Raw genomic sequence first — 57671 nt, 5'->3', positions numbered from 1 at the left:
AAATGCCCCACAAGTAAAAGGAATTTTAGTTTTAGAAGACAGCGCACAAGTAGGTACTGCTTTTAAAGCATAAAGTGAAAAAAGAGGGATTATGCACATGTGTAATCTCTTTTTGTATATAAAAATTTTTGTCTGAACATGCGATTTTCTTCCGAAAAAAGATGAAAATTACAAAAAAGATTACTTTATTGGGAAAAAAGATGTTTAAATTCCGTGTCAGCGTTGCACCATCTGCTTTATAACTGATAAAATAAAGTCAATTATTTGGAAATGAGTTGATTGGATATGAAATGGTTTAAAAACCTTTTTAATAAAGTAACAGATGAAGATGGACAAAAGATGTATGATCGAAATACATATGAAGAAGCAGAAGAAGATTTTTCTGATGAAGTCTATGAAGAACAACAGCGAGAAGAACAGCCAAAAATATCTAAAGGTAATTTTCGATTCCCATTAATAGACGATGTTGTTACGGATTCTTCTACTCATTCAAATGAAGTGAATCAATTAACCAAACAACCTGCAGTTGAGTCTAAGCCATTACGTTTAAATAGAGGTACAACGCCAGTAAGTTCAAAAGAGCATTACTCACCTTTTACAGCGCCAGGTAATTCGCAACACGTTGCACATGGTATGTCACGTGAACATTATAATCCGTTTAAAAAATCAAGTACGCCTACTACAAAAGTGGAGATAAAAGACGAACCAGCAATGAAACCACAATTAAATAAAACACCAGTGCCAATCGAGCCAGCGGTACAACCGAAAAAACGGTTTGTACCAAGTGATGTACCATCACCAGTGTTTGGATTTAAAAAGCCATCGACACTTACGCCGTATGAGCGAAAGGTACAGGAGCGATTACAAGCAGAGCGTAAGAAAAATCGTGGTACTTTGGCAGATCAATTAGTGCAAAATCGTGTGCGTAGAGAAGAAAGATTAGAAGCGAGTCGTGTATCTGTTCCAACTACGCCAAAGCCTACAGAACAAAAACCAACATCTTTAACGATAAAAAAACAGGATGAAATATTAGTGACATTGCCAAAATTGGAACCAGTAGTGCATGAGCAACCTAAAACGGTTCAAAAAGATGAAGTCGCAAAAGTCACTACAACAAATGAAGTTGTTGAGATAATCTCACCTTCTGAACAAGTAGTGGAAGAAGCAGAAGTAGCATTGCTAGTTCAAGAGAAAGAAACGATCGAGTTAGCAACAGCTGAAGTACAAGAACTCGTACAAGAGCAAGTGCCAGAGCGAGAAGAAGTAGAAGAACTCGTACAAGAGCAAGTGCCAGAGCGAGAAGAAGTAGAAGAACTCGGATCAGAACAAGTAACAGCTCAGACGCCAATAGAACCCCCAGTAAGAGAAAGAAGTAAGACACCGATTAATGTGGTTATGTTGAAATCAGATAAAGAAAAGTTACAACAAGCACAGGCGAAGGAAATCATTCTACCAAGCTGGAAAGATTCCAAAGCACCTACAAATCGTTACGCTGTACCGTCAGTAAAGCGAACTACAGAAGAGTCAGTAAAAGTAGAAGATGAGGTTTCACCCACCAAAGCTTTAGAAGAGATACCATTACCAAGTACAATTGAAGCAGTAGTAGCTGAAGAAGTACAAGAAAAGATCGAATGGCAAGTTTATGATGAAACATTGCAGCTGTTACGTGAACCAGAATTCCAACAAGCTGATGTAGAATGGATGGAAGAACAGGGGCAGTTATTAGTTGAGGTATTGTCAGAATTTAATGTTCCAGCAGAAATTGAAAATATCGTACAAGGTCCAACTGTTACACAATTTGAAATTACAGTTGGTCATGGCGTGAAAATAAGTAAAATTAAAAATCTTTCGGATAATCTAAAGTTAGCACTTGCTGCACGTGATATTCGAATTGAAGCACCAATTCCAGGGAAACGTTCAATTGGTATTGAAATACCGAATGCAAAAGCAAGACCAGTTAGACTATCAGAAATTGTGGGTAATAACAGTTTTAGAGATTCTAACAAAGATTTAGAAGTAGCTTTAGGACTCGATATTACAGGTCAACCTGTAACATTTGATTTAAGTGAAATGCCACATGGATTAATTGCTGGAGCAACGGGTTCAGGTAAGTCCGTCTGTATTAATTCCATTTTAATTAGCTTGTTAATGAAGGCGAGTCCGCAAGATGTCAAGTTGATGTTAATTGATCCAAAAATTGTTGAGTTAGCTGTATACGATGAACTACCGCATTTAGTAAGTCCTGTAATTACAGATGTAAAAGCAGCGACAGCCGCATTAAAATGGGCAGTAGATGAAATGGAACGTCGTTATCAATTATTCCATCATATGAAGGTTCGTCATATTACACGCTATAATGAAATCATTGAAGAACAAAGAAGATTCTCATTAAAAATGCCGTATCTTGTTATAGTAATTGATGAGTTAGCAGACTTAATGATGATGGCTCCAGCAGAAGTAGAAGAATCGATTTGTCGTATTGCACAAAAAGCACGTGCATGCGGAATTCATTTAGTACTTGCTACACAAAGACCATCTGTTGATGTCATTACAGGATTAATTAAATCGAATATCCCAACACGTATAGCATTCTCTGTATCATCTCAAATTGATTCACGTACAATTATTGACTCACAAGGGGCAGAACGTCTTTTAGGACGCGGTGATTTATTGTATTTAGGGTATGGTAAATCAGATACGGTTCGTTTACAAGGAACGTTTGTAACAGATGAGGAAATTGAACAAATTACAGCATATATTCGTTCATTAGGTAAACCAAATTATGCTTTCGCACCAGAGGAGCTTGTTCAAAAAGTAGAACAGGCAGAAGAGCAAGATGAACTATTTGAGGAAGTCTGCCGTTCAGTTGCAGAAGAAGGTAGTGTATCCATCTCATCTTTACAACGTAAATATCGCATTGGTTATAATCGAGCAGCACGATTAGTAGAAATGATGGATGCTCACGGTTTTGTGTCAGAAGCAAAAGGAACGAAACCACGTGAAGTATTTTTAACACCAGACCAAGTCGATTCAATCTTCCAACAGTAATACGAAAATCACTCTTATATGTTGAAAAGTTTCGCGAAATATAGGTATAAGGAAGTAAAATGAACGGAAGTTTTTGAAATGATTCGTTTCGTGCTATAATATTAGATGTTTTGAAAAATCAATGAATCTATTACTCTAAATAACAATTAAGAACGATGAAAAAAAGAGAGTGAAAAACAGACTCTCAGGAGGTTTCAACATGACATTATATCATTTTACTGGAATTAAAGGTTCTGGTATGAGTTCATTAGCACAAATTTTATTTGATTCTGGTGAGAAGGTACAAGGATCTGATATAGAAAAACATTTCTTCACTGAGGAGCCACTACATGAACGTGGTATTCGTGTGTTACCTTTCGATGCGAATAACATTGAAGAAGGTATGACCGTCATTGCAGGAAATGCTTTTCCAGATGATCACGTAGAACTTGTGCGTGCAAAAGAATTAGGTGTCGAGGTCATTCGTTACCATGAATTTTTAGGGAATTATCTTGAAAAATATACATCTGTAGCAATTACAGGCGCACATGGTAAAACATCTACAACAGGTTTGATGGCACATGTACTAGCAGGTAATGAACCGACATCTTATTTAATTGGTGATGGTACAGGACGAGGAGCAGTAGATGCAAAAAACTTCGTAATGGAAGCGTGTGAATATCGTCGTCATTTCTTAGCATACCACCCAGATTATGCGGTTATGTTAAATATTGATTTTGACCATCCAGATTATTATACAAGTATTGACGATGTATTTAATGCATTCCAAGAGATGGCACTACAAGTAAAAAAAGCCATCATTGCATGTGGTGACGATGAAAACTTACAACGTATTCAAGCAAATGTTCCAGTTGTTTATTATGGCTTTGGCTCTGAAAATGACTTTGAAGCACGCAATCTTGAAAAAGATACGACAGGTACGACATTTGATGTATTCGTTCGTAATGAGTTTTATAGTCAATTTCATATTCCATTATTCGGAGATCACAATGTTTTAAATACATTAGCTGTTATCTCTCTATGTGAGTATGAAGGTATTCCAGCTACAATGATTCAAGAGCAATTAAACACATATCATGGTGTAAAGCGTCGTTTTTCTGAAACAATCAAAGGCGAGCAAATATTAATTGATGATTATGCACATCATCCAACAGAAATTCGTGCAACGATTCAGTCAGCACGTCAAAAATATCCAAATCGTGAAGTGGTAGCAGTATTCCAACCGCACACATTCTCACGTACCAAAGCGTTTTTAGAGAACTTTGCTGAAAGTTTAAGTGGAGCAGATTGTGTTTACTTATGTGATATTTTCGGTTCTGCACGTGAAAATGCGGGAGAATTAACGATTGAGGACTTAGCAGCATTAATTCCAGGAAGCCACGTATTACGTACAGAAAACATTGAAGATTTAAAAGCACATGAAGAAGCTGTATTTTTATTTATGGGTGCAGGCGACATTGGTAAATTCCAAAAAGCATTCGAAGAAGTATTGGTGTAAATTAGGAGAGGTATGGAGTTATTCCAGCCTCTCCTTTTCTTTTGTATTAAATTTTTTAAAAGAATATTTGCTTACGATAATGATATTGTTGGAAGGATTTAGAGAAAAATAGTAGAATATAGATATCACACAATGTTTAGGTAACGTAAAATTGTGGAAATTTGAGTAGTATTACCATGTAGGAGGGGAAAAACATGATTAGCATTCTCTACATCGCAGCACTTATTTTTGCGATCGCCGTATTAGTGCTATGTATCAGCTTAGCTGTAACACTAAGTTCTGTGAAAAGAACATTAACTAGTGTTGCAAAAACAATGGAAGGTATTGAAGGTCAGGTGCAAGGCATCACAAAGGAGACAGAAGTATTACTTCATACAACAAATGCACTTGCAGCAGATATTCAACATAAGTCAGAACAACTGAACTCATTAGTTGGTGCAGTAAAAGGATTTGGTGATTCTGTATCTGGTTTAAACAATACTGTACAAAATGTTACATCTACAATTAATACAAGTGTTGACCAAAATCGCGATCAAATTGCGAATGTGGTACAATGGGGTACAACCATTTTAAGTCTACGTAACAAAATGAAGAAAAATAAAGTTGTTAATTAGATAGAGGAGGAACTTGCATGTCAGGATCAAAATTAAACTATAGTGAAGTCCGTGAACAATTAGAAAATACAGGACAGTCGCTTTATTTACCCGAAACATACGTATCAAAACAAGATGCACTTTATGAAGATAACTCATCGTGTACGAGTAGTAAAGATTTTGTGATTGGCGCATTCGTCGGTGGTGTAATTGGAGCAGCAGCAGCATTATTTTTAGCACCAAAATCTGGTAAAGATTTACGTAATGACGTGAAAGTGAAAAGCTCTGACATCACTTCACAAGCAAAACAAAAATCCTCAGAATTAACGAAAAAAGTGCAAGAGCAAGCTGCACCTGTCGTAAAAAAAGTACAGGAACAAGCAGCGCCAGTTGTAAATAAAGTAAAATCATTAAAAGGTAACAATGTTACACCACCTTTAGATGATGGAACGGCATTTGCAGATGGTGAAGATCAAATGGAATTCATGGAAACTGTTGAGAATACAATTCATGAATATGAAAAAACAGAAAAAGACAAACACTAATTTAAAAGCATATTAGGTTATACGTATGAAATATGGCTATATCTAATTATGAAAAAAGTGGTTGAGACATAAGTGTAAAAAACATGATCTCATATGGGCATAAGAAAAGCCGGAATCGCACTGTAATGCGATTCCGGCTTTTCGTTGCGAACGATAAAAAAGGAGAATGAAATGTTTTGTCTCTGCTACTTTTTTGTTATGAATCCTTCTCCAATTTTAAACGAGTGTTGTTGGAATTAATTGTAGAGTAAGCGTATCTCCACCAAAAATAGGTGCATCAAATTGAGCTTTTTCACCATTTCTAAGTAGCTCAAACATTCCTTTGAAATCACGTGGTAACGACCAATTCGTATATTTAAAAACGTCTTGGAACGTCCATTGACTATATTCGATTTGAACGAATTGAATACGATCTCCAATTGATAAGATCGTATCGAGTGAACATTCTTGTCCATTCACATAGATATTATATAGCGGTCTTTGTAAGACAATTTCCTCATGTTGGAATGTAAGTTGGCATTGATCGAGTAAAGTCATATTTAATTGCTTTGTAAAACCTTCTACTGTAGGTTTGATTGCTTCTTGTAATAGGATATGGTCACCATCTTGTAAAATATGATGTCCTTGTACAGTTAAACCATTTACAGTTAGTTGAGCTTGAAAAGCAGTCATGTTAAGTTTTTGGTCATTTAAGTAATAATAAGTTGGTTCATTGTAATGAGCGCTATGTCCAAAACCAAACTGTTGTAACGCTTCTTCTACCGTTGTATCTGTTGAAACAAAAATGACATCGCCTTCTTGTAAAGCCGTTTCCATCTTTGCTGGAACGCCATTCACAAGAATTACAGGAGAAATGGTATAGGTTTGATCATTAACCTTAATAACTTTATTAGATGCTTCATCTAATAAATCAGCAATAGTTGCAGTTGCAGGTTTACCATCTTGACCTTCAATCAATTCAATAAAGTCACCATTTTCAATCGTTGCCTTCATAGATGCTTCTTCTCCGTTAATTAAAATACGTGTTGGACTTCCTAGATTGCCAGGTATATGAATTGTCTGTCCATTTAATTGAACCGACATCGCAAAACCTGGTTTACCATATAGTTTGGAAGCAACAATATTTGCAGCAAGTAGCGCGTCTGTTACAGTCATTTCTTTTAATTCAAAAAGACGCACAACTTGCTCGTTGACAGTAAGTGACATGTATTTAATGGGTGTATTTTGTGCAGCAATCGCAATACCGATTGGTGTCACTAACTCTGGAGTAGCTGGAATGTGGTTTTCTCGTGTTAAATTTTGAATGGCATTTAAATCACGTACCGCTACACGTTGGTCAGGTAAATCAAGCGCTAGACTAATTTCTTTTGTAATATTTGGTGTTAAACTACCGCCACCAATTAATAAAACAGCTTTTGGTGACTGACCAGAGTTGAGACGTTTTATTTCCTGGGCAATATTCGTCGAGAGATGTTGAATGGCTCCCTGAATATGTGAAATTACTTCAGTTGAATGGATTTGTTGTTCAAAACCTAAAATATCTGTAATCGTAACATGTTCTGAAACAGATAGTTCTCTTTTTACAGTTTCAGCAACAGGGAAGTCTAATAAGTAATAATCACTTAAAGCCTCTGTAATCTCATCTCCAGCTGTTGGAACCATTCCGTAAGCTATAACTGTACTTTGATCTGTAATGGCAATATCGGACGTTCCAGCACCTATATCAACGAGTGCAACATTTAAACGTCGCATCGAAGGGGGAATGAGTGCATTAATTGCCGCAATCGGCTCTAAAGTTAATCCATCCATCTCTAAATTTGCACGTTTTAAAGCAGCAATCAGTGATTCAACCACTACACGTGGTAAAAATGTGGCGATGACTTCGATGGAAGCTTCTGTACCTTGTTGATCGATTAAGCTACCGATTTCCTCGCCATCTAAACGATAATAAAGAACCGAGTAGCCAACACAATAATAATGGCTCCCTTTTAAATCTTCCTTATGTTCTAGCAATTTTGCTTGTGCTTCTTGTACAGCAGCTAATTCAAGTCGGTCTATATCCGTTTCTGTTAGTGCAGGACGATGTTGAATGGATAGCTTAGAGCTTGCTTGTTCTGTTTTTAAAGAACGACCTGCAGCAGCGACAGATACTTTCGTAAGAGGACCATGCCTTTCTTCTAATTCTGCTTTCACTTGTGAAATGACATTTGCAACATAGACAACATTATGTATTTGTCCATCAACCATTGCGCGCTCTTTATGCTCTTTAGAAATCAAATCGACAACATGATAACCTTCATCAATCTGCTCTAATATAATACCGACAACCGAACGCGTTCCGATGTCTAGTGCGAATAATTTTTCTGTCATTTTTGTTTACACATCCTTTGCTCGATTATTGCGAAATTTTGTGAAATAAAACCTTTTTACTTTTTCGCGTTGAAGCGTTAAAGAAAAAGTTCGTGACTTTTAAGAATGGATTGCTTATAATACATGTATATCATAAAATGTATCATACATTTCAGTGGGCTGGAAGTACTAGATACGTAAGGAGAGAGGAGAACGGTTATGAGTCATGAAATTTTAGAGAACTTAAGAAATCAAGTAGACGAAATCAACTTAGAGATTTTAAACTTGATTAACAAGCGTGCAGAGCTAGTTGAAGAGATTGGTAAAGCAAAGGAAAAGCAAGGTGTTAACCGATTTGATCCTTTACGTGAACGTCACATGCTCGATTTAATTAAAGAAAATAATCAAGGACCGCTAACAGAAGGTGCGGTTAGTCATATATTTAAAGAAATTTTCAAACAAGCATTAGATTTACAGCAAACGAATACGAAAAAAGAATTACTTGTATCTCGTAAACGTAAAAAAGAAGATACAATCGTTAATGTGAATGGAGAACCCATTGGTACAGGAGCGCCATCATTTGTATTCGGTCCATGTGCAGTAGAATCTTACGAACAAGTGGATGCAGTCGGTGCAGAAATTGCGAAAAAAGGTTTGAAATTAATGCGCGGTGGTGCATACAAACCAAGAACATCACCATACGATTTCCAAGGACTTGGATTAGAGGGGTTAAAAATTCTAAAAGAAGTTGGTCAAAAATACGGTCTAGGTATTGTATCTGAAATTGTTACGCCAACACATTTAGAAGAAGCATTAGACTATGTAGATGTTATTCAAATTGGTGCACGTAATATGCAAAACTTTGAATTATTAAAAGCAGCAGGACAAACGAATAAGCCAGTTTTATTAAAACGCGGTTTAGCAGCAACAATTGATGAGTTCATCCATGCAGCAGAATACATTATGTCAAAAGGGAATGAGCAAATTATTTTATGTGAACGTGGTATTCGTACTTACGAAAAAGCAACACGTAATACATTAGATATTTCAGCTGTTCCAATTTTAAAACAAGAAACACATTTACCTGTATTTGTAGATGTTACACATTCTACAGGTCGTCGTGATTTATTATTACCATGTGCGAAAGCAGCAATTGCAATTGGTGCAGACGGTGTGATGGCCGAAGTACACCCAGATCCAGCAGTAGCGCTATCAGATTCGCAACAACAAATGGACTTTGAAACATTCGATGCATTCTATGATACATTGCAAACATTCATGAAAACACACGATATTAAAGCATAATTTGTAAGTGGCGATTCGAAATCCTTTGAATCGTCACTTTTTTGCTTGACTAGCTGTTGAAAATCGTTGACACAATATATTATGATTAGAAGTAGTTCGAAAAAGGAGGGTCATCGGTGACCGTAACAATTTATGATGTTGCACGTGAAGCAAATGTTTCGATGGCAACGGTATCTAGGGTAGTCAATGGGAATCCCAATGTAAAACCTACAACTAGAAAAAAAGTATTAGAAGTAATTGATCGTTTAGAATATCGTCCAAATGCCGTTGCACGTGGCTTAGCAAGTAAGAAAACGACAACAGTGGGCGTTATTATTCCTGATATTTCAAATGTATTCTATGCAGAGTTAGCACGCGGAATTGAGGATATTGCAACGATGTATCGTTATAATATTATCTTATCCAATTCTGATCAAAACGAAGCAAAAGAAATTGAATTATTGGATACAATGTACGGAAAGCAAGTAGATGGGATTGTGATGATGAGTGAAAATGTATCAGAAGCCATTCTAGACAAAATGAGTCATTCACCATCACCAATCGTTTTAGCCGGTTCTGTTGAAGATTCTAAGCAGATTCCAGCTGTGAATATCGATTATGTACAGGCAGCATATGAAGCAGTGAAAAAATTGATTGATAATGGTCATAAGCGTATTGCCTTCGTATCGGGACCATTCACTTCAACAATTAATAAAGAGCATAAGTTTGTAGGATATCAAAAAGCATTAGAAGAAGCAAGTATTGCACTGGATGAAAATCTTGTATTAGCAGCAGAAGATTCTTATGATAGTGGGATGGAAGACTTTGTGCATGCAAATGAATTAGCAGACCCACCAACAGCTTATTTTACAGGTAGTGATGAGTTAGCGATTGGCATTATTCATGCAGCACAAGATGCTGGTAAGTCTGTACCAGACGATATTGAAGTGATTAGTTTTGAAAACTCAAAATTAGCACGTATGGTACGTCCACAACTCACAAGTATGGTCTTACCACTGTATGATATCGGTGCTGTATCGATGCGTTTACTTACAAAAATTATGAACAAAGAACAGACAGAACAATTACAAGTTGTTCTACCACACCGTATGGAAGAGCGAAATTCAACAAAAGCGTAAAATATAAAAGACAGGAATCACAAATACTTGTGATCCCTGTCTTTTAATTTTGGCGAATCATGTATAACGCTTTTTCAAGTGTTTGCTGATTTTTTTCTGTAATTTCTTCTTTACGTGGGATTGGTTCATATAAATCTTCAGGATCTTCCCATGTGGGTATGAGTGTAACAGGTGCTTCTTTTTGCCAATTGTCTAACCATTCTTGTGGAATAGCGCCTGTTGGAACTTGTTGATTCGTCATCGCAAGCCATACCATTGACCATGCGCGTGGAACAACGCGCCAAATATCATAGCCACCACCGCCAACTGCAATCCAGCGCCCTTCACAAAATTCATGAGCTAGTTCATGGGCGATTTTTGGTATGACTTCATATGTTTTAATTGTACTGTAAAGATGCGTAAGTGGATCAAAATAATGTGCATCTGCACCATTTTGAGTCAAAATAACATCCGGTTTAAAGTGTGCAATGACTTCTCGAATGGCTGTTTCATAGACTTCTAAAAAAGAGCCATCTTCTGTAAAAGCATCGAGCGGAATATTAAAGGAAGTGCCATACCCTTCACCATTCCCACGTTCTGTTACCGCACCCGTTCCAGGAAATAGATATCGTCCTGTTTCATGAATAGATAGTGTACATACATTCGGATCATCGTAAAAGCTCCATTGTACACCATCCCCGTGATGCGCATCTGTATCTATGTAAAGTACGCGTGCATCATATTTTTTTTGCATATATTTGATGGCAACTGTACTATCATTATAAATACAAAAACCAGAAGCTTTCCCATGAAAACCATGATGTAATCCGCCACCAAGGTTGAGTGCATGATTTGTTTTGCCTTGCATCACATAATCACAAGCTGTAAGCGTACCACCTACAAACATGGCACTTGCTTCATGCATATTTTTAAAAATAGGTGTATCTTCTGTACCAATTCCGTAAACTTCGCCCTCACCATTACGCAATTCACCATGACCTGCTCTTTTGACAATATCAATATAAGCAGCATCATGACCGAGCAACAATTCTTCATCCGTAGCAACACGAGCTGTTTTGATTTGTTCGGGTTGAAGTGCATTAATCTGCTTTAGTAAATCCATTGTTAATTGAAGACGTTTTTGATTAAAAGGATGTGTTTCTGAAAATTTATAATCAAGTTGCTCTGGTGAATAAATAAAGACTGCATCTTGTTCTAAAGGTCCATTCCTAGTGTATTTGGCCATAACACATCAAATCCTTCCTTACGTAATGCACGAATGATTGGAACAGGATTCATGCTTTTTACACGAATCGAGATTACCTGATGATTAGGGGAAATATCTGGGTGTAGTAAGATACTTAAAATATTTGCATTATATTGTGCAATCACGCTAGTAATTTCATGTAAAATCCCTGCCTCATCTTTAATTCGTATATCAATTCGTGAACTTGGTTTTGTCGCACCTGTCAATTCAATGTAATTATAAAGTAAATCACTATCTGTTAAGATTCCAACTAACTTTTTATGACTAATAATCGGTAAACAACCAATTTTGTGTTCATAAAATAGAAGGGCAACTTCTTCGACAAAATCGAGTGGATGTCCAACTAAAGGGTGTCTAGTCATAATTTCTGAAATAGGTGTTTGAAGAATCTTTTTTTCTTCATCTTGATTCAATAAATGTGTAATTGTATTTTTAATATCGCGTTGTGCAACTAAGCCAACAAGTTGTTTCTCTGTATTAATAATTGGTAAATGTCGAATCTTTTTTTCATGCATTAATTGGTTAGCATCTTGTAAGGTATGCTCAGGTGTAAGCGTAAAAACATCTTTTGTCATAATTCTTTCAACAATCATGATGATGCCCTCCTTTACTTAATACATCAAACGATTTGAAAAACGTAAACGATCAAATTTTTCAATACTTGCACGGTCTACTCGACTACCAATACGTGCCATAAGACAGTTTGCAGGATGAGCAGAAATTTCAGGATCGTCTGTTGCATAATATTCTAGTCCGCCTTCATTCATCATTTTCTCCATAACTTTGCGATAATCCCATACATTTAACCCCGTTCTCTTTAAATCCCAATGCCAATAATATTCAGTTGTAATGATAATATAGTCTTCCATCGCATCATCTAACATTGAAACACGTAGCATTGCTTTTCCTAAACCATTACCTCTGAAGTCATTAATCACTTCGATTGCACCTAGCTCAATTAAATTTTCCATATTGCCTTCAGCCCATCGTTCAAGTGGGTCTGGATAGACGAATGTTGTATAACCGACGACTAGCTGATCTTGTCTGCACACAATGATACGACCTTCGGGTAGCTTTGAGATGCCCAAAATAGCTTTAAATTGTTGTGGTGCTGGACGAAATGCAGCTAAATCTTCATGAAATGTCATTTTTTCTAAATTTTCAGGTAATACAGGGCCTTCTACTATGACTGGGCCACGCGAGGTATCGATGATTTCAGAATAAAATGTACGAATATGTTCCAATGTCCACCGCTCCTTTTCGATACGTTTGTTTTTTATTATACATCATGTGAAAAGAAAAAAATAACGTAAATGAGAAGAAATGATAGATTAGTGCGAAAATGTGTACAAAAAAGGATATTCGTTCTAAAAGTATAATTTTAACTGAAATTTGCTATTTAAATTCGAAAAATCCTTATTTTTTCGAATTATTCAGTCAATTTTATATATTCTATTATAATACAGTTTTATCTGTTATATAATAAAATAGTATTAATCGAACAAGGGGGTTAAAATATGAGAATTGAACCACTAGTAGCAACGAAGGGTGATTTTAATCTTGTAGATTATGACAAAGAAAAAGCCACATTCAATTGGGAGAAAGTGAATGAAGTTTTTTCATGGAGCACAACAAGTCTTGTCAATTTGGCGCATGAAGCAATCGACCGCCATGCTGATTCAGAAAAAGAAAATCGTATTGCTTTATATTATGAAGATGCACATCGAAAAGAAGCCTATTCATTTGGGGAAATGAAAAAGTTATCTAATCGAGCAGCAAATGTATTTTCAAATTACGCAGATTTGAAAAAAGGGGATCGCTTATTTATTTTCATGCCACGCACACCAGAGCTTTATATTGCTTTACTTGGGGCGATTAAAAAAGGTGTTATCGTTGGACCTTTATTTGAAGCTTTTATGGAAGTAGCAGTGTATGATCGTCTATATGATAGTGAAGCTTCGGTTTTAGTAACGACACCAGAGTTGTTACCGCGTGTTCCAGTTGATCGACTACCACATTTGAAAAAGATTTTTGTAGTAGGAGAAGAAATCGAAGAAACAGAACAAATTTTTGATTTTAATCGATTAATGGAGCAAGCTTCGGATCAATTCTCAGTAGAGTGGGTAACGCTAGAAGATGGGGCTGTTCTACATTATACGTCTGGTTCAACTGGTAAACCAAAAGGGGTTTTACATGTACACAATGCAATGATTCAACAATATCAAAGTGCTAAATGGGTTTTAGATTTAAAAGATGATGATATTTATTGGTGTACAGCTGACCCAGGTTGGGTAACGGGAACAGCTTATGGCATTTTTGCACCATGGTTACATGGTATTTCGATGGTCATCGTTGGGGGACGATTTTCACCGGAAGCTTGGTACGGTGCATTAGAAAAGTATAAAGTAACGATATGGTATAGTGCGCCTACAGCATTTCGAATGTTAATGGGGGCAGGTAATCATGTGGTTGAACAGTATGATTTAAGTCATGTACGTCATGTATTATCTGTAGGGGAGCCATTAAACCCAGAAGTTATTAAATGGGGAAAAGAAGTGTTACATCATCGTATTCATGATACATGGTGGATGACGGAGACAGGAGCGCAGATGATTTGTAATTATCCTTCAATGGATATTAAGCCAGGTTCTATGGGAAAACCATTACCGGGTATTGAAGCGACAATTGTAAATGATCAAGGAATAGAAGTACCACCGTTCACAATGGGGAACTTAGCGATTAAAAAGGGGTGGCCATCAATGATGCGCCAAATTTGGAATAATCCAGAACGCTATGATTCGTACTTTTTAAAAGACGAATGGTATGTTTCAGGAGATTCCGCTTATATGGATGATGAAGGTTACTTCTGGTTCCAAGGGAGAATTGATGATGTGATTATGACAGCCGGAGAGCGTGTCGGACCGTTTGAAGTAGAGAGTAAATTATTAGAACATCCTGATATTGTGGAGGCCGGTGTTATTGGAAAGCCGGATCCAGTAAGAGGGGAAATTATTAAAGCTTTTATTGCATTACGTGAAGGTGTTACACCAACACCAGAGCTTGAAGCGAATATTAAGGATTTTGTAAAGAAGGGTTTGGCGGCACATGCAGCGCCACGTGAAATTGAGTTTAAAGAGAAGTTACCAAAAACAAGAAGTGGTAAAATCATGCGTCGTGTATTAAAAGCATGGGAATTAAATTTACCGACAGGTGATTTGTCTACAATGGAAGATGATTAAAAAATTGTATGTGTAATAATAAAAAAATCGCGATGGCGCGGTTTTTTTATTTTTTAAGAAATGAAAAAGAGAAGTAGGTAGACCCCACTTCTCTTTTACTATTCTTTATCTTCTTTTGAATCATCTGGCTTTGGTTTTTCAGTAGATTGGTTAGAACCGCTACCTGAATTTCCACCGCCTGTACTTGGTTTTTCTTCTGTACCTGTATTTGGTTTATTCGAACTATTGCCACTACTACCATTGTTGGTAGCTGGTGGCTTATTGTTTGATTCTGGTTTTGATGTGTTGCCAGAACCTGTTGAATTATTTGAACTACCAGTAGCTGGTTTATTTGTTTGAGTATAATTCGAACTTGATGAATTCGAATTATTGCTAGATGCTTCATTCTTTTTATCTGTCGTAGTGTTATTTATACCTTTCTTTGCTGGTAGCGTACCACCGAATGGTGATAATAAAGAAGAGATAGTTACTGGAGGAACAGACAATGAACCATTGAATAAATCAGATGTCATGTTACCACATCCAGAATAACCACCAGTATCTGCACAGAATGAACGATTCACAACATTTGGAGGGCGTGTAAATGAGCTACCACCAGCTGTTGCAAGTTTTGGATCTGTACTATAAATCGAGTTCATAACACGCGCCCAGAATAAGTTGACACGTGTACTTGGATCGAAATAAGCGCCGTTATATTGATTTAATGTTTTTGGTTGGTCATAACCCATCCATACACCTAATGTGATTTTCGGGTTGTAGCCGACTAACCATACATCTTTATATTCTTGAGATGTACCTGTTTTACCAGCAAAATCACCACTAAAGTTTAGGCTGCCTTTTGCTTTTGAACCTGTACCGCCATTGAATACATCTCTTAGCATATCTGTAATGATATACGATGTTTCTTCAGAGAATACGCGTTTCTTTTTCGACTTGTGTTTGTAAATCGTTTTACCGTCACGGTCTACAATTTTTTCCACCACATATGCATCAACGAAATCTCCGCCGTTTGCGAATGTCGCAAATGCATTGGCATTTTCTTCTACTGTTACGCCGTATTTTAAAGCACCAATCGATGTTGAGTAGTTTGTATAATCATCTGCATCTAGATTTGAGAAGCCCATTTTTTCTAAGAAGTTTGCAGGTTTATTCGCCATAATTTGAGCGTATAAACGAATCGCAGGTAAGTTTAATGAGTCTTTTAAAGCGTCACGTGCAGAAACAATACCACGTTCTTCATTCACATCAAAGTTAGAAGGTTGCCAGCCACCATAATTAAATTTCACATCGGCTACAGGGCTACCAGCACCAATACGACCATATTCAATTGCAGGTGCGTAAACAAGTAAAGGTTTCATTGTTGAACCGTTTGAACGTTTTGCTTGTGTTGCATGATTGAGTTCTTCGAGTTTGAAGTCTCGACCACCGATGAAGCTTAGTAAACGGCCTGTCTCATTTTCGATAACTACGCCACCTACTTGAACAGGGTCCGCTACAGGTTTTGTTTCACCTGTTTCAGGGTCTGTTACATTCTTCGTATAAGTAGCTCCGTAATAAGGGAATGAGTCCTTCGCTGTATCCATCGCATCATATAATTTTTTGTCAATTGTCGAATAAATTTTATAGCCTTTTGAACGTAATTCTCGGTCAGCTAAAATTGTGTATTTTTCACGTAATTTGGATTCTTTATCAATACGTTTTGCTTCAATACCGTCTTTTTTCGCCAGAATTTTTGCCATAATACCTTTTGCTTGATCTTCAATTTCATATGTTACGTATGGATATTTTTCTGTTGCTTGTTTTTCGCGTGCGCGAAAATCTTTCACGATGTTATATTTAAGTGCTTTTTTATATTCTGCATCTGAAATATAACCTGTTTCATGCATACGATAAAGTACTGTTTTCATACGATTTACGCCAAGTTGTAACATCTTTTTATCTTTTAATTGTCCAGTTTGCGTATAAGGTGTATAAGCAAATGGAGATTGTGGAATCCCCGCAATATAAGCAGCTTGTGGTAAACTCAAGTCTGAAGCGCTCTTATTGAAAATTCCTTTTGAAGCTGTTTCAACACCTGCAATATTACGGCCAGTCGAATTACGACCATACGGGATAATATTCAAATATGCTTCTAAAATCTCATCTTTTGTCATGAAGTGCTCTAAACGCATGGCAAGCAGTAATTCTTTTGCTTTACGTTCATAAGATACTTCATTTGTTAAGACTTGGTTTTTAATTAATTGTTGTGTCAGTGTCGAACCACCTGTTTGCATAGACGAATTCGATACATCTTGTAATAAACCACGGAATACAGCCTTTGGTACAATGCCGTTATGTTCATAGAAGTATTCATCTTCTGTCGCAAGTACAGCATCAATTACTTTAGGTGATACTTGTTTTAAAGTTGTTTCTGTTCTTTCTAAATCAGTTCGCATCTTCCCTAAATATTGATTATTAGCGAAGTATAACTGACTGGTCTCATCATAGTTAAAAATGGTCTCACGCATTTCTTGCTTTGATGAGAGCTTTTCATCTTTTACTAGTGATGCAAAATAACCTGCACCAATAGAACCTAAAAAGACAATTCCGACAAGCATAAGCGTTAAGAATAATAAGAATAAATTCCAAATTACGCTGGATGAAATACGGAAATATTTCATAAATGGCCTGTCGGAAAATGCTTGTATATGTTGATCCCAACTCTCTAATAGCTTTTTCATGGATATCACTCGAACGATCATTTTTAAAACTCTTTTGAGAGTATTGCTACTTTAAAAATGACCTTCCTCCTTCAGTTTAAATCAGGTTAAAAAAGGTATTGCAACTATACATTTTTTAACTGGTCACTAGACTGTATAATACAATCGATTTTTCTTTTTTTAATTATAAATGAATCGATGCAATGGACATATGTATGAACCGTTATTAACTTTAGCATCTCTTACGTAAAAATAGTATACAATATTTTACCCTACTTATAGCAAATATATTCCAAATAATAGACGGTTAAAATTTTTGCATACATACTTAATATTACATGAAAATGACTCACTTATGTGTGAACAATTTAAACATTGACAAAAAAAATGAACTAAAGTAAAGTAACAGGTATATATTTCGTACGGAGAAAAATGCGCAGTAGAAACAAAATTCCCTGTTCAGAGAGTTAGCGGTCGGTGCAAGCTAACCATAATTTTGTTTTGAATTACACATTTGGAGTAACGACGTAGCCGCTGCGTTAAAGCGATAGAGCGGGAGAGATGACAAGCATTTCTCCAAGCCGGGTGGTACCGCGTTATTCGTCCCTAACGTCCCTGCATCAATATGATGGCAGGGACGATTTTTTTATTATTAGGAGGAATAACAATGACAAATGCATTAATTGAAGACTTAACATGGCGTGGTTTGTTGTACCAGCAAACAGATGAAGAAGGCATGGCGAAATTACTAGACGAAGAAAAAGTATCGTTATACGTAGGTGTAGATCCAACAGCAGATTCGATGCATATCGGTCACATCGTTCCAATGCTAACATTACGTCGTTTCCAACAAGCTGGTCACCAACCTGTATTACTAGTAGGTGGTGCAACTGGAATGATTGGTGACCCATCAGGTCGTTCTTCAGAGCGTAATTTATTAACAGAAGAACAAATTCAACACAATGTAGACTGCATCAAAGGACAACTAGGTCGTATTTTCGACTTCAAAGATGAAGCGAATGGCGCAAAATTAGTGAATAACTACGATTGGTTCGGCAATATGACAACAATCGAATTTTTACGTGACTATGGTAAATTAATTAATATTAATTACATGCTAGGTAAGGATACGATTTCTTCTCGCTTAGAATCAGGTCTATCATTCACTGAATTCACATACACACTAATTCAAGGTATGGACTTTAATCATTTATACGATCACCACAATGTACGTATTCAAGTGGGTGGCTCTGATCAATGGGGTAATATTACAACAGGTCTAGAAGTAATTCGTAAAACACATGATGAAGAAGCAAAAGCATTTGGTTTTACAATTCCACTTGTGACAAAAGCAGATGGTACGAAATTTGGTAAAACAGCTGGTGGCGCGATTTGGTTAGATGGTGAAAAAACATCTCCATATGAATTCTACCAATTCTGGTTAAACACAGCAGATGCGGATGTTGTGAAATACTTAAAAATCTTTACTTTCTTAACACGTGCTGAAATTGAAGCTTTAGCTGAAAAAGTAGAAACAGAAGCACATTTACGTGAAGCTCAAAAAACATTAGCTGCTGAAATGACAAAAATGATTCATGGTGAAGAAGGTTTAGAGCAAGCATTAAAAATTACAGCTGCGCTATTCTCAGGTGACTTAAAAGCTTTATCAGCAGATGAGATGAAAGTAGCATTCTCAGGTGTTCCATCTGTAGAAGTAGCGAAAGCAGATACAAATATTGTTGAATTGTTAGTAGAAGCTAAAATCTCACCTTCAAAACGTCAAGCGCGTGAAGATGTAACAAATGGTGCAATCTCCGTAAACGGTGAGAAAGTACAAGACCTTGACTACACAGTTGATGCAAAAGACCGTTTAGAGGATGCCTTCACAATCATTCGTCGTGGTAAGAAAAAATACTTCATGGTGAAGTTTTCATAATAAATCGCATTTGAATGCAAAAAAGAAGGAATCGCAACTAGTCGATTCCTTCTCTTTTTATGAATGGAAAATGAGTTTCTTCCTATTATATTGTTAAAAAAGACGGGGTTTCTACATGTGCATATGCGTCAGGATGAATTCGTTTGGCAAGTTGAATCGCACCAATTAAAAGACGAGGAGATGGGCGACAGTAAAGCCATTCTTCCATTTTAAAAATGCATTCATTTTTTACAGCATTCATCTCTTGCCATCCATCACGCCTTAATACGACTTTTGGATTGATACGTTCATAAGCTACACCTACCCATGATAAAAAAATATAATCTGGATTTCGATTTTTTACATCATCAAAATCAGTCATAACACTAGCTAATTCAACATCTTCAAAAGCATTGCGGCCACCGGCGAGTTGACTGATTTCTGTTAACCAATTCACTTTTCCAGGTGTGAAAATGGGATTGGGCCACCATTCCCAATAAAGTGAAGGATGTTCATTGATTGATTGAGAAATGGTATGTAGTTCATGTCTTTTTGCTTCATAAGCTGTTGCAAATTCTTCCGCACGAACTGCAACACCGCAAGCTTTCCCAACCAGACGGACTTCTTCAATGATCTCATCAAGTGAATTTGCATTTAAAATGAGTTGAGGAATCCCGCGTTCTTTTAAACCTTCAACATTCTTTTCCATACCAGGAACACTGAGAGAAGATAGAACGATGTCAGGTTTTAAGGCTTCTAATGCATCTAAATCAATGGATAAATCAGGCCCTAATTTTGGTAATGTGTGTACAACCTGTGGCCAATCTGAAAAATCATCAACAGCAATGAGTGAATCAGTCAAGCCGAGTAAAGCAACGATTTCTGTATTACTTGGACAAATTGAGATAATCCGCATGAAAATCCTCCTTCACATTTCTTTTCAAAAATTATAACATAGTGTATGATGAACTTCTGAATTTGAAATGCTTGACTAAATACCTTGCGGGGTATATCATAGCGATATAAATAAATGATGGGAGGTAAAAATAGTGGAATATGATCAACAAGTTCGAAACAGACTGAAACGCATCGATGGACAGATTCAAGGGATTTTACGCATGATGGATGAAGGTAAAGACTGTAAACAAGTCATTACACAATTATCTGCTGCTCGTTCAGCAATCGATCGTACAATTGGCTTAGTCGTTAGTACGAATTTAGTACACTGTATCCAAGGCGAAGGGAATACAGACGATAAAACACATGAAGAGCTTATTCAAGAAGCTGTGAATCTTCTTGTGAAAAGTCGCTAAAAAGAAGTCGTTTCGTACTTCTTTTTACTATTTTTAATACCCCCATAAGTATAAAAGAGGAGCATATAGAATGAAAACTATTACAACAACAGAAGTACAAGAAAAGTTAGCAGCAGGTGAACAACTACATTTAATCGATGTACGCGAAGTAGAAGAAGTAGAAGCAGGAAAAATTCCTGGCATTACTCATATTCCTTTAGGTTTATTAGAATTTAGAATGCATGAATTAGATAAAAATACACCATATATTATGGTATGTCGCTCAGGTGGACGCTCAGGTCAAGCAACACAATTTTTAGAGCAACAAGGTTACGATGTAACGAATATGAATGGCGGTATGATGATGTGGGGCGGAGAAGTAGAATAATCAATACTCAATCTGGAAGAATCACACAATGTTGTGGTTCTTCTTTTTTGCAAAGTAACAATAAATGGAGGCTGTTTGTCCTAAAAGAAATCAGGGTAAATTCTAATAATATCAAAAAATTCATGTTTTATTAATTAGGAGGATGAGCATGCATAAAAAAGTAAATCCCTTTACACATCTCTGGTTTCATCCAGTTGATACGGTGAAAAGCGTATTGATGGAACGCAGTTTTTGGGGTATATTCTTTCTTGCTTTCTTAGGTGCATGGGCAACAAGTTTATTTGGGACAATGGATCAAAAGAATATGGTGACAAGTTCAGGTGACTTACCAAACTCTTTCATCATTATATTTGCTGGAGCAGTAGGTGCCATTTTTGCTTTAATTGTAGGTAGTATTTTTACAGCATTCTTTTATTGGTTAGTGGGTAAAATTCTAAAGGGAACAGGTAGTTTTGTAGCTTTATATAAAGGTTCAATGTTCCTAACATTTCCTCACTTTTTACTTTTCCCGTTTGTAATTATTTATTTAATTGCATATCCGGCTAATTTTTATAATACGGATTTAAATCAGACAGCTGGATCAATTACGTTAGCAATTATCGTGGGTATTTTAACGGTTATTTGTTCTATCTATACGTTTATTGTGGGGATTGTTATGTTATCGGAAGTACATCAATACTCCAAATGGAAGGCATTCTTTACGATGATTTTATCAGTGGCTGTTATTTCTGCTATTATATTTGCTTGTGTAGGAATCTTTTTAGGTCTTACACAACTATAAAATTTAAGTGGACTGGGATATAAGTATAAAAACATCATCCCATATGAACATAAGAAAAGCTGGAATCGCGCTGTCGTGCGTTTCCAGTTTTTTAACCTGTTTTATATTTATACATCCATCTAATTACTGTAGTAACGATGTTCACCGAAATCGACAAGCACATCTTCCAAAGCAGTAGGAGCAATACCATTCCGATGTGATGTGTTAAGGAGTTTCCTTTCATCATCATGGATTTTAATCTGTTGGCGATTTAGTTCCACATTTTCTTCTGCGTATGACTTATCTTTTCCAATATCTTCAAACAAATCTTCAAAAGCATTGCCTAATCCAAAGTTAATTGAATAGTAGCGTCCTGTAAATCATCTTCCTTTCAATTAAATAGATTTATTTTACTTCAATATGCCACTTATATTATTTTTTGTCACTTACATAGGCTGGTTTATAAATAAGCTCATATTCTTCAGCACCTTCAACATCATATTGTAATACACTTTTAACCGTTTTGTTCTTATCTAAATCATCATCTAGATGATTCGTTTCACCGAAGTAACTTTCTTGTTTCTTACCGTTTTTATAAAGTGTAAATTCTGTAGAAGCAAGTAGTACTTTTTTGTTTGCAGTTATCTCTAGTGTAAGAGCCTTGCCTTTAGGCTTTATATTTTTTCACCATCCGATAATTTTGCAAATGTAATGGTAAAATCAACACGATCAATTTTCACCATATTTCCTACTTCATATTTTGTACCATTTTTCGATGTATCATTTTAAGTGAAAGGTGTGAGGTATGGAAAGAGAAAATATGTTTATCGGCGAAAGAAAACAAGTGTATTTTTGTTATAAATTATATGTTTAAACAACAAAAAAACCTTGAAAACAACGTTTTCAAGGTTTTTTGAATCAAAAAGATTAACGAGAGTAGAACTCTACGATGTAAGCTTCGTTGATTTCAGCTGATAATTCAGAGCGCTCTGGTAGGCGAGTGAAAGTACCAACTTTGTTGTCAGCATCGAAAGTTAAGTATTCTGGAACGAATGCGTTAGCTTCGATTGCTTCGTTTACAGCAGTAAGGTTAAGAGATTTTTCACGAAGAGAAATAACTTGACCTGGTTTTACGCTGTATGATGGGATATCAACGCGTTTACCATCAACTGTTACGTGACCATGGTTTACTAATTGACGAGCGCCGCGACGAGTGCGAGCTAAGCCAAGACGGTAAACTAAGTTGTCCAAGCGAGTTTCAAGAAGGATCATGAAGTTTTCACCATGAACACCATTCATTTTACCAGCTTTAACGAATAAGTTGTGGAATTGACGTTCAGTCATACCGTACATATGACGAAGTTTTTGTTTTTCTTGTAATTGTAGACCATACTCAGATAATTTTTTACGTTGAGTTGGACCGTGTTGACCTGGAGCGTATGGACGCTTTTCGATTTCTTTACCAGTACCGCTTAAAGAAATGCCTAAACGACGAGATAGTTTCCAAGATGGACCTGTATAACGAGACATTTAAAGTCCCTCCTATGATTTTTATTTGGCATAAAACAAAAATCAGCTGTATTTAGCAAAGCAGTTATTCTATATTCAAGTAGTTTCGTTCATGCAGCCTAAGAATTACTCCTACTCCGTCTAGCAGAACTAGAGGAACAGAATAAACGACAATACCATACAACCGCTGCGTTTATTTTACACAAATTCTATTGTATAGCGCATAGATTGGTATGTCAAGAAAATGAGGGGAATAACGGACAAATTAATTAAAAAAATTGTTTTTTTTGAACTTGGTTAAATAGAAGTAGTATAAAAGAACCTATTTGTGTATAATACAGATTAAGAATCTTGTGTCTATTAAACGAAAATAGGTGATTACATTTGCGAGATCAACATATTATGGATGCAATTAAAGGGCATATATTGGACTTATGGATTGAAATTCATCGCGATGGATTTAATACCTTCTCATATTATAGTTATTTAAATGAATTCTTGTATCAACAATTCCAATTAAAAAATGTAGAGTACTATTTTATAGAAGAAAAACAATTACGAAAGCTAAGACATCATCAACAAGATTTTCAATCTCATCATATCGCTTTAGATTGTATTCTCACACATATACAAAATAATTCAATTCATCATCTTGTATCAAGCGTACAAATCCATCATCCAGAAGTGAATGATGCTTTAATCATTCGACAAAAAGGCGATGTAGAAGGAGTATTGTTTTTTACTTCTTCACCTAAATGGGAAGAAGTAAAACAAAGTGATTACTTTGCGGAATTAATGAAGTCATTCTATGAGTCTGCACGTACAATTAAGCAACAATATCAAAATCGTGCAGAAAATCTTTTGAATAAAGAATTGTTAAAAATGACAGAATTATTCCACTCAACAATGAATACTAAGCATATTATAGATACGCTTTTACAAGAATTAGAAAGTAAATTTTCTCAATATGAACATCAATTGATTTTATCGAATGATCAAGAACATCAACTACCTAAAAATGTATCGGTATATGACTATATTAATGAAAGACCTGCGACAACAGAATCGTTTGTATCGGGTCATTTAGTGTATGAAAATTTTGAAGAACATGGACTAACATCTTTATGTGCTCCAATCAAGGGGCGTCAAGGAACATACGGTGTAATCCGTATTGAAAAGCATGGGAAATACCACTTCACAGAATATGATGAAAGAAAACTAAGTTTTTTAGGCGATACATCAGGTAAAGCGTTAGAAAATGCAAAGTTATATGGGCAATCGCATCGACTTGTCAACGATTTACAGTTTATTAATGAGTCATTTCATGATTTGAATATGAACTTATCACAAAAAGAAATGCTTGAATATTTGTCGAAACAAATTTCAAAAGCATTTAAGCCTTCTGAATTGGCATTTGTTTTTATGAACCAACGATTAGAGATAGAGACGGGAACAACACCTTATTTTTATTCAAATGAATCAGCTGTTTATTTGGAGTACATTGGTAAGCACTTTTCAAGAACGAATGAGCCACTGTTTGTTGCAGATTTTCAAGAATTAATTGATTTAGAAATACCATACGCATCATTGATGGCTGTACCTATCATTATTCGAGAGAAAGTGCATGGCTTTGTGTTATTAGTACATGAAGAGGCTTATTACTTCTCCTTTGATAGTTATAAATTAATCCAATCGATTATTCGTCACTCTTCATTGGCAATTTCAAATGTTATTTTACGTGAACAGCTACAGGAGATGGTAAATCGCGATAATTTAACCAAACTTTTTGCGCGCCATTATCTAGATAGCTTTGTTGAGGAGTCGATGCACATCGATAGACAAGGTGTTTTTGTATTATTTGACATTGATGACTTCAAACAAGTAAATGATAAATTCGGTCATCATCAAGGAGATCGTGTTTTAGAGCATGTAGCAAAAATTATTCAAGAAGAAGTAGGGGAGTGTGGAATTGGAGCGCGTTGGGGCGGGGAAGAACTAGCTGTTTATCTACCGAATAATCAGTTGATGAATAGTCAACAAATCATAGCGCGTATTTCACAACGTATTGCTACCGAGACAGTTCCTAAAGTAACAGTTTCTGCAGGAATTTCTTATTGGAATCATCACCGAAAGCATGTAACATATCAAAGTTTATTTAAAGAAGCGGATGCAGCGTTATATTTTGCAAAAGGTAATGGGAAAAATCAAGCTCAAATATACACGAAAAAGATGGAAATTAAAGAGATTCTTTAATAGAGAAAAGGAATTGAAAAAAGAGAAGTCCCATTATTTTTTAAAGGGATTTCTCTTTTTGTGTTTGCTTATACTAAAAATTTTTGAAGTGTTTCGACAAATAGCTCAATACCTTCTTGGTCTTCTTCTGAGAAGCGATTTTTGATTGGGCTATCAATGTCAAGTACGCCGTATAGTTCTCCGTTGATTACAATTGGTACGACAATTTCAGAATTGGATGCAGCATCACAAGCGATATGTCCTGGGAAAGCATGCACGTCTTCTACACGATATGTTTTTAATTCGCTTGCAGCTGTACCGCAAACACCACGACCAAGAGCGATGTGTACACAAGCTGGTAAGCCTTGGAATGGACCTAATAATAACTCGTCATTTTTATATAAATAAAAACCACACCAGTTAATTGTATCAAGCGCTTGGTTTAATAAAGCTGATGCATTACTTAAAATAGCGATGTGATCTGTTTCGCCTTCTGTTAATGCTGCTAGTTGTTTTGATAACATAACATATTTTTCTTTTGATGAACCTTCAATATTTTGTGGTGTAAACATATAAAGCCACTTCCTTTTCTATAAATACGGTTGTAATTCCTCAAAGAACTGGTCAAAGTCTTTTGCTTGATGAGCATCCGAACCAAAAACGAGAGGAATTTGTAATTGTTTTGCGTGTTCGATATAACGAATAGGTGGGTAAGATTCTAAACAAAATTTCTTAGCATATCCCGCACTATTTACGTCAAGCTCATAGTTATGATGTTTGATGGATTGTAAAACATGTTCAATCTGTTCGTGATCGTCAATCGTTTCTTGATGAGCATGTTGAAATTTATGGATGAGTGTTGGATGTCCAATTCTCTTTGGTTTAAAAGTCCCTAAATCGGCTTCAATCGACTGCTGAACTGTATCATAATACATATGATATAATCGTTCAACTGAACCGACTTTTTGAACGGTATCCATAAAAACATTATCTGAGTAATCAATACAAACATATTCTCCGTTAATTCTTAAAAAATGAACAGATAAAATAGCATCGTCTATTACAGGACCATATGTATGTAACCATTGTTTTGTTTCTTTTTCATACCCTATTATATAATCAATTTCAAAACCAATGCGGATTTTTATGTTGTTCGCATATTGAGCTTGTAAGTTTTGCAATATTTTAATATACGTAGCTACATCTTTTGGTTGCATACCACTATCTTGCAAAGGTGTTGGATCTACAAAATTTGTTGGTAAAGGAGCATGTTCTGTAAAAGTAATATCTTCAAAACCTGCTTGAATTGCCTGTTCAATATATTGCTCGAAAGAATCTTTCGCGCCATGTGGGCAGAAAGGTGTATGAATATGTCCGTTTCTTTTCATGGGAAAACCTCCTAATGGCTTAAAAAAAGTACAAAAAATTGAAAAAAACACAAAATCGCATACAAATGGTGAACAAAAAGAAATGAAACATGGTAATATTAAAATAATATAAGTAGGCAGAAAACCTGATAGAAGAGATAGGGGGCATATGATGTACAATTATATCATTCCAATTGTCATCGTACTATTGATTTTTGTGGTCGTACTTTTTGTGTACCGCAAAAAACATCATACTGAGATTAGTAGATTGGATCAAAAAAGGTTAGACCTTCAAAACAAACCAGTTTTAGAGGAATTATCGAAAGTGAAAAAGTTAAATATGAGTGGTCAGGCAGAAGAAATGTTTGAGAGATGGCGCAATAAATGGACTGATATGATGGATGGTGACTTAGTTCAAATTGAACAACAACTAATCCAGGCAGAAGAAACCGTAGATAAGTTCCAATTTAAAAAAGCTACACAAATTGAAGAAGAGGTGGAACAGCGTATTGATGCTTGTGATGGTGAGCTCGAAAATATTCTAACAGAACTAAATGATTTAATTGAAAGCGAAAAGAAAAGTCGTGTGGAAATCGAAAATTTAAAATTAGATTACCGTACATCACGCAAGACCTTACTCGCACACCAGTATTCATTTGGGGAAGCAGGAAATCTACTTGAAAGCCGTTTAGCTGTATTCCCAGAAAAATTTGAAGCTTATGAGCGACTAACAGCAGAAGGTAACTATTTAGAAGCGAAAGAAATTGTGAAAGAGTTAGATCATGAAGGTAAAGAAATTCTACGCTTAATTACGGAGATTCCAACGTTGTTGACAGATGTGCAGCATAAGATACCAAATGATTTATCTGACTTACGTAATGGTTATCGTTCGATGGAACAGCAATCATTCTTCCTCTTACACTTAGAGTTGCCAGAAAAATTGGATGCAATTGAAGCGCAATTACCTATATTAAAAGAGCAGTTGGTGCAGTTAGAAACTGAAAATGCAATTGAACAAGTAGAACAAATGAAAAAAGATATTGATGCCTATTATGAAGCACTTGAAAATGAAGTCCATGCAAAACAATTTGTGGATTCTAATTTTACAAAGTTAGGCACACGTTTAGAAGATTTACTTTTAGCTGTAGATGAAATGCAGTATGAAGCAGAAGTTGTTCAAAAAAGTTATCATTTAACAACACAGGAACTTGCAATGCCTCGTCAATGCCGTTCAGCTTTAAATACGTATAAGCAGCGTTACGATTTATTATGTGTGGAAGTAAAAGAAGAACAATCTGCTTACTCTATTCTAAAAGAAGAATTAGAAGATTTAGATAAGCTTATTGAAATTAAGAAAAAAGAGATTGAAGAATTTTCTAAAAAATTAGTAGACTTACGTGTTCATGAAAATGAAGGACGTGAACAGCTAGAATCGTTTGAACAGCGCCTTCGTTTACTAGAGCGTAAAATTCAAAAAGCGAATATGCCAGGTATTCCAGATGAGATTATCGCTCGCTTTAAAGAAGCTGATCAACAATTAGACGTTGTAAAGCAAGAATTATTAGAAGTACCGATTAATGTAGGCGTGATTGCCGCAAACTTAAAAAAATCAAATGAATTAATTACTGAAGCAGAAGGTGTAATTGAAGAAATGTTAAGTAATGTTCAGTTAATTGAATTATTGATTCAATATGGTAATCGTTACCGTACTTCAAAACCTGGTATGGATGAAAAATTAACAGAAGCAGAGCTTGCTTTTACTAATTTACGTTACACAAAAGCGTTAGAAGTGGTTGCGACAGCAGTAGAAGCAGCAGAACCAGGTGCTTTAAAGCGAATCGAAGGTTTAGCGAAACAAACAGTAACACGTGTTTAATATGCACTTAATTAGGGGTTGGAGCGAATGTTTGCTCTAACCTCTTTTACATTGTAAGCAAAGGTGTAAGACATCTGTTATTCTTTTTGATATAATAATTGAATATGTACGATAGAAGGAAGGGTCAATATGATTTATTTAGACAACAGTGCGACGACGAAGCCAGATGAACAAATTATGCGTACGTTTATTCAAGCGAATGAACGTTTTTACGCAAATCCAGCTTCATTGCATGAAATGGGTGTCGAAACAAATAAATTATTAAATCGTTCTCGCCAACAAGTAGCCGATGTTTTTGGCACAACAGCTGAACAAGTTGTATTTACTTCAGGTGGTTCAGAATCGAATAATTTTATTATAAAAGGCATTGCGCGAGCAAATACACATCGAGGAAAGCATATTTTAGTTTCAGCGATTGAGCATGCGTCGGTATTAGAAAGTGTGCGTGCTTTAGAACAAGAAGGATTTACAGTTGATTATGTGGACGTCACAACAACAGGTATTATCGACTTAGAAGATTTACAGCGAAAATTGCAAAAAGATACGGTACTTGTAAGTGTCATGCATGTGAATAATGAAGTGGGTGCGATTCAACCGATTGAACAAATTGCACAAATTGTTCATCGAGAAAGTCGTGCTTTTTTCCATGTGGATGCGGTGCAAAGTTTTGGTAAGTTACCAATCCGTTTTGCAAGTGAAGCAGGGCCAGATGCAATTACAATTTCCGGTCATAAACTACACGCACTAAAAGGAACAGGTGTAGCAGTTTTTCGTAAACAAATGACACTTGAACCACTCATTCATGGCGGTGGTCAAGAGATGGGGTTGCGCAGCGGTACAGTAGCTGTTCCTCAGTATGTGGCATTATCAAAAGCGATTCGTTTATCTGCTGAACAGCAACAAGTGAATGCGAGGAAATATAGCATGTGGCGCAATGAGCTACATGAATTTTTACAGCAATTTAAAGCAATTCGTGTACTATCAACGAATCAGGGTGCACCTCATATTGTTAGTTATGCAGTTTCAGGTATCAAAGGTGAAGTGATGATTAATGCGATGCAAGCGCATAATGTCATTATTTCTACTTCAAGTGCTTGTCATTCAAAAGATACAAAGGTTAGTCATGTTGTATCTGCGATGAATGTGCCACATGAATATGCACGTGGTGTTGTGCGTATTAGCTTTGGGATGTTTAATACAGATGAGGAAATTCAGCAAGTAAAAGACATTATAGAACGCGTGATTCAGCAAGTTAAGGGAGAGGTCAAAAAATATGAAATGGCATGAAATTTTAATTCGTTACGGTGAAATTTCAACAAAAGGAAAGAACCGTAAACAATTCATTAGTCGTCTACGTGAAAATCTACGTTTTGTTTTTCAAGATGTAACAGATTTACGTATTCGTTCAGAGCATGATCGTATGTATTTAAGAAGTAGTCATGAACATGAGATGGCAATTTTATTAGAACGTTTACCACGTGTTTTCGGCATACAATCATTTAGTCCAGTAGCAGAATGTAAAACCGATTTACAAGAAATGAAAGCACTCGCTGTAAAGATTGTTGAAGGAATCGATTACAAAGGTAAAACATTCAAAGTGAATGTACGTCGTGCTTATAAAAAATTTGAATTAGACACATATGAATTAAATCGTGATTTAGCAGGGCATGTGTTAACGACACTGCCAGGCATGACGGTTCAAATGAAAAATCCAGAAATTGAATTAGTTGTGGAAGTACGTGAAAATGGCACATATATGATGGTGGAGAAAATTCCAGGTGCTACAGGTTTACCAGTTGGTTCAAATGGTAAAGCACTTCTATTATTATCAGGTGGGATTGATAGCCCCGTAGCAGCATACTTCATTATGAAGCGTGGTGTGCGAATTGAAGCGATTCATTTCTTTAGTCCGCCGTTCACAAGTGACCAATCACTTGAAAAAGTAAAAGATCTTTGTCAACAAATCAGTCAATTTGGTGGTAAAGTTCGTCTACACATTATTCCATTTACAGAAATTCAGCAAACGATTCAACAAAATGTACCGGAGAATGTAACGATGACTTCAACACGTCGTATGATGATGAAAATTTCTGATTTAGTTCGTAAAGAAATTGACGCAAAAGTCTTAGTGACAGGAGAGAATTTAGGACAGGTAGCGAGTCAAACATTAGAGAGTTTAGCAGCTATTAATGATGTAACAACAACGCCTATTTTACGTCCGCTAATCACATACGATAAGCTTGAAATTATTGATATCGCACAAAAAATTGGTACGTATGAAACATCGATTCGTCCATATGAGGATTGCTGTACGGTATTTACACCAGCAAGTCCAAAAACTAAACCCAAAATCGACAAAATGAATTATTATGAAAGCTTTACAGATTTCGATGAAATGATTGAACGCGCGATACAAAATCGCGAAATTCATGACTTCCCACGTAAAAAAGAAGTAGATGTTTTTGATGATTTACTTTAAATGAAAAGCAAAAAATCCGTATATTTTATGCGGTTTTTTTGTACTGGAAAATATTTTAGTTAAGTAAATAAATTATTTTCAATCGTTTATTTATTAATGAATACATCAGAATTCAAGAATCTAAAGTTACATAAAATAACTAATTTGAGTGTTTAATGCTCGTTTTTTGAATAATTTTGTTGAAAAACACACTTTTCTCTATAGTTTATAATAGTATTTTACTTTTTTAATATGTTATAATTTTGGGAATTATTAGGTAATTAAAAAGTTTTTCTTTTAATATTAAGACCTAGTAATAATAATAAGTTATAGTAATAGGTTGTGTGATTGGGAGTGCTTAGTTATAATAATTAAGCAGAAATCTTAAATTTAGGGGGAGTTCGTTATGAAAAGAGAGGATTTATTAGCACCAGAACATTATAACTTGGTATCAGAGTTTGAACAGTTCGCAACAGGTGAAGGTGCCATAGCGGTCAAATATGAAGACGTAGAAGGACAACACAAAGAAATCACATACGATGCTCTCATTCAACAAGCGAATCAAATGGCCAATGTGTTTCAAGCACATGGACTAAAAAAAGGAGACGTTATGATTGTCATGGTTCCGCGTTTAATTGAAGCATATGTTACGTATATTGCGGCGATTAAATCCGGAATTGTTGTGATTCCGAGTTCTGAAATGCTACGTACAAAAGATATTGAATACCGTATTGAACACAGTTCAGCAAAAGCAATTGTGTCATACGAACCATACATTGATCAATTCGATCAAGTACGTAATTTAGAAGGTGTCAAACAATTTGTAATTGGTCATGCACATACACCTTGGGTTCCATTGCTAGAAGAAGTGAAGGGAGCTTCTACATCATTTGAAATGTGCGATACGCAAAGTACGGATACAGCGTTCCTATCTTATACAAGTGGCACGACGGGTAATCCAAAAGCAGCTGTTCACACACATGCATGGGCTTACGCGCATTTACGTACAGCAGCTTCTCACTGGTTAGGAATTCAAAAAGGTGATTTAGTTTGGGCAACAGCAAGTCCAGGGTGGCAAAAATGGATTTGGAGTCCACTCCTATCTGTATTAGGTAGCGGTGCAACAGGCTTTGTTTATAATGGTCGTTTTGATGCTCAAACCTATCTGTCACTTATTCAAGAACATAAAATTAATGTTCTATGCTGTACCCCGACGGAGTATCGTGTCATGGCGAAAGTTGAAAATTTAGCTGACTTTGATTTAAGCAGCTTACACAGTGCAGTTTCTGCAGGTGAACCACTAAATGTAGAAGTGATTAATAAATTTCAACAGATATTTGATTTACAAGTACGTGATGGTTATGGTCAAACTGAAAATACATTACTAATCGGTACAATGAAAGGCATGGAAGCAAAATTAGGTTCGATGGGTAAACCAACACCAGGAAACATGGTAGTTGTGGTTGATGAGAACGGTGAACCATGTGCGCCAAATACAGTAGGAGATATCGCCATTCATAAAACAACACCTGCACTATTCAAAGAATATTATCGCGATCCTGAGCGTACACAAGGGCAATTCCGAGGTGATTACTACATTACAGGTGACCAAGCCAAAGTAGACGAAGACGGTTACTTCTGGTTTGAAGGTCGCAGCGATGATATTATCATCAGTTCAGGCTATACAATTGGACCATTCGAAGTAGAGGATGCACTTGTGAAGCACCCTGATGTACAAGAGTGTGCAGTAGTTGGAAGTCCAGATGAAATTCGTGGAGCGATTGTTAAAGCGTATATCATCTTACAAAACAAAGAACGCGCGAACGAAGAAGGATTTATTAAAGAGCTGCAAAGCTTTGCAAAAGAAGCAACAGCTCCTTATAAATATCCACGTGCAATTGAATTCGTTGATGAATTACCAAAAACAGCATCAGGTAAAATTCGCCGTGTGGAATTACGCGAACGTGAAATGAAAAAAACAGTGTAATGAAATAGAACAAATAAGCCCGTATGCAGTAGTAGATGTATGCGGGCTTATTCCTATTTGAAAATTTCGCGAGGCGAAGAAAAAATTATTTACATATGCAAACAAATATTACTATACTATAGAAACACTAGAAAGAAGAAAAGAGATGAAACGAGAATGGATTCGACAAAAAAAGGTATTTTGTCCGCAACGTTTGCGTATATTATGTGGGGACTTGTACCAATTTATTGGAAACAACTAGACATGGTGAGTAGTAACGAAATTATTACGAGTCGCATTGTCTGGTCATTTATTTTAACGCTCATCTTTGTCGTAGCCATTCGACAAGGAAAAGATTTATTGCAAGATGTTCAAACGCTTTGGCAACATCAAAAATCATTTTGGTCATTAGTTGCAGCTTCCTATTTAATATCAGCAAACTGGTACATATTTATTTGGGCAGTGAATCATAATCATATTGTAGAGACAAGTATGGGTTATTATATTAATCCATTAGTTTCTGTATTACTAGGTGTTATTTTCTTGAAAGAGCGTTTATCAAAGGCGCAAGTTTTAGCGTGCATCATTGCATTTGTCGGTGTAGCAGTTCTCATTATTTCAAATGGAAAGTTCCCATTTGTAGCACTTGGCCTTGCTTTTTCATTTGGTATTTATGGGTTATTAAAGAAACAAATCAAATTAGATGCTACACGCGGTTTAGTAATTGAAACGTTGTTCATTTTACCACTTGCACTTGGATATTACATTTACTTAATTGCTAAAGGTGAATCGGCAATGTTCCACTTAGATTGGGTAACAACATTCCTATTAATTGGTACAGGTGTCATCACAGCAATTCCACTAATCTTATTTGCAGTAGGTGCACAAAATATTCCACTTTACTTAGTTGGATTCTTCCAATATATTGCGCCAACTATGACATTGTTAATTGGTACATTTATTTACCATGAAAAATTTGGGCTTCATGATTTCATTGCATTTGGCTGTATCTGGCTTGCCATTATTGTTTTCTCGTATGCTACAATTGTAGAGGCGAAAAAATCAAAAAATTTAGCCTGAAAATGAAACATTTGGAATAATAATGCGTATAAACAGTCAGAGGAGATGAGTTTATGAATGCAAAAAGGTGGATTGCACTTGGAATAGCAGCCTTTTTACTGGTTGGTTCTACGGTAATTAGTGGCTTGATTAATTTTAGTAAAGTAAAATTTTCTGATGCTATGGTGCAAATAATGGGTGAAGAATCTTCACTTGAACGTACAACAGTACAAGAAGGAAAAGAAACATCACAAATTGCAGTTTTAAAAGTAGATGGAGCAATTCAAGATACTGGTGAATCTTCAGCGTTTACAGGATCAAAAGGATATAATCATAAACAGTTTTTAAAACAGTTAGATGATGTGAAAAAAGATAAAACTGTAAAAGGTGTTGTATTATATGTGAATTCACCAGGTGGTGGCGTTGTCGAATCAAAACAGATTTACGAGAAAATCAAAGATATTCAAAAGACGCGTAATATTCCAATCTATACATCAATGGGATCAATGGCTGCTTCAGGTGGTTACTATATCTCAGCACCAACAGATAAAATCTTTATCGATGAAGAGACATTAACAGGTTCAATCGGCGTTATCATGCAGTCAATCAATTACAGTAAATTAGCTGATAAATACGGTGTGAAATTCGAAACGATTAAAACAGGCCCGTATAAAGATATTATGAGTGGTTCTCGTGAGATGACAGAAGGCGACCGTAAAATCTTACAATCAATGGTTGATGACTCATACCAACGTTTCTTAAAAGTTGTAGCAGATGGTCGTAATATGCCGATGGAAAAAGTTAAAAAATTAGCAGATGGTCGCGTATATAATGGTTCACAAGCTGTAAAAGTAGGATTAGCAGATGAATTCGGTTATACAGAGGATGCGATTGCTGCAATGAAGAAAGAAAAAGGTTTAACAGGTTCAAAAGTATATGAATACAGTACAAGCGATTCCATCACAAGCTTATTTGCAACAAAAGTGCAGTCGTTATTAGGTGGTGGCTCAGTTGATGCACAAATGGTTCAACACATTTTATCAAATGCACAAAATGGCCCACGTCTCATGTATATGTATGGTGAAGAATAGGAGGTTTTCGCATGACACAATTTGCAACGCAAATCGAAATGCAAGAATCCGCTATTTTTGAACATAAATCAGCGGGATTTTGGGTTCGCTTTTTCGCTTTTTTAATTGATGTATTATTAGTAAACACTGTCCTAGTTGGTCTGCTGTTACAAAACATTATTCCCAAGTCGATTTGGGAAAATGAATTGATTTTATATATCTCGATTTCAGCTGTTTTATCAGGCGTGATGTTTTACATTTACTTCATCTTGATGACAAAATTTTTAAGTCAGACATTAGGTAAGATGATTTTTGGTTTAAAAGTCGTACGAGATGATGGGGAACCTCTTTCATGGTCTACTGTGCTATTTCGTGAAGGTGTAGGGCGCTTTATTTCGATGACAGTGAAAATTTTATATTTAATCATTCCATTCACACCCAAGCATAAAGCTGTCCATGATTTCATTGCAGATACACATGTTATCCATGAAAGAGCATATAGTAAAAAAGAACAAGTAGTATCGCAAACAGTCGAAGTATAAAGAATGAAGGCTTCATAGTTGCGTAGTAAAGTGTAATTTTAGTAGAATTGGAAGTAGAAATTTTGAGGAGGCGTTTTGAGAATGGCAAATGTAACATTTATTAATAATCCAGTAACACTAGTAGGCGAAGAAGTAACTGTAGGTTCAAAAGCACCTGATTTTAAAGTTGTAGATAACGGTTTAGGTGAAAAAACATGGAAAGATTTCGCTGGTAAAAAAGTGTTAATTTCAGTTGTACCTTCTTTAGACACAGGCGTTTGTGATGCACAAACACGTCGTTTCAATGAAGAAGCGGCATCATTCGGTGATGATGTTGTGGTACTGACGATTTCTATGGACTTACCATTCGCACAAAAACGTTGGTGTGGCGCAAACGGTATTGAAAATGTTATTACATTATCAGATCACCGCGATGCATCATTTGGTGAAGCTTATGGCGTATTAATGAAAGAACTTCGCTTATTAGCTCGTTCAATCTTCGTAATTAATGAAGCTGGTGAAGTCACTTACACAGAATATGTTCCAGAAGGCACAAACCACCCAGATTACGATCGTGCTTTAGAAGCTTTAAAAACACTTTAATTAAAAACATGAACGTTAGGGCCTGTCCTGTAAAGGATAGTCCCTTTCGTGTTTAGGAGTATCAAATGGAAAAAATAGAAAATATTTTCACTTATTTAGATGAACAATCTAAAAAAGTAAGCAAAGAATTTGATGTTACGTATTTAGACGGTCTTCTATCTACTTTAACGCAATTAGTGGAAGAACCTGAATCATCTATTCTAAAAGAAGTATCAAAAGAGCAAGTGAGAAAGGCAATTCAACTCGCTTTATTAAAAGGCATGCGTAAAAACGTACAGCCAAATCATCAAATGACACCTGATTCTCTTGGTTTTTTAGTAGGCTATTTTGTCGAGCAGTTCTTTGAAAAGCAATTAAAAGAGCAAGAGAAGGTTACATTACTTGATCCAACAATTGGTACAGGGAACCTAATGATGACTGTAATGAATCATTTAGACGGTAAAATTGAAGGAATTGGTGTAGAGATTGATGAACTATTAATTCAACTCGCTGCAGTTTCAGCTGATTTACAGGAGCAACCGGTTGCTTTATATCGTCAAGATGCGTTACAACACCTTTTAATCGATCCTGTTGATGGGGTAATTTGCGATCTACCTGTTGGATATTATCCAGATACAGAATATGCAGAGAACTTTGAAATTCATAAAGAAGACGGTATGACGTATGCACACCATTTATTAATTGAGCAATCGATGAACCATACGAAAGACGGTGGCTACTTATTCTTCTTAGTACCGAATAACTTATTTGAATCAGAACAGGCACCTTTACTTTATAGTTATGTGCAAAAACATGCGTGGATTCAAGCGGTTGTTCAGTTACCTGAAAATCTTTTTAAACAAAAAGAGATGGGAAAAAGTTTATTCATTTTACAGAAGAAAAAAGAAGGCGAACAAGCAGTTAAAGATGTGCTACTCGCGAAAGTTCCAAGACTAGACAATATTCAAGCGCTCGAAACTTTCTTCGCACGCGTACAAAATTGGAAGAAAGAAGAGAAGAAATAAATTGAATCCACAATATAAGCAATATGAAAACACAGAATTATGGGCAACCATTTGGCAATCCCTCGATGAATTAGTTGAGAATGGTGACTTAGAAGAAAAAACACCAAGAGGTCATATTGTTGGTTACCTGTGTGAAAAGCTCACTAAAGAACAAGAACAAGAAAAGTAATAGAAAAAGAGAAATCGCATTGAATCGCGATTTCTCTTTTTTAATTGGTGATTATTCAGCTGCTGGTGTACGTACAACTAATACGTCACATTTTGCAGAGCGTACGATGCTTTCAGATACACTACCGATTAGGAAGCGCTCTACAGCATTTAGACCAGTCGCACCACATACGATTAAATCAGCTACTGTTTTTTCAGCAACGTCTTTTGTAATCATTGTTTTTGGTGAACCGTATTCGATTAATGTTTTCACTTCTTTTACGCCATGTTGTTCAGCAATTGTTTTATATTCGTTTAATTTTTCTTCAGCAAAGCTTTGAGCGCGTTCAGCGATTGAGCGATCATACGCTTCGATTGCTGCGAAAGAACGTGTATCGATGATGTTTACTAGGTGTAAAACCGCATCGTTACGTTGTGCTACCTCTACTGCTTTGTTGAATGCGTATTCTGCTTCTGCAGAACCATCTACTGCTACAATAATGTTGTTATAAGTTGTCATAATAAAATTCCTCCTCTTTGCTTTTATAAGCATATTATAACATTCTATATCAATTCACAAATCCCTCTTTTTTAAATGGAATTGGAACAAATTGTGAATTTTTCATCAAAAAATTAATTAGAAAAATCAAAAAATTTAATATAATAAAATAGCATATTTTGTTATTTTTACATAAAAAAAGAGTTTATAACCTTTTTGTAAACGCAATTATTTGGAAAAAAGAAAAAAACTTGAAAATTATTTTGCAAAAAGTCGTAAAAATCTGTTAAGATAGATTTGTTTGAAGAGATAAGTTTAACTTCATATATACTTTTATCTTTAGGAGGATGGGCATGAAAATTGGTATTCCAAAGGAAATCAAAAACAATGAAAATCGTGTAGCAATTACACCAGCAGGCGTTGTGAACTTTAAGGTATCAGGTCACGATGTTGTCGTAGAAAAGGGCGCTGGTATTGGTTCAGGATTTACAGATGAAGAATATATTGAAGCAGGGGCAGTGATCGTAGACCAAGCAGGCGCTTGGAATGTTGATATGGTCATGAAAGTTAAAGAACCAATCGAATCAGAATATGGCTTCTTTACAGAAGGCTTGATCTTATTCACTTATTTACACTTAGCACCAGAACCAGCTCTAACAAAAGCATTAATCGATAAAAAAGTGACAGCAATTGCTTACGAAACGGTACAATTACCAAACCGTTCACTACCACTATTAACACCAATGAGTGAAGTTGCAGGTCGTATGGCAACACAAATTGGTGCACAGTATTTAGAAAAACAAGAAGGCGGTAAAGGTATTTTACTAGGCGGCGTACCAGGGGTGTCACGCGGTAAAGTAACAGTAATCGGCGGCGGTATGGCTGGCGCAAATGCTGCGAAAATCGCTGTAGGTATGGGTGCAGATGTAACAATTATCGATTTAAGCCCAGAACGTTTACGTGAATTAGATGATCAATTCGGTACAGATGTTCATACACTTATTTCAAACCCATATAACATTGCAGAGTCTGTAAAGCAATCTGATTTAGTAATCGGTGCTGTATTAATTCCAGGTGCTAAAGCGCCAAAATTAGTAACAGAAGAGATGATTAAATCGATGTCACCAGGTTCAGTTGTTGTTGATATCGCAATCGACCAAGGTGGTATTTTCGAAACATCAGATCGTATTACAACACATGATGAGCCAACCTATGTGAAGCATGGTGTGGTTCACTATGCAGTAGCAAATATGCCAGGTGCAGTACCACGTACAGCAACAATGGCTTTAACAAATAATACAGTACCTTACGCAGTACAAATTGCGAATAAAGGTTATGTAAAAGCATGCTTAGATAATGAAGCATTACGTAAAGGCTTAAACGTATTAGATGGTCATGTAACGTTCGATGCAGTTGCAGAAGCGCTTGGTTACGAATACGTTCCAGCTGACGCTTTATTACAAGCAAAAGCATAATCCAAAATGATTCATACAAAGGGAATTAGGGGTTAGTTTGTTTGTGAGTAGATAACGTATAAATAGAGATTGATGTAGGTCAATCCATTGTATAAAAAAAGAGAAATTCCAAAGCCAATTGGCAGCGGAATTTCTCTTTTGTTTTTTAACACTTATTTTGGTTCAACAATGTGTAGCTCTTTAGGGAATGATGTTAGAATTTCAACACCATCTTTTGTCACAACAACATCATCTTCGATACGTACGCCAGCTGTGTCACCTTTATAAACACCTGGTTCAATCGTGAAAACCATACCTTCCACTAAAGGCAATTCATTTGAACCATGGATAGAAGGAGTTTCGTGTAAACCAATTCCAAGGCCATGTCCTAGACGGTGTGTGAAATATTCACCAAAACCAGCATCTTCAATTTTTTGACGCGCTGCACGGTCTAAGTCCATTGTACGAACACCTGGTTTAACTAAATCAATTGCGGCTTTATTTGCGCTTAGTACAGCATCATATACTGCTTTTTGCGCTGTATTTGGTTCACCGAATGCAACTGTACGTGTAATATCAGAACAGTAACCTTCATAAACAACACCTAAATCAAACAGTACTAGGTCACCTTTTTTAATTTTTGTGTTACCTGGTGTGCCATGTGGAGAAGCAGCATTTAATCCTGTTAATACCATTGTATCGAATGACATATAGTAACCCTTTTGAAGGATTGCAGCTTCGATTGCTGATAGTACTTCAAGTTCTGTTTTACCTTCAGCTAATTCATCGCAACCTACTTGAATCGCATAGTCAGCAAGTTTTGCTGCTTCACGAATTTTTTCCACTTCATCAGCAGATTTAACAATACGTAAATCTGTTAATAATTGATCAATTCCAACAACTGAACTGTTCGGATAGAAGCGTTGTAAAGTATCTAAACGTTCTACTGTTAAATGTGATTTTTCAATTGCTAATGTTTGAATGGCGCTAACAGATTGAGCTGCTTTATTTGCAAGTACTTCAAAAGCATCTTCCTGATCGTCGTGACCTACTACATCGTATGTCCAGCCAGCTGCCTTCGCATCAGTAACCTCCATTTTTGGACAAATCATAAATGGTGCAGCATCTTTAAAAATAAGAATGCCTAGTAAGCGCTCATGTGGATCACTTAAAAATCCTGATAGATAAAAAACATTTTCAGGAGTTGTGATGAATGCAGCATCAATGTTTGCTGCTTGTAAATGATGTTGAATTTTTTCGATTTTAGATGACATAATGTCGTCTCCTCTCAAATCTCTATAATTGAATTTCGTCTGACTTGGGTATAGAACAAACGTAAGAAAAAATGTATGTACTAGTTATCTTAGGTTTCCATTTTGTAACAGAATATGTTACAAATGAGATACGTACATTTCACATGAAGTCACGTTAATCTAAAACAAGTGTACCGCTTTACAAGTGTATCAAAAAACAGCATTTGTGTGTAATGTAATCCATATTTTAAGGAGGATTTTTCAATGCAAATATCATTTCATGGACATTCAGTTGTAAAAATCAAAACGAATGACAAGGTCATTTTAATTGACCCATTCATTAATGGAAATAGTCAAACGGATTTAAAAGTGGAATCAGAATCACCAGATGTAATCTTACTAACACATGGTCACAATGATCATGTTGGTGATACAGTTGAATTGGCAAAAAAACACGATGCACTTGTAGTTGCTCCAAATGAATTAGCAGATTACCTATCTTGGCAAGGTGTACGCGTTCATAATATGCATATTGGTGGCGCTTATACATTTGATTTTGGAACAGTTAAATATACACAGGCATTCCATGGGTCTTCCTATGTAACAAAGGACAAACAAATTATTTATACAGGAATGCCAGGTGGTATCTTATTTATAGCAGAGGGCAAAACAATCTATCACGCAGGTGATACAGCGCTGTTTAGTGATATGAAATTAATTGGTGAACGACATCCGATTGACGTTGCGTTTGTACCAATTGGTGACAACTTTACAATGGGACCAAGAGATGCTGCAACGGCAGTAGCGTTTTTAAAACCAAAATTAGCTGTACCGATTCATTACAATACATTTCCTGTAATTGAGCAAGACCCAACCCATTTTGCAAAATTAGTTGAGGGAACAGAAGTATTAATTATGTCCGCAGGAGATGTAATCGAACGCTAGTTTTATGAGAAATCCACTGAAAACGCTAAATTTGTAGCAAATATACTGTACTTTTGTTTTAAAAAGCAGCACGACAAAACAGGAAATATGGTACACTAGGGGTAGAATGAAGTTGGAAAATAGGTGATTCTTTGGCTACTAAACATGAAAAGATAATTCAATACATCGAGACTTTACCTGTAGGTGATAAAATCTCTGTACGTCAAATTGCAAAAGATATGGCAGTAAGTGAAGGAACAGCTTATCGCGCGATTAAAGAAGCAGAGACACGTCGCTTAGTCAGTACGATTGAGCGTGTAGGGACGATTCGTATTGAGAAGAAGAAAAAAGAGAATATTGAACGTTTAACTTTTGCTGAAATTGTTAACATTGTGGATGGACAAGTACTAGGTGGTAAAAGTGGATTGCATAAAACATTGACGAAATTTGTTATTGGTGCAATGAAGTTAGATGACATGATGCGTTATACGGATGCAGGCAGTTTATTAATTGTTGGTAACCGTTCGAATACGCATTTGAATGCTTTAAAAGCAGGAGCTGCTGTATTAATTACAGGTGGTTTCGATGCGGATGAAGAAGCGCGTCGCTTAGCGGATGAACTTGATTTACCTATTATTTCTTCAAGTTACGATACCTTTACAGTTGCAACGATGATTAATCGCGCTATTTATGATCAGTTAATTAAAAAAGAGATTCTATTAATTGAAGATATTGTTATACCAATTGAAGACACTTCATATTTAAAATCAACTGACACAGTACGTGACTTTAATGAATTAAATTCTCGTACAACACATGGTGGCTATCCAGTTGTTGATAAACAGAAGAAAACAGTTGGTATTGTGACATCAAAAGACGTAATTGGTAAGCAAGAATCAGACTCGATTGATCGTTTGATGACACGTAATCCAATTACAGTTACAATGAAGACGAGTGTAGCAACAGCTGGACACCGTATGATTTGGGAAGGAATCGATTTATTACCTGTTACAGATGAACACGGTGTGTTACAGGGCGTTGTAAGTCGTCAGGATGTATTAAAGGCGATGCAAATGGCTCAGCGTCAACCACAGCATGGCGAAACGATTGATGACCTTGTGAAAAATGAGATGAAGCTTGAAAAAGACGAAGACGATTCAACGGTTGAATTTACGGTAACACCGCAAATGACGAATCAGTTTGGTGCGATTTCATATGGAGCTTTCACAACATTATTAGTAGAAGCAGGAGCAGCCGCTTTGAAAAAAACAAAGCGAGGCGACAGTGTGGTTGAAAATATGACCATCTATTTCATGAAGCCTGTGCAAATGGAAAAAACCATTCAAGTGTTACCGAAAATTTTAGATATGAGTCGTAAATTTGCGAAAATTGATTTTGAAGTTTATAGTGATGAAATATTAGTATGTAAGGCACTTGTGACATTCCAAGTATTAGAACGATAAAGAAGTATTGGGTGATTTTATTGCCCAATACTTTTTTTATTCACGATTTCAGATAAAATAACTCAGAAATAAATACACGCTATACAAAAACTGTTAAAATAGAAAGCAGTATTTTCGTTAATTTAATTTAAGGGAGCGATTTAGATGAAAAAACAAATTATTGAATGTATTGAAAAGTATCAAACGATTATCATTCATCGTCATGTACGTCCAGATGAAGATGCCTATGGTTCGCAAATGGGGCTAGCTACACTCATTCAATCAAATTATCCCGAAAAAACAGTATACACACCTGGTACACATGATCCGTCACTTACATATTTAGGTGAACCCGTACATGCGGAAGATGAAGCATATAATGGCGCTCTAGTGATTGTCACAGATACAGCGAACCAAGAACGTATTGATGATCAACGTTATACAAGGGGTGAGATATTAATTAAAATAGACCATCATCCAAATGATGATGCTTATGGTGACATTACATGGGTAGACACATCTGCGAGTTCTTGTTCAGAATTGATTTATGAGCTATATGAATATGGGGAAGAACATCGTGCTTGGGGGCTTCCTGCACAGGCAGCACGTTATTTATTTGCTGGAATTGTAGGCGATACAGGACGTTTTAAATTCCCAAGTGCAACAGAAAAAACATTTAAAACAGCAAGTAAATTAGTAAAGCATGACTTTGATCGCTCTACGCTATTTGATGGTATGTATGAATTGAGTAGAGAATTGCTACAATTACAAGGTTACATTTATCAAAATTTCCATATGAACGAAAATGGTGCAGCTTATATTAAGTTGCCAAAAGAATTACTAGAAGAATATGGAGTCACAGCGCTCGAAACAAGTGCGCTTGTCAGTTCTTTAGGAAATGTAAAAGGAATTCGTGCATGGGCTATTTTTGTTGAAGAGCCAGATCAAATTCGTGTTCGTTTACGTTCGAAAGGTTTAATTATTAATACGATTGCTAAACAATTTAGAGGCGGCGGTCACCCATTTGCTTCGGGGGCTACAATTTATGATTGGTCAGAGGCAGATGATTTAATCGCACAATTAGACGAGGTTTGTGCGCAATAGAAAGGAGAAGAAATGAATGGATGCTCATTTCCCGCAAATCATAACGTCTGCAAGTATGCTGGATAGTATTGTGAAAATCGAAGAATTATCAGCTGCTTTACAATCGTATGAGCATGCAACAGTTGCCATTACAGACCGTAAGTTATATGGCTTACTTCATTTCAATCAAGTTATGAAAAAAGCACATATACAACCAGTCTTAGGACTGACAGTAGATCTTGTGTGCCAAGAAAATCTCACGATACCACTTGTTTTATATGCAACGAATCAACAAGGTTACCAACATCTAATCAAAATTTCTTCTGCAATCTCGTTAAGAGAGCAAGAAGATTTACCGTTAAAATGGTTACTTGGTTATCAAAAGGGGCTAATTGTCATGTTACCTGTTGCAATGACACATCATTGTGATGAAGTCATACAAATGGTTCAACAGTTACATGAACAATTAGAATATTTCTATTTAGGGATTGAGCGAGCGAATGGAATCATCCACGAACAAGAATCGCTGTGGCGTGATGTTGCACAATTTGAACAACTAAAAGTGATGGCAACCCAGCGCGTCCATTTTTTAAACGAAGAAGACGTGGAGGCCTATACAGTAGCGAAAGCGATTCAGCAAGGTGTGCGTGTAGAGGACAGAGAGCCGCTTAATTCAATCGAACGTGCACACTATTTACCAACAATGTTGCAATTAAAAGAGTGGTTTCAAGATGTGCCTGAATGGTTAACTACAACAGCAGAAGTGTTAAATCAGTGTAAAGTTGAATTAACGTATGAACAGTATTATATGCCGAAATTTCAACCATTAGAAGCAGGAAAAACGGCAGAGAATTTACTTGCTGAACAGTGTCAAAAAGGTTTGCAAGAGCGTGGTTTTGCAGGGCAACAACTATACGAAGAACGTTTGCAATATGAACTACGTGTCATCAATGATATGGGTTATGCAGATTACTTCTTAATCGTAGCAGACTATATCGCTTTTGCGCGTTCAAAACGTATTTTAACAGGGCCAGGTCGTGGTTCGTCTGCGAGTTCACTCGTTGCTTATTGTTTACGTATTACGAATGTCGACCCTATACAATATGATCTTCTCTTTGAGCGGTTTTTAAATCCGGCACGTATTACATTACCTGATATTGATGTCGATTTTGCAGATGCTAAAAGACAAGAAGTGATTGAGTATGTAGCAAAAAAGTACGGAGCCTCGCATACAGCACAAATCATTACATTTGGTACATTATCAGCAAAAGCAGTAGCACGTGATGTCGCACGTGTTCTAGGTTTTACAACAGAGGAAATGGCTCAAATTTCTGCGCTCATACCTTCAAAGTCAGGAACAATGTTACGAGATGCCGAGGCAGCGTTTGAACAATGGATTGGTACAGATGAGCATAAATCGAAGTGGCTACAAATTGCGAAGCGTTTAGAAGGCTTACCACGTAACGCTTCGACTCATGCAGCTGGTGTTATTTTATCACCAATCTCTTTACCAGAAGTTGTCCCGATTGAAAGAGGTAGCGACGACATCTATATGACGCAATGGCCGATGAAAGAAGTTGAAACAGTCGGCTTATTGAAAATGGACTTTTTAGGATTGCGTAATTTATCCATACTCGACCATATTCGATATCTTATTTATGTAGGTGAACGACGTGTGCTAGATTTTGAAAAAATTCCTTTAGATGATGTGAGAACATATCAATTACTACAACAAGGTGATACAACAGGGGTATTCCAATTGGAGTCTGCTGGTATGCGACAAGCTTTAAAAGAAGTATATCCAACTAGCTTTTTAGATTTAGTAGCAGTGAATGCGTTGTATCGTCCAGGTCCAATGGATTTTATTCCTGTTTACAGTAGAAGGAAGCATGGGCAAGAACAGGTCGTTTTACCTCATCCGATACTTGCGCCGATTCTCAATGAAACGTATGGTGTCATCGTCTATCAAGAGCAAATTATGCGAATTGCTGCTGTTTTTGCAGGTTTTACATTAGGTGAGGCAGATGTATTAAGACGAGCAGTTAGTAAAAAAGAAAAAAGTATATTAGATCAAGAACGTCAACCTTTTGTAAGGGGTGCTCTACAGAATGGGTACGATGAAAATGTAGCAAATGAGGTATATGATTTAATTGTTCGTTTTGCGAATTATGGTTTTCCTAAAAGTCATGCAGTTGCCTATAGTTTAATTACGTATCAAATGGCTTATTTAAAGGCCAATTTTGCACCGTATTTCTATGCGGCTCTCTTAACAAGTGTTATGGGAGATCGAGAAAGGCAGTTGAAAATCTTGCAAGAAGTACGTGCAAAAGGTATCCCATTACTTCGCCCCTCAATTCAAAAAAGCGGAAAGAGTTACCGTGTTGAAAACGGCAGTATCCGATTAGCATTAGGAGCAATCCGTGGCGTGCCTCAAACTTTTTTGAAAAAGTTACAGCAAATGCAACAAGTGAAAAAAGATTGGAAAAGCATTTTTGATATGGCATTAAGTATATCAGCACAACATTTTAAAGAAAAAACAATTGAAGCTTTAATCAAAGCAGGTGCTTTAGACGATTTTGAACAAGATCGTCAAACACTTCTAGCTACTGTTAGTCGTGCTGAAAATCTCGCTAAATTGTATGCACCTGATGAAGAAACGACTGTGTTGTATGACACACGAATTTACGGTGTACCGAAGCATGCTGAAGCAGAACCTATGATTGAAAAAGAAAAATTACAAGGTGAAAAAGAAGTTCTTGGCTTCTATATTTCGAAGCATCCAGTTGAGCAGTTGAAAGCGAAAATGGGGCAACCAGTAGTTCCAATACATCGAGTTTCTTCTATTAAAATAGGTGCAGCGATTCAAGTCATAGCAGCGATTCAAAACATAAAAGTAATTCGTACGAAAAACGGCGAGCAAATGGCTTTCTTAACAGTAGAGGATGAAACAGCAACACTATCCGTTACAGTTTTTCCAAAGGTATTTGAACAAATCAAGTCCTTATTAGAGGAAGATTCTATTTTATATATTGAGGGAAAAGTAGAGTCGCGGCAGCAACAAGTACAGTTAATTGCACAAAAAGTACAAGATGTGAAGTCTTTATAAAAAGTAAGTGGTTGTGTTTTATAACAAAGCATAGCCATTTGCTTTTTCTTTTTAACGAAAAGAAGTAATCAAATTTAATGGAAAATGATTCAAAAAATGAATGAGTAAAAAGTCTAGAATTACATGATTTTACTTTACTAACTAAAAAAACTTTTGTATGCTATAAAAAGTGGTCAGACCACTTTTGTGAAGATGGGGAGTTGAAGCGATGAATGTAGAGAAGTCCGCGCCAAAAAGATTTATTCAAATAGTGAAAGAACTTCGAGAAATTATTCGAATTGAAGAAATTGGACCAGGTGATAAACTGCCTTCAGAACGTGTATTGGCAGAAAGACTAGGTGTTGGGCGATCTTCTGTACGTGAGGCTTTACGAAGTATGGAGCTGCTAGGCTTAATTGAAACCAAACATGGTGGTGGCACGTTCCTATCCGATTTTAGAAATCATAAATTAGTAGAAGTATTATCTACATTTGTTTTACAAGAAGAAAAAGATTTAGTAAATGTTCATCACACACAACAAATTTTAGAGCGCGATGCGATTGTTGAAGTTGCAACAGACGAAAAGCTTTGTAAATTACCTGTGTGGGAAAGTTTACTACATATGTTAATTATTGAAGGTCAAATTGAACGAGAAATTTTAGTTCGAGAATTGATGGTATCATCACATAATCGATTAGTATTTAAAATTTGGATGATTTTAAATCAATTCGGTAAGTCACTGTATCGAGGACAATCGACTCCAGCGGAACGAGAAGTACTAGCGACATTTATAAGTGAATTAATTGCAGGGAATCCTGCTCAGGCGGTTCAGGCCTATGAGGTATGGATTGATTTGTTAACTGAAGGGGAGAATATGGAATGAGTATAAAAAATATATTTTCAAAAACAAAACCGAATAAAGTAAAAAAAGCACAGGTTCAACATGATATTAAAGCAGGCGTTATGCATCAATGTTCAGAATGTAAGCATGTAATGGTTACAAAAGAATTACAGAAGAACTTATATGTTTGTCCAAAATGTAATTATCATAACAAAATCAATTCACAACAACGAATGAATCTAGTGATTGACGAAGGTACATTCCAATCAATTGATGATAATTTAAAAACAACGAACCCACTTGGCTTCCCGGGATACGTTGAAAAAGTACAAGTAGATCAAGCGAAGACGGGTTTGAATGAAGCAGTGCTAACAGGTATCGGCCAGATTGATGGTCAAACGATCGTGTTAGCAGTTATGGATTCGTTCTTCCGAATGGGGTCAATGGGGTCAGTAGTCGGTGAAAAAATTACACGTGCGATTGAAAAAGCAACGGAATTAAAAGTACCATTTATTATCTTTACTGCAAGTGGTGGCGCACGCATGCAAGAAGGTGCATTGTCGCTAATGCAAATGGCGAAAACATCTGTAGCACTTGAAAAACATAGTCGTGAAGGTCAGTTATATGTATCGGTTATGACACACCCCACGACAGGTGGCGTATCAGCAAGTTTTGCATCTGTTGGTGATATCAATTTAGCTGAACCACAAGCGTTAATCGGCTTTGCAGGTCGTCGTGTTATTGAACAGACTGTACGTGAAAAATTGCCGGATGATTTCCAAACAGCAGAGTTTTTATTAAAGCATGGTCAATTAGATAAAATTGTCCCTCGACATGAGATGAAAGATACATTAAGTACGATTGTTCGTTTACACACGAAGGGAGACAACTAGTCATGGAACAAACATTACCATTTGAAAAACCATTAATTGAACTACAAGCTAAAATTTCTGAGTTAAAATCAGTAACGGAGAGCGCTGATATTGATTTTACAGAAGAAATTAAGCATCTTGAAACGAAATTTGAAACACTTCAAAAAGAGATTTATTCAAACTTAGAACCTTGGGATCGTGTTCAAATTGCGCGTCACACTATGCGTCCAACAAGCTTAGATTACATTCACGCCATCTTTGATGATTTTATCGAACTTCATGGTGATCGAAATTACGGAGATGATGAAGCTTTAATCGGTGGGATTGCAAGTATTGATGGACAAGCTGTAACTGTCATAGGACACCAAAGAGGTAAGGCAACAAAAGAAAACATTCGTCGTAATTTTGGTATGCCGCATCCAGAAGGTTACCGTAAAGCGCTTCGCTTAATGAAACAGGCAGAAAAATTCAACCGACCAATTATTTGTTTTGTTGATACAAAGGGAGCTTACCCTGGCAAAGCAGCTGAAGAACGTGGACAAAGTGAAGCAATTGCACGTAACTTGGTTGAGATGGCTGGTTTAACCGTTCCTGTTTTATCTGTTGTAATTGGAGAAGGCGGTAGTGGTGGTGCGCTTGGTATTAGTGTAGCTAATCGCATTTACATGCTTGAAAACTCAACATTCTCAGTTATTTCACCAGAAGGTGCGGCATCGATTTTATGGAAGGATGCTTCACTTGCAAAAGATGCGGCAGAAGCAATGCGAATTACAGCTCCTAACTTAAAAGAAATGGCTGTAATCGATGAAATTATTCCTGAAGTTTTAGGTGGGGCACATAAAAACCCAGAGGAGCAGGCAGAATTTGTCGCAGCATCAATTCGTCAAGGGCTACAAGACTTTAAGGACTTCTCGAAAGAACAATTAGTGAACCAACGCTATGATAAATTCCGTGTGATTGGCTCGTTCGAACAATAAAAATTTGTAAAATATATTTCCAAAGTAAGATTTAGCAGTTATGATAGGGTATAAATAAAGAGGAGGGCTGTTTCGAAGAATAGAGTATATTCATCGTAACAGCCTCATTCTTTCAACACATAGCTGCTTAATCTGTATTCATTATGCTATTGTGTAAAGTGTAAAAACTTGCAGGAGGGGAAGACATGAAAAAAATCGGAGTCTTAACGAGTGGTGGCGATTCACCTGGTATGAATGCCGCAATTCGAGCAGTCGTACGTAAAGCGATTTATCATGGTTTAGAAGTTGCTGGTATTTTTCATGGATATCAAGGCTTAATTGATGGAAATATAAAGCCGTTAGAACGTGGTGATGTTGGTGATATTATCCAACGTGGCGGAACAATGCTTTATTCAGCACGTTGTCTTGAATTCAAAGAAGAAGCGGGACAATTAAAAGCCATTGAACAATTACGTGCACATGAAATTGATGGCTTAGTTGTCATTGGCGGTGATGGTTCTTATCGTGGTGCGAAGGCATTAACAAAGCGAGGGATTCCATGTGTCGGTGTTCCAGGAACAATTGATAATGATATTGCAGGAACAGACTATACGATTGGTTTTGATACAGCGCTTAACACTGTTATTGAAGCCATTGATAAAATTCGTGATACTGCCACATCCCATGATCGTTCTTTTATTATTGAAGTGATGGGACGAGATGCAGGTGATTTAGCACTTTGGGCAGGATTAGCAGGTGGAGCAGAAACAATCTTAATACCAGAAGAGCCGCATGATTTAAAAGATATGGCGGAACGTCTGAAACGTGGTCGAGATCGCGGTAAAAAACATAGTATTATTATTGTGGCAGAAGGTGTGATGTCAGGACAAGATTTACAGGTGAAATTGCTTGAAATGGGAATTGAAACACGTGTATCTGTACTTGGACATATCCAACGAGGCGGTTCCCCAACAGCTAGAGATCGTGTATTAGCTTCTCAGATGGGTGCAAAAGCAGTGGAGTTACTATTACAAAATAACGGCGGAAAAGCTGTTGGTATGCGTAATCACGAAATTATCGCACATGATTTTGATGAAGTGTTTGAAGAAAGTCCTGAATTTGATAACGAGATGTACAAGTTATCGAAAGAACTATCGATTTAATAAAATTGGAGTGGTCGTGTAATGAGAAAAACTAAAATTGTTTGTACAATTGGTCCAGCAAGTGAATCAAAAGAAACATTAAAAAAATTAATTGCATCAGGTATGAATGTTGCGCGTTTAAACTTTTCACATGGTAGTCATGAAGAACACGCGGAACGAATCAAAACAATTCGCGAAGCAGCAGAAGAAATGAATAAGATCGTCGCGATTTTACTGGATACAAAAGGTCCTGAAATTCGTACACACCAAATGGAAAATGATGCAATTGATTTAGTTACAGGTCAAAAAATTGCGATTTCAATGACAGAAGTACTTGGTAACCAAGAAGTCTTTTCAATCACATATGACAAATTAATTGAGGATGTATCAGAAGGCTCGATTATTTTATTAGACGATGGATTAATCGAATTACGTGTAACATCGATTGATTCAGAAAAAGGGTTAATTCATACAATCGTTGAAAATGCAGGAACACTTAAAAATAAAAAAGGCGTAAACGTACCAGGCGTATCTGTACAGTTACCAGGTATTACGGAGAAAGATGCAAGCGATATTTTATTCGGAATTGAACAAAAAGTTGATTTTATTGCAGCTTCATTCGTTCGTCGTCCAAAAGATGTTTTAGAAATTCGTACGTTACTTGAGTCGAATGATGCTGGCCATATTCAAATCATTCCAAAGATTGAAAATCAAGAAGGCGTAGATAACATCGACGAGATTTTAAAAGTTTCAGATGGTTTAATGGTTGCGCGTGGAGACTTAGGTGTAGAAATCCCAGCTGAAGAAGTACCAGTAGTTCAAAAAAGTTTAATTAAAAAATGTAATAAACTAGGTAAACCTGTTATTACAGCAACACAAATGCTAGACTCGATGCAACGTAACCCACGTCCAACACGTGCTGAAGCATCTGATGTAGCAAACGCGATCTTAGATGGTACAGATGCAATCATGCTTTCAGGTGAAACAGCAGCAGGTCTATACCCTGTAGAATCTGTTGCAACAATGGCGAAAATTGCAGAGCGTATCGAAAATACGTTGGATCATAAAGCAATTGTACGCGCGCAAAGTAAAGAACAAGGTATTAGTATGACCGATTCAATCGCACAATCTGTAGCATATACGTCAATTAATTTGCAGGTATCTGCGATTTTAGCACCAACAGAGAGTGGTTATACAGCGAAAACAATTGCGAAATATCGTCCAGGTGTAGCAGTTGTAGCAGTAACTTCTTCTGAGATTACAGCGCGTAAATTGGCTCTTGTTTGGGGTGTTATGCCAATCGTTGCACAAAAAGTACGTAATACAGATGGTATTTTAGAATTAGCAGTTCAAGAAAGTTTAAAACATCATTTTGTCTCGTATGGCGATGTAGTTGTCATTACAGCAGGTGTACCAGTTGGTCAAGCAGGTACAACAAACTTAATGAAAGTACATGTAATTGGCGATATTTTAACAAAAGGTCAAGGAATCGGTAAATCAGTTGCGAATGGCCAAGCAATTGTTGTAAAAGATGCAGAAGAAGCAAATGCAGTCGATACGACGGGACGTATTATTGTCACAATTGGTTCAGATCGTGACATGATGCCAGCAGTGGAAAATTGTGCAGGACTGATTACCGAAGAAGGTGGATTAACTTCTCATGCGGCTGTTGTTGGACTATCACTTGGTATTCCTGTTATTGTAGGAGTGAAGGACGCAACAAAGTTAATTAAATCAGATCAAGAAATTTCAATGGATGCCACTTCAGGTGTGATTTATCACGGCTATTCAAGCATTCTTTAAAATAGCGTCGCCCTTCAATTGAAGGAGGAAAAATAATGCGTAAATTTTTATTTATACTATTACTTGTACCGATTGTCGAGATTGCATTCGTTTTACTATCAGGTAAGTTAATTGGTGCATGGTGGACAATTGCTTGTATCTTGTTAACGGGTGCTTTGGGTATTTATTTACTCAAAAAAGAAGGTCTAAAAGCAAAACAATCTTTTCAACAAAGTATGCGACAAGGGCAACCACCCGGTTTTGCGCTTATTGATGGAATTTTCGTTTTAGTTGCAGGTGTTTTATTAATCTTGCCAGGGTTCTTATCAGATTTACTGGGCATCTTATTGATTTTAAAACCAGTTCGTCATGCATTAAGACCTCTGATGATTCGCTGGCTAAAGAAAAAATATCAAACAAGTAACGTAGTAGTATACACGCATGATGCATAAAGAGTAAAAAAGCGGAAATTAGTAGGGTAATATGACCTCTAATTTCCGTTTTTAATTGAAAAAAACGATATTTATGTGGCAGTTTTTTTGATGTAAAGTAGCAACTTGATTTTAGCTATAAGTTTTAAATTCCCTTTTATTTACATAAAAACGCGATTTTTGCCGAGTATTTAGAATAAAATAGTAAAAAATAGTAAAATTTAGAATAAAATGAACCTTTTTGGCTGCTTTGAAATTCATCATTTTTCTGTTTAATGTATGTAAAATACTATAAAAAGTGGTGTTTGCATAAAATGATGTCTTTTCATTCACAAAGCCGTCAAAATTGATTATAATGTTTTATGTAAGCGATTTACTTATAGGTTCATATGATATTTTTGGGGTAGCCTTTCCTGTTTTAGGGAATGGTTACAAAGAGAAATGTAAAAAGGAGAGATATATTATGGCATCAACTAAAGGTTTAGAAGGTATCGTAGCTGCAGAAACGAAGATTAGTTCGATTATCGATGACACATTAACTTATGTAGGTTACAACATCGATGACTTAACAAACAATGCAACATTTGAAGAGGTAGTTTTCTTATTATGGCATACACGTCTTCCAAAAGCTGACGAGTTAGCTGAACTAAAACAACAATTAGCTGATAACATGGAAATTCCTTCAGCAATCGTTGAATTATTCAAATCTATGCCTCTAAAAACAGTACATCCAATGGCAGCTCTTCGTACAGCTGTATCAATGTTAGGTACTTTTGATGATGAAGCAGATGTTATGGAACCAGAAGCGAATTACCGCAAAGCAATTCGTCTACAAGCGAAAATTGCTACAGTTGTTACAACTTTTGCACGTGTTCGTAACGGTCAAGAACCAATTGATCCAAAACCAGAACTTGGTTACGCTGCAAACTTCTTATACATGCTAAAAGGTGAAGAGCCAGCTCCAATCGAAATCGAAGCGTTCGATAAAGCTTTAATCTTACACGCTGACCACGAATTAAATGCATCTACATTCACTGCACGTGTATGTGTTGCTACATTATCTGATGTTTACTCTGGTGTTACTGCTGCAATCGGCGCTCTTAAAGGTCCATTACACGGTGGTGCAAATGAGCAAGTTATGAAAATGTTAAGCGAAATCGGTTCAGTTGATAACGTTGAAACATATATTCAAACTAAATTAGATAACAAAGAAAAAATCATGGGCTTCGGACACCGCGTATACCGTAAAGGTGACCCACGTGCACCACACTTACGTGCAATGTCTGAAAAATTAACAAAATTAACTGGTAAACCAGAACTATATGATATGTCAGTTAAAATCCATGACATGATTGTAACTCAAAAAGGTCTTCCAGCTAACGTTGACTTCTTCTCAGTGTCAGTTTACGACTCTTTAGGTATCGAACATGACCTATTCACACCAGTATTTGCAGTATCTCGTACTTCTGGTTGGGTAGCTCATATCTTAGAACAATATGCTAACAACCGTTTAATCCGTCCACGTGCCGAGTATGTTGGACCAGGAATGCAAACATACGTAGCAATTGAAGAAAGATAATACTGACTTCTTGATTGTTATGTTATAATATAAAAGTCATAGGGCGGGGCTGTTATAGCACTAGCCCTATGATTATGAATATAGTAGGAGGCGCAATTCATGTCTGAAAAAATCGTAGTAGAAAATGGTGTTTTAAACGTACCAAACAATCCAACAATCCCATTCATCATCGGTGACGGTATCGGTCCTGATATCTGGCACGCTGCTTCACGCGTTATCGACGCTGCAGTAAACAAAGCTTACAATGGTGAAAAGAAAATCGAATGGTTAGAAGTTTTAGCTGGTGAAAAAGCATTCAACCAAACAGGCGAATGGTTACCACAAGAAACTTTAGACAAAATTAACGAATACTTAATCGCAATCAAAGGTCCACTTACTACACCAATCGGTGGCGGTATCCGTTCATTAAACGTAGCATTACGTCAAACTCTTGACTTATATGTATGCTTACGTCCTGTTCGTCACTTTGACGGTGTTCCTTCACCTGTTAAAAAACCAGAAGATGTTGACATGGTAATCTTCCGTGAAAACACAGAAGATATCTACGCTGGTATCGAGTACAAAGCTGGTTCAGATGAGCAAAAGAAACTATTAAACTTCTTACAAAATGAATTAGGCGTTAACAAAATTCGTTTCCCAGAAACTTCAGGTTTAGGTATTAAACCAGTTTCTAAAGAAGGTACAGAACGTTTAGTTCGTGCTGCAATCAACTATGCAATCGAACACAAAAAACCTTCTGTAACATTAGTTCACAAAGGTAACATCATGAAATTCACTGAAGGTGGATTCAAACAATGGGGTTACGATTTAGCTGCTAACGAATTCGGCGATCAAGTATTTACTTGGGCTCAATACGATGCAATCGTAGAAGCTGAAGGTAAAGAAGCTGCTGATAAAGCGCAAGCTGAAGCAGAAGCTGCTGGCAAAATCATTGTAAAAGATTCAATCGCTGATATCTTCTTACAACAAATCCTTACTCGTCCAAATGAGTTCGACGTTGTTGCAACAATGAACTTAAACGGTGACTACATTTCAGATGCACTTGCTGCACAAGTTGGTGGTATCGGTATCGCTCCAGGAGCTAACATTAACTATGTAACTGGTCATGCGATCTTCGAAGCTACTCACGGTACTGCTCCGAAATATGCTGGTCAAGATAAAGTAAACCCATCTTCAGTATTACTTTCAGGCGTATTAATGCTTGAACACTTAGGATGGCAAGAAGCTGCTGACTTAATTACTAACTCAGTAGAAAAAACAATCTCTTCTAAAGTTGTAACTTACGACTTTGCTCGTCTAATGGACGGTGCTACAGAAGTGAAATGTTCAGAGTTCGCTGATGAACTAATCAAAAACCTTTAATCTTTAAAGGCTTTTATAACCCGTTAGAAGCATTTGATTCTAACGGGTCTTTTTTATGCAATTTACAAAATCGTGACATATCTAAAAGGATTAACGATTGTTTTCCGTTTTTGAAGGGTATAAAAAGAGGGAATGAAGTATAATAAAGGTATTCGTCATCCAACGAAAATAAGAAAAGTATGAGGAGTGTTTTACACATGTCTTTAAAACGTAAAAAGATTGCTGTTATTGGTAGTGGCTATACAGGAGCAACGGCTGCATTTTTAATTGCCCAAAAAGAATTAGCAGATGTTGTGATTGTCGATCTTCCGAAAGTAGAAAACCCAACTAAAGGGAAGGCACTTGATATGTACGAGGCATCACCGGTTCAGAATTTTGATGCACGTGTAACAGGGACGTCAGATTACGCGCGTATTGAAGGTTCAGATGTGGTCTTAATTACTGCAGGTGTGGCACGTAAGCCAGGAATGAGTCGCGATGATTTAGTTCAAATTAATCAAGGTGTTATGAAATCTGTTGCGAAAGAAATTGTAAAACATGCACCAAATGCTGTCATTATTGTTTTAACAAATCCTGTTGATGCGATGACATATACGATTTTTAAAGAAACAGGTTTCCCGAAAAATCGCGTAATTGGTCAATCGGGTGTACTTGATACAGCCCGTTTCCGCGCATTTGTAGCAGAAGAATTAAATGTATCTGTTAAAGATGTATCTGGCTTCGTATTAGGAGGTCATGGAGATACAATGGTTCCTTTAACGCGTTACTCTTTTGCTGGGGGGATTCCGCTTGAAACATTAATTCCAAAAGAACGTCTGACAGAAATCGTCAACCGTACACGTACAGGTGGAGCAGAGATTGTGAATTTATTAGGTGATGGGTCAGCTTATTATGCACCAGCCGCTGCTATGGTTGAAATGGCAGAAGCGATTATCAAAGACCAACGTCGTATTTTACCATCTATTGCTTATTTAGAAGGTGAGTATGGTTACGAAGATTTATATTTAGGTGTTCCAACATTACTTGGTAGTAATGGAATTGAGAAAATTTATGAACTTGAACTAACGGAAGAAGAAAAAACAGCGCTCGATTATTCAGCAGAAGCTGTTCGTGATGTAATGAAAGCGCTAGTGTAATAAATATAAAAGGAGCTTGGGAC

At 36.4% G+C, this 57671-nt stretch carries 49 protein-coding genes and 1 other annotated feature (1 of these 50 running past the window's edge); of the genes, 37 read left to right on the top strand and 12 right to left on the bottom strand.

Translation table 11 applies throughout. The annotated features are described in order from the left end of the window. The 5 genes from ytpR to KGI01_RS05005 form a co-directional block, all read left to right on the top strand. Positions 1-73, top strand: partial view of a YtpR family tRNA-binding protein gene (gene ytpR, locus KGI01_RS05025; protein ID WP_141273775.1) — the 3' end only. Its footprint begins 539 nt before the window's first position; the window shows 73 of its 612 coding nt (coding positions 540-612); its start codon lies off the left edge, out of view; it ends in the stop codon at positions 71-73. A gap of 212 nt (positions 74-285) precedes the next feature. Then, entirely contained in the window at positions 286-3048 is a 2763-nt protein-coding gene (locus tag KGI01_RS05020) for a DNA translocase FtsK (protein WP_141273774.1), read from the top strand. A 199-nt stretch (positions 3049-3247) separates the two neighbouring features. Then, on the top strand, positions 3248-4546 hold the full coding sequence (gene murC / locus KGI01_RS05015) for a UDP-N-acetylmuramate--L-alanine ligase (protein ID WP_141273773.1): 1299 nt from the start codon (positions 3248-3250) through the stop codon (positions 4544-4546). 194 nt (positions 4547-4740) lie between these two features. Further along, positions 4741-5160 carry a DUF948 domain-containing protein gene (locus KGI01_RS05010; RefSeq protein WP_141273772.1) on the top strand — a complete coding sequence of 140 codons (420 nt, stop codon included), beginning with the start codon at positions 4741-4743 and terminating at the stop codon, positions 5158-5160. Between the two features lie 17 nt (positions 5161-5177). Then, positions 5178-5684, top strand: coding sequence for a YtxH domain-containing protein (locus KGI01_RS05005; RefSeq protein ID WP_141273771.1), 507 nt, complete (start codon positions 5178-5180; stop codon positions 5682-5684). Positions 5685-5900: 216 nt separating this feature from the next. Here KGI01_RS05005 and pilM read toward each other — a convergent pair whose 3' ends face one another. Then, entirely contained in the window at positions 5901-8054 is a 2154-nt protein-coding gene (pilM, locus tag KGI01_RS05000) for a cell division protein FtsA (RefSeq protein ID WP_141273770.1), read from the bottom strand. 198 nt (positions 8055-8252) lie between these two features. Here pilM and KGI01_RS04995 point away from each other — a divergent pair, with 198 nt between their 5' ends. Together KGI01_RS04995 and ccpA are read left to right on the top strand one after the other, a co-directional pair. After that, positions 8253-9338, top strand: coding sequence for a bifunctional 3-deoxy-7-phosphoheptulonate synthase/chorismate mutase (locus tag KGI01_RS04995; protein ID WP_141273769.1), 1086 nt, complete (start codon positions 8253-8255; stop codon positions 9336-9338). Positions 9339-9454: 116 nt separating this feature from the next. Then, positions 9455-10456, top strand: a complete 1002-nt coding sequence (ccpA, locus tag KGI01_RS04990; protein WP_141273768.1) for a catabolite control protein A — start codon at positions 9455-9457, stop codon at positions 10454-10456. Between the two features lie 43 nt (positions 10457-10499). Here the strand turns inward: ccpA and KGI01_RS04985 are convergent, their stop codons facing one another. From KGI01_RS04985 to KGI01_RS04975, 3 genes are read right to left on the bottom strand one after another with little or no spacing between them, the layout of a single operon-like run. Further along, entirely contained in the window at positions 10500-11681 is a 1182-nt protein-coding gene (locus KGI01_RS04985; RefSeq protein WP_141273767.1) for an acetoin utilization protein AcuC, read from the bottom strand. Then, a complete protein-coding gene (locus KGI01_RS04980; RefSeq protein ID WP_141273766.1) occupies positions 11651-12295 on the bottom strand; it encodes a CBS and ACT domain-containing protein in 645 nt (214 codons plus the stop codon). The genes KGI01_RS04985 and KGI01_RS04980 overlap by 31 nt, the downstream gene beginning before the upstream one ends. Positions 12296-12313: 18 nt before the next feature. Next, positions 12314-12946, bottom strand: coding sequence for a GNAT family N-acetyltransferase (locus KGI01_RS04975; RefSeq protein WP_141273765.1), 633 nt, complete (start codon positions 12944-12946; stop codon positions 12314-12316). A 273-nt stretch (positions 12947-13219) separates the two neighbouring features. On the opposite strand from KGI01_RS04975, the gene acsA reads away from it, so the two are divergent. Further along, positions 13220-14941 (top strand): acetate--CoA ligase, encoded by a 1722-nt coding sequence (gene acsA / locus KGI01_RS04970; RefSeq protein ID WP_141273764.1) that lies wholly within the window; start codon positions 13220-13222, stop codon positions 14939-14941. Positions 14942-15039: 98 nt separating this feature from the next. On the opposite strand, the gene KGI01_RS04965 is transcribed toward acsA, so the two are convergent. Next, a complete protein-coding gene (locus tag KGI01_RS04965) occupies positions 15040-17661 on the bottom strand; it encodes a transglycosylase domain-containing protein (RefSeq protein WP_141273801.1) in 2622 nt (873 codons plus the stop codon). 395 nt (positions 17662-18056) lie between these two features. Beyond that, positions 18057-18260 (top strand) — a binding site (T-box leader). Positions 18261-18307: 47 nt separating this feature from the next. Between KGI01_RS04965 and tyrS the strand changes: the two genes are divergently transcribed. After that, a complete protein-coding gene (gene tyrS, locus KGI01_RS04960; protein ID WP_141273763.1) occupies positions 18308-19576 on the top strand; it encodes a tyrosine--tRNA ligase in 1269 nt (422 codons plus the stop codon). An 85-nt stretch (positions 19577-19661) separates the two neighbouring features. On the opposite strand, the gene KGI01_RS04955 is transcribed toward tyrS, so the two are convergent. Beyond that, positions 19662-20471 (bottom strand): cobalamin-binding protein, encoded by an 810-nt coding sequence (locus tag KGI01_RS04955; protein ID WP_141273762.1) that lies wholly within the window; start codon positions 20469-20471, stop codon positions 19662-19664. 133 nt (positions 20472-20604) lie between these two features. Between KGI01_RS04955 and KGI01_RS04950 the strand changes: the two genes are divergently transcribed. From KGI01_RS04950 to KGI01_RS04940, 3 genes are all read left to right on the top strand, one after another. Further along, on the top strand, positions 20605-20868 hold the full coding sequence (locus tag KGI01_RS04950; RefSeq protein WP_068451854.1) for a metal-sensitive transcriptional regulator: 264 nt from the start codon (positions 20605-20607) through the stop codon (positions 20866-20868). 70 nt (positions 20869-20938) lie between these two features. Beyond that, the gene (locus tag KGI01_RS04945; protein WP_141273761.1) at positions 20939-21235 is read left to right on the top strand and encodes a rhodanese-like domain-containing protein; all 297 of its coding nucleotides are present in this window, start codon (positions 20939-20941) and stop codon (positions 21233-21235) included. 148 nt (positions 21236-21383) lie between these two features. Beyond that, a complete protein-coding gene (locus KGI01_RS04940) occupies positions 21384-22016 on the top strand; it encodes a YIP1 family protein (RefSeq protein WP_170214731.1) in 633 nt (210 codons plus the stop codon). A gap of 119 nt (positions 22017-22135) precedes the next feature. Here the strand turns inward: KGI01_RS04940 and KGI01_RS13810 are convergent, their stop codons facing one another. Continuing rightward, complete coding sequence (locus KGI01_RS13810; RefSeq protein WP_170214730.1) at positions 22136-22276, bottom strand: hypothetical protein; 141 nt, start codon at positions 22274-22276, stop codon at positions 22136-22138. A 646-nt stretch (positions 22277-22922) separates the two neighbouring features. After that, entirely contained in the window at positions 22923-23525 is a 603-nt protein-coding gene (gene rpsD / locus KGI01_RS04930) for a 30S ribosomal protein S4 (RefSeq protein WP_068451873.1), read from the bottom strand. A 363-nt stretch (positions 23526-23888) separates the two neighbouring features. On the opposite strand from rpsD, the gene KGI01_RS04925 reads away from it, so the two are divergent. Further along, positions 23889-25757 (top strand): sensor domain-containing diguanylate cyclase, encoded by a 1869-nt coding sequence (locus tag KGI01_RS04925; RefSeq protein WP_141273759.1) that lies wholly within the window; start codon positions 23889-23891, stop codon positions 25755-25757. A 68-nt stretch (positions 25758-25825) separates the two neighbouring features. Here KGI01_RS04925 and KGI01_RS04920 read toward each other — a convergent pair whose 3' ends face one another. Both KGI01_RS04920 and hisJ read right to left on the bottom strand, forming a co-directional pair. Then, positions 25826-26308, bottom strand: coding sequence for a free L-methionine (R)-S-oxide reductase MsrC (locus tag KGI01_RS04920; RefSeq protein WP_141273758.1), 483 nt, complete (start codon positions 26306-26308; stop codon positions 25826-25828). Positions 26309-26326: 18 nt separating this feature from the next. Then, on the bottom strand, positions 26327-27124 hold the full coding sequence (hisJ, locus tag KGI01_RS04915) for a histidinol-phosphatase HisJ (RefSeq protein ID WP_141273757.1): 798 nt from the start codon (positions 27122-27124) through the stop codon (positions 26327-26329). A 151-nt stretch (positions 27125-27275) separates the two neighbouring features. On the opposite strand from hisJ, the gene KGI01_RS04910 reads away from it, so the two are divergent. The 10 genes from KGI01_RS04910 (at position 27276) to KGI01_RS13805 (ending at position 37829) form a co-directional block, all read left to right on the top strand. Then, positions 27276-28979, top strand: coding sequence for a septation ring formation regulator EzrA (locus KGI01_RS04910; protein ID WP_170214729.1), 1704 nt, complete (start codon positions 27276-27278; stop codon positions 28977-28979). A 129-nt stretch (positions 28980-29108) separates the two neighbouring features. Further along, positions 29109-30266: a cysteine desulfurase family protein gene (locus KGI01_RS04905; protein WP_141273755.1), complete on the top strand. Its 1158-nt coding sequence runs from the start codon at positions 29109-29111 to the stop codon at positions 30264-30266. Then, positions 30253-31458: a tRNA uracil 4-sulfurtransferase ThiI gene (thiI, locus tag KGI01_RS04900; protein WP_141273754.1), complete on the top strand. Its 1206-nt coding sequence runs from the start codon at positions 30253-30255 to the stop codon at positions 31456-31458. The genes KGI01_RS04905 and thiI overlap by 14 nt, the downstream gene beginning before the upstream one ends. Positions 31459-31843: 385 nt before the next feature. Continuing rightward, a complete protein-coding gene (gene mbcS / locus KGI01_RS04895; RefSeq protein ID WP_141273753.1) occupies positions 31844-33424 on the top strand; it encodes an acyl-CoA synthetase MbcS in 1581 nt (526 codons plus the stop codon). A gap of 156 nt (positions 33425-33580) precedes the next feature. Continuing rightward, positions 33581-34483: an EamA family transporter RarD gene (gene rarD / locus KGI01_RS04890; RefSeq protein ID WP_141273752.1), complete on the top strand. Its 903-nt coding sequence runs from the start codon at positions 33581-33583 to the stop codon at positions 34481-34483. 53 nt (positions 34484-34536) lie between these two features. Then, positions 34537-35553, top strand: coding sequence for a signal peptide peptidase SppA (gene sppA, locus KGI01_RS04885; RefSeq protein WP_141273751.1), 1017 nt, complete (start codon positions 34537-34539; stop codon positions 35551-35553). An 11-nt stretch (positions 35554-35564) separates the two neighbouring features. Then, complete coding sequence (locus KGI01_RS04880; protein ID WP_082701376.1) at positions 35565-36074, top strand: RDD family protein; 510 nt, start codon at positions 35565-35567, stop codon at positions 36072-36074. 81 nt (positions 36075-36155) lie between these two features. After that, the gene (gene tpx / locus KGI01_RS04875; protein ID WP_141273750.1) at positions 36156-36656 is read left to right on the top strand and encodes a thiol peroxidase; all 501 of its coding nucleotides are present in this window, start codon (positions 36156-36158) and stop codon (positions 36654-36656) included. A gap of 65 nt (positions 36657-36721) precedes the next feature. Continuing rightward, on the top strand, positions 36722-37660 hold the full coding sequence (locus KGI01_RS04870) for a class I SAM-dependent methyltransferase (RefSeq protein ID WP_068451902.1): 939 nt from the start codon (positions 36722-36724) through the stop codon (positions 37658-37660). A gap of 1 nt (position 37661) precedes the next feature. After that, entirely contained in the window at positions 37662-37829 is a 168-nt protein-coding gene (locus tag KGI01_RS13805; RefSeq protein WP_165442694.1) for a hypothetical protein, read from the top strand. A gap of 51 nt (positions 37830-37880) precedes the next feature. Here the strand turns inward: KGI01_RS13805 and KGI01_RS04865 are convergent, their stop codons facing one another. Beyond that, on the bottom strand, positions 37881-38327 hold the full coding sequence (locus KGI01_RS04865; protein ID WP_141273749.1) for a universal stress protein: 447 nt from the start codon (positions 38325-38327) through the stop codon (positions 37881-37883). A gap of 332 nt (positions 38328-38659) precedes the next feature. On the opposite strand from KGI01_RS04865, the gene ald reads away from it, so the two are divergent. After that, the gene (gene ald, locus KGI01_RS04860; protein ID WP_141273748.1) at positions 38660-39781 is read left to right on the top strand and encodes an alanine dehydrogenase; all 1122 of its coding nucleotides are present in this window, start codon (positions 38660-38662) and stop codon (positions 39779-39781) included. A 152-nt stretch (positions 39782-39933) separates the two neighbouring features. Here the strand turns inward: ald and KGI01_RS04855 are convergent, their stop codons facing one another. After that, positions 39934-41034, bottom strand: coding sequence for a M24 family metallopeptidase (locus KGI01_RS04855; protein WP_141273747.1), 1101 nt, complete (start codon positions 41032-41034; stop codon positions 39934-39936). Positions 41035-41277: 243 nt separating this feature from the next. Here KGI01_RS04855 and KGI01_RS04850 point away from each other — a divergent pair, with 243 nt between their 5' ends. From KGI01_RS04850 to mdh, 13 genes are all read left to right on the top strand, one after another. Next, positions 41278-41958: a metal-dependent hydrolase gene (locus KGI01_RS04850; protein WP_141273746.1), complete on the top strand. Its 681-nt coding sequence runs from the start codon at positions 41278-41280 to the stop codon at positions 41956-41958. 131 nt (positions 41959-42089) lie between these two features. Continuing rightward, positions 42090-43400 (top strand): DRTGG domain-containing protein, encoded by a 1311-nt coding sequence (locus KGI01_RS04845; protein WP_141273745.1) that lies wholly within the window; start codon positions 42090-42092, stop codon positions 43398-43400. Between the two features lie 144 nt (positions 43401-43544). After that, a complete protein-coding gene (locus tag KGI01_RS04840; RefSeq protein ID WP_141273744.1) occupies positions 43545-44483 on the top strand; it encodes a DHH family phosphoesterase in 939 nt (312 codons plus the stop codon). Positions 44484-44499: 16 nt separating this feature from the next. Then, a complete protein-coding gene (dnaE, locus tag KGI01_RS04835) occupies positions 44500-47568 on the top strand; it encodes a DNA polymerase III subunit alpha (protein WP_141273743.1) in 3069 nt (1022 codons plus the stop codon). Between the two features lie 208 nt (positions 47569-47776). Continuing rightward, a complete protein-coding gene (locus KGI01_RS04830) occupies positions 47777-48430 on the top strand; it encodes a FadR/GntR family transcriptional regulator (protein ID WP_141273742.1) in 654 nt (217 codons plus the stop codon). Then, complete coding sequence (accD, locus tag KGI01_RS04825) at positions 48427-49281, top strand: acetyl-CoA carboxylase, carboxyltransferase subunit beta (protein ID WP_141273741.1); 855 nt, start codon at positions 48427-48429, stop codon at positions 49279-49281. The genes KGI01_RS04830 and accD overlap by 4 nt, the downstream gene beginning before the upstream one ends. Before the next feature lie 2 nt (positions 49282-49283). Continuing rightward, on the top strand, positions 49284-50237 hold the full coding sequence (accA, locus tag KGI01_RS04820) for an acetyl-CoA carboxylase carboxyl transferase subunit alpha (RefSeq protein ID WP_141273740.1): 954 nt from the start codon (positions 49284-49286) through the stop codon (positions 50235-50237). A 185-nt stretch (positions 50238-50422) separates the two neighbouring features. After that, complete coding sequence (gene pfkA, locus KGI01_RS04815; protein ID WP_141273739.1) at positions 50423-51379, top strand: 6-phosphofructokinase; 957 nt, start codon at positions 50423-50425, stop codon at positions 51377-51379. Between the two features lie 21 nt (positions 51380-51400). Next, the gene (gene pyk / locus KGI01_RS04810; RefSeq protein ID WP_141273738.1) at positions 51401-53161 is read left to right on the top strand and encodes a pyruvate kinase; all 1761 of its coding nucleotides are present in this window, start codon (positions 51401-51403) and stop codon (positions 53159-53161) included. Between the two features lie 35 nt (positions 53162-53196). After that, on the top strand, positions 53197-53592 hold the full coding sequence (locus KGI01_RS04805; protein ID WP_141273737.1) for an FxsA family protein: 396 nt from the start codon (positions 53197-53199) through the stop codon (positions 53590-53592). 442 nt (positions 53593-54034) lie between these two features. After that, positions 54035-55150, top strand: coding sequence for a citrate synthase (gene citZ / locus KGI01_RS04800; protein WP_141273736.1), 1116 nt, complete (start codon positions 54035-54037; stop codon positions 55148-55150). Between the two features lie 99 nt (positions 55151-55249). Next, positions 55250-56512 (top strand): NADP-dependent isocitrate dehydrogenase, encoded by a 1263-nt coding sequence (icd, locus tag KGI01_RS04795; RefSeq protein ID WP_068451948.1) that lies wholly within the window; start codon positions 55250-55252, stop codon positions 56510-56512. A gap of 197 nt (positions 56513-56709) precedes the next feature. Then, positions 56710-57648 carry a malate dehydrogenase gene (gene mdh, locus KGI01_RS04790; RefSeq protein ID WP_087680401.1) on the top strand — a complete coding sequence of 313 codons (939 nt, stop codon included), beginning with the start codon at positions 56710-56712 and terminating at the stop codon, positions 57646-57648. Positions 57649-57671 lie beyond the last annotated feature (23 nt).

It is taken from the genome of Kurthia gibsonii (assembly GCF_006539985.1).
In the GTDB taxonomy this organism is placed as follows: domain Bacteria; phylum Bacillota; class Bacilli; order Bacillales_A; family Planococcaceae; genus Kurthia; species Kurthia gibsonii.
Note: the sequence above shows the minus strand (reverse complement) of the source record. Positions and strands in the feature narration are given on the sequence as shown.

Excerpts from the sequence above, each read along its gene's own strand:
- dnaE (WP_141273743.1), top strand. The coding sequence starts at position 44,500 with ATGGATGCTCATTTCCCGCAAATCATAACGTCTGCAAGTATGCTGGAT.
- KGI01_RS04880 (WP_082701376.1), top strand. The coding sequence starts at position 35,565 with ATGACACAATTTGCAACGCAAATCGAAATGCAAGAATCCGCTATTTTT.
- KGI01_RS04830 (WP_141273742.1), top strand. The coding sequence starts at position 47,777 with ATGAATGTAGAGAAGTCCGCGCCAAAAAGATTTATTCAAATAGTGAAA.
- KGI01_RS05010 (WP_141273772.1), top strand. The coding sequence starts at position 4,741 with ATGATTAGCATTCTCTACATCGCAGCACTTATTTTTGCGATCGCCGTA.
- hisJ (WP_141273757.1), bottom strand. The coding sequence starts at position 27,124 with ATGAAAAGAAACGGACATATTCATACACCTTTCTGCCCACATGGCGCG.
- acsA (WP_141273764.1), top strand. The coding sequence starts at position 13,220 with ATGAGAATTGAACCACTAGTAGCAACGAAGGGTGATTTTAATCTTGTA.
- thiI (WP_141273754.1), top strand. The coding sequence starts at position 30,253 with ATGAAATGGCATGAAATTTTAATTCGTTACGGTGAAATTTCAACAAAA.
- KGI01_RS04985 (WP_141273767.1), bottom strand. The coding sequence starts at position 11,681 with ATGGCCAAATACACTAGGAATGGACCTTTAGAACAAGATGCAGTCTTT.
- KGI01_RS04955 (WP_141273762.1), bottom strand. The coding sequence starts at position 20,471 with ATGCGGATTATCTCAATTTGTCCAAGTAATACAGAAATCGTTGCTTTA.
- KGI01_RS04995 (WP_141273769.1), top strand. The coding sequence starts at position 8,253 with ATGAGTCATGAAATTTTAGAGAACTTAAGAAATCAAGTAGACGAAATC.
- KGI01_RS04905 (WP_141273755.1), top strand. The coding sequence starts at position 29,109 with ATGATTTATTTAGACAACAGTGCGACGACGAAGCCAGATGAACAAATT.
- mdh (WP_087680401.1), top strand. The coding sequence starts at position 56,710 with ATGTCTTTAAAACGTAAAAAGATTGCTGTTATTGGTAGTGGCTATACA.
- KGI01_RS05020 (WP_141273774.1), top strand. The coding sequence starts at position 286 with ATGAAATGGTTTAAAAACCTTTTTAATAAAGTAACAGATGAAGATGGA.
- accA (WP_141273740.1), top strand. The coding sequence starts at position 49,284 with ATGGAACAAACATTACCATTTGAAAAACCATTAATTGAACTACAAGCT.
- KGI01_RS04920 (WP_141273758.1), bottom strand. The coding sequence starts at position 26,308 with ATGTTTACACCACAAAATATTGAAGGTTCATCAAAAGAAAAATATGTT.
- KGI01_RS04965 (WP_141273801.1), bottom strand. The coding sequence starts at position 17,661 with ATGAAAAAGCTATTAGAGAGTTGGGATCAACATATACAAGCATTTTCC.
- KGI01_RS04980 (WP_141273766.1), bottom strand. The coding sequence starts at position 12,295 with ATGATTGTTGAAAGAATTATGACAAAAGATGTTTTTACGCTTACACCT.
- KGI01_RS04945 (WP_141273761.1), top strand. The coding sequence starts at position 20,939 with ATGAAAACTATTACAACAACAGAAGTACAAGAAAAGTTAGCAGCAGGT.
- pfkA (WP_141273739.1), top strand. The coding sequence starts at position 50,423 with ATGAAAAAAATCGGAGTCTTAACGAGTGGTGGCGATTCACCTGGTATG.
- KGI01_RS04855 (WP_141273747.1), bottom strand. The coding sequence starts at position 41,034 with ATGTCATCTAAAATCGAAAAAATTCAACATCATTTACAAGCAGCAAAC.
- tpx (WP_141273750.1), top strand. The coding sequence starts at position 36,156 with ATGGCAAATGTAACATTTATTAATAATCCAGTAACACTAGTAGGCGAA.
- rpsD (WP_068451873.1), bottom strand. The coding sequence starts at position 23,525 with ATGTCTCGTTATACAGGTCCATCTTGGAAACTATCTCGTCGTTTAGGC.
- KGI01_RS04840 (WP_141273744.1), top strand. The coding sequence starts at position 43,545 with ATGAAAAAACAAATTATTGAATGTATTGAAAAGTATCAAACGATTATC.
- citZ (WP_141273736.1), top strand. The coding sequence starts at position 54,035 with ATGGCATCAACTAAAGGTTTAGAAGGTATCGTAGCTGCAGAAACGAAG.
- ald (WP_141273748.1), top strand. The coding sequence starts at position 38,660 with ATGAAAATTGGTATTCCAAAGGAAATCAAAAACAATGAAAATCGTGTA.
- KGI01_RS05005 (WP_141273771.1), top strand. The coding sequence starts at position 5,178 with ATGTCAGGATCAAAATTAAACTATAGTGAAGTCCGTGAACAATTAGAA.
- murC (WP_141273773.1), top strand. The coding sequence starts at position 3,248 with ATGACATTATATCATTTTACTGGAATTAAAGGTTCTGGTATGAGTTCA.
- KGI01_RS04870 (WP_068451902.1), top strand. The coding sequence starts at position 36,722 with ATGGAAAAAATAGAAAATATTTTCACTTATTTAGATGAACAATCTAAA.
- KGI01_RS04805 (WP_141273737.1), top strand. The coding sequence starts at position 53,197 with ATGCGTAAATTTTTATTTATACTATTACTTGTACCGATTGTCGAGATT.
- pyk (WP_141273738.1), top strand. The coding sequence starts at position 51,401 with ATGAGAAAAACTAAAATTGTTTGTACAATTGGTCCAGCAAGTGAATCA.
- mbcS (WP_141273753.1), top strand. The coding sequence starts at position 31,844 with ATGAAAAGAGAGGATTTATTAGCACCAGAACATTATAACTTGGTATCA.
- tyrS (WP_141273763.1), top strand. The coding sequence starts at position 18,308 with ATGACAAATGCATTAATTGAAGACTTAACATGGCGTGGTTTGTTGTAC.
- KGI01_RS04910 (WP_170214729.1), top strand. The coding sequence starts at position 27,276 with ATGTACAATTATATCATTCCAATTGTCATCGTACTATTGATTTTTGTG.
- pilM (WP_141273770.1), bottom strand. The coding sequence starts at position 8,054 with ATGACAGAAAAATTATTCGCACTAGACATCGGAACGCGTTCGGTTGTC.
- accD (WP_141273741.1), top strand. The coding sequence starts at position 48,427 with ATGAGTATAAAAAATATATTTTCAAAAACAAAACCGAATAAAGTAAAA.
- KGI01_RS04940 (WP_170214731.1), top strand. The coding sequence starts at position 21,384 with ATGCATAAAAAAGTAAATCCCTTTACACATCTCTGGTTTCATCCAGTT.
- KGI01_RS04865 (WP_141273749.1), bottom strand. The coding sequence starts at position 38,327 with ATGACAACTTATAACAACATTATTGTAGCAGTAGATGGTTCTGCAGAA.
- KGI01_RS04850 (WP_141273746.1), top strand. The coding sequence starts at position 41,278 with ATGCAAATATCATTTCATGGACATTCAGTTGTAAAAATCAAAACGAAT.
- sppA (WP_141273751.1), top strand. The coding sequence starts at position 34,537 with ATGAATGCAAAAAGGTGGATTGCACTTGGAATAGCAGCCTTTTTACTG.
- icd (WP_068451948.1), top strand. The coding sequence starts at position 55,250 with ATGTCTGAAAAAATCGTAGTAGAAAATGGTGTTTTAAACGTACCAAAC.
- rarD (WP_141273752.1), top strand. The coding sequence starts at position 33,581 with ATGGATTCGACAAAAAAAGGTATTTTGTCCGCAACGTTTGCGTATATT.